General features: G+C 69.4%; 32 protein-coding genes. 17 read left to right on the top strand and 15 right to left on the bottom strand.

Going from position 1 to position 53,386, the window contains the following annotated elements:
• The first annotated feature begins 372 nt into the window (after positions 1-372).
• The 5 genes from QZ588_RS09135 (at position 373) to QZ588_RS09115 (ending at position 6,621) form a co-directional block, all read left to right on the top strand.
• Complete coding sequence (locus QZ588_RS09135) at positions 373-930, top strand: hypothetical protein (protein WP_295541967.1); 558 nt, start codon at positions 373-375, stop codon at positions 928-930.
• Between the two features lie 162 nt (positions 931-1,092).
• Entirely contained in the window at positions 1,093-2,358 is a 1,266-nt protein-coding gene (locus QZ588_RS09130) for a hypothetical protein (RefSeq protein WP_295541965.1), read from the top strand.
• Positions 2,358-3,839 (top strand): hypothetical protein, encoded by a 1,482-nt coding sequence (locus QZ588_RS09125; RefSeq protein ID WP_295541963.1) that lies wholly within the window; start codon positions 2,358-2,360, stop codon positions 3,837-3,839. Before QZ588_RS09130 ends, QZ588_RS09125 begins: the two co-directional genes overlap by 1 nt.
• Positions 3,840-3,935: 96 nt before the next feature.
• Positions 3,936-5,171 carry a trypsin-like serine protease gene (locus tag QZ588_RS09120; RefSeq protein ID WP_295541969.1) on the top strand — a complete coding sequence of 412 codons (1,236 nt, stop codon included), beginning with the start codon at positions 3,936-3,938 and terminating at the stop codon, positions 5,169-5,171.
• Positions 5,172-5,502: 331 nt separating this feature from the next.
• The gene (locus tag QZ588_RS09115) at positions 5,503-6,621 is read left to right on the top strand and encodes a tetratricopeptide repeat protein (protein WP_295541961.1); all 1,119 of its coding nucleotides are present in this window, start codon (positions 5,503-5,505) and stop codon (positions 6,619-6,621) included.
• A gap of 111 nt (positions 6,622-6,732) precedes the next feature.
• Here the strand turns inward: QZ588_RS09115 and QZ588_RS09110 are convergent, their stop codons facing one another.
• The 7 genes from QZ588_RS09110 to QZ588_RS09080 form a co-directional block, all read right to left on the bottom strand.
• The gene (locus QZ588_RS09110) at positions 6,733-8,409 is read right to left on the bottom strand and encodes an HlyD family efflux transporter periplasmic adaptor subunit (protein ID WP_295541959.1); all 1,677 of its coding nucleotides are present in this window, start codon (positions 8,407-8,409) and stop codon (positions 6,733-6,735) included.
• A gap of 124 nt (positions 8,410-8,533) precedes the next feature.
• Positions 8,534-9,127, bottom strand: a complete 594-nt coding sequence (locus QZ588_RS09105; protein ID WP_295541958.1) for a hypothetical protein — start codon at positions 9,125-9,127, stop codon at positions 8,534-8,536.
• A 70-nt stretch (positions 9,128-9,197) separates the two neighbouring features.
• Positions 9,198-10,160, bottom strand: coding sequence for an alpha/beta hydrolase (locus QZ588_RS09100; RefSeq protein ID WP_295541956.1), 963 nt, complete (start codon positions 10,158-10,160; stop codon positions 9,198-9,200).
• Entirely contained in the window at positions 10,161-11,771 is a 1,611-nt protein-coding gene (locus tag QZ588_RS09095) for an alkaline phosphatase family protein (protein ID WP_295541954.1), read from the bottom strand.
• Positions 11,772-11,825: 54 nt separating this feature from the next.
• A complete protein-coding gene (locus QZ588_RS09090) occupies positions 11,826-12,650 on the bottom strand; it encodes a sulfatase-like hydrolase/transferase (protein WP_295541952.1) in 825 nt (274 codons plus the stop codon).
• Between the two features lie 139 nt (positions 12,651-12,789).
• The gene (locus QZ588_RS09085; protein ID WP_295541951.1) at positions 12,790-13,089 is read right to left on the bottom strand and encodes an acyl carrier protein; all 300 of its coding nucleotides are present in this window, start codon (positions 13,087-13,089) and stop codon (positions 12,790-12,792) included.
• A 495-nt stretch (positions 13,090-13,584) separates the two neighbouring features.
• Entirely contained in the window at positions 13,585-15,576 is a 1,992-nt protein-coding gene (locus tag QZ588_RS09080) for an efflux RND transporter periplasmic adaptor subunit (RefSeq protein WP_295541949.1), read from the bottom strand.
• A 152-nt stretch (positions 15,577-15,728) separates the two neighbouring features.
• Between QZ588_RS09080 and QZ588_RS09075 the strand changes: the two genes are divergently transcribed.
• The 7 genes from QZ588_RS09075 to QZ588_RS09045 all read left to right on the top strand — a co-directional run bounded on the left by QZ588_RS09075 (position 15,729) and on the right by QZ588_RS09045 (position 23,367).
• The gene (locus QZ588_RS09075) at positions 15,729-17,213 is read left to right on the top strand and encodes a hypothetical protein (protein WP_295541947.1); all 1,485 of its coding nucleotides are present in this window, start codon (positions 15,729-15,731) and stop codon (positions 17,211-17,213) included.
• Entirely contained in the window at positions 17,192-18,640 is a 1,449-nt protein-coding gene (locus QZ588_RS09070) for an SBBP repeat-containing protein (protein ID WP_295541945.1), read from the top strand. The genes QZ588_RS09075 and QZ588_RS09070 overlap by 22 nt, the downstream gene beginning before the upstream one ends.
• Positions 18,640-19,662, top strand: a complete 1,023-nt coding sequence (locus tag QZ588_RS09065) for a sulfotransferase (protein ID WP_295541943.1) — start codon at positions 18,640-18,642, stop codon at positions 19,660-19,662. The genes QZ588_RS09070 and QZ588_RS09065 overlap by 1 nt, the downstream gene beginning before the upstream one ends.
• A gap of 152 nt (positions 19,663-19,814) precedes the next feature.
• Positions 19,815-20,750: a TauD/TfdA family dioxygenase gene (locus tag QZ588_RS09060; RefSeq protein ID WP_295541941.1), complete on the top strand. Its 936-nt coding sequence runs from the start codon at positions 19,815-19,817 to the stop codon at positions 20,748-20,750.
• Positions 20,751-20,866: 116 nt separating this feature from the next.
• Positions 20,867-21,430: a hypothetical protein gene (locus QZ588_RS09055; protein WP_295541939.1), complete on the top strand. Its 564-nt coding sequence runs from the start codon at positions 20,867-20,869 to the stop codon at positions 21,428-21,430.
• A gap of 3 nt (positions 21,431-21,433) precedes the next feature.
• A complete protein-coding gene (locus tag QZ588_RS09050; RefSeq protein WP_295541937.1) occupies positions 21,434-22,345 on the top strand; it encodes a sulfotransferase in 912 nt (303 codons plus the stop codon).
• Positions 22,346-22,359: 14 nt separating this feature from the next.
• Positions 22,360-23,367, top strand: coding sequence for a hypothetical protein (locus QZ588_RS09045; RefSeq protein ID WP_295541935.1), 1,008 nt, complete (start codon positions 22,360-22,362; stop codon positions 23,365-23,367).
• A gap of 30 nt (positions 23,368-23,397) precedes the next feature.
• On the opposite strand, the gene QZ588_RS09040 is transcribed toward QZ588_RS09045, so the two are convergent.
• The 5 genes from QZ588_RS09040 to QZ588_RS09020 all read right to left on the bottom strand — a co-directional run bounded on the left by QZ588_RS09040 (position 23,398) and on the right by QZ588_RS09020 (position 39,917).
• Complete coding sequence (locus QZ588_RS09040) at positions 23,398-26,571, bottom strand: beta-ketoacyl synthase N-terminal-like domain-containing protein (protein ID WP_295541933.1); 3,174 nt, start codon at positions 26,569-26,571, stop codon at positions 23,398-23,400.
• 17 nt (positions 26,572-26,588) lie between these two features.
• The gene (locus QZ588_RS09035; protein ID WP_295541931.1) at positions 26,589-35,054 is read right to left on the bottom strand and encodes a type I polyketide synthase; all 8,466 of its coding nucleotides are present in this window, start codon (positions 35,052-35,054) and stop codon (positions 26,589-26,591) included.
• A gap of 338 nt (positions 35,055-35,392) precedes the next feature.
• Positions 35,393-38,782 carry a hypothetical protein gene (locus QZ588_RS09030; RefSeq protein ID WP_295541929.1) on the bottom strand — a complete coding sequence of 1,130 codons (3,390 nt, stop codon included), beginning with the start codon at positions 38,780-38,782 and terminating at the stop codon, positions 35,393-35,395.
• Positions 38,783-39,232: 450 nt separating this feature from the next.
• Positions 39,233-39,562: a transposase gene (locus QZ588_RS09025; RefSeq protein ID WP_295541927.1), complete on the bottom strand. Its 330-nt coding sequence runs from the start codon at positions 39,560-39,562 to the stop codon at positions 39,233-39,235.
• Between the two features lie 142 nt (positions 39,563-39,704).
• Positions 39,705-39,917, bottom strand: a complete 213-nt coding sequence (locus QZ588_RS09020; RefSeq protein WP_295541925.1) for a hypothetical protein — start codon at positions 39,915-39,917, stop codon at positions 39,705-39,707.
• Positions 39,918-40,724: 807 nt separating this feature from the next.
• Here QZ588_RS09020 and xrtH point away from each other — a divergent pair.
• From xrtH to QZ588_RS09000, 4 genes are all read left to right on the top strand, one after another.
• On the top strand, positions 40,725-41,225 hold the full coding sequence (gene xrtH, locus QZ588_RS09015; protein WP_295541923.1) for an exosortase H: 501 nt from the start codon (positions 40,725-40,727) through the stop codon (positions 41,223-41,225).
• Positions 41,206-41,886, top strand: a complete 681-nt coding sequence (locus tag QZ588_RS09010; RefSeq protein ID WP_295541921.1) for an exosortase H-associated membrane protein — start codon at positions 41,206-41,208, stop codon at positions 41,884-41,886. The genes xrtH and QZ588_RS09010 overlap by 20 nt, the downstream gene beginning before the upstream one ends.
• A complete protein-coding gene (locus tag QZ588_RS09005; protein WP_295541920.1) occupies positions 41,883-42,485 on the top strand; it encodes a tetratricopeptide repeat protein in 603 nt (200 codons plus the stop codon). The genes QZ588_RS09010 and QZ588_RS09005 overlap by 4 nt, the downstream gene beginning before the upstream one ends.
• A gap of 88 nt (positions 42,486-42,573) precedes the next feature.
• The gene (locus QZ588_RS09000; protein WP_295541918.1) at positions 42,574-44,544 is read left to right on the top strand and encodes a hypothetical protein; all 1,971 of its coding nucleotides are present in this window, start codon (positions 42,574-42,576) and stop codon (positions 44,542-44,544) included.
• A 45-nt stretch (positions 44,545-44,589) separates the two neighbouring features.
• Here QZ588_RS09000 and QZ588_RS08995 read toward each other — a convergent pair whose 3' ends face one another.
• Positions 44,590-47,004, bottom strand: coding sequence for an esterase-like activity of phytase family protein (locus QZ588_RS08995; RefSeq protein ID WP_295541916.1), 2,415 nt, complete (start codon positions 47,002-47,004; stop codon positions 44,590-44,592).
• Positions 47,005-47,348: 344 nt separating this feature from the next.
• Here QZ588_RS08995 and QZ588_RS08990 point away from each other — a divergent pair, with 344 nt between their 5' ends.
• A complete protein-coding gene (locus QZ588_RS08990; protein WP_295541915.1) occupies positions 47,349-48,185 on the top strand; it encodes a DUF3782 domain-containing protein in 837 nt (278 codons plus the stop codon).
• Between the two features lie 353 nt (positions 48,186-48,538).
• Here QZ588_RS08990 and ppdK read toward each other — a convergent pair whose 3' ends face one another.
• Positions 48,539-51,313: a pyruvate, phosphate dikinase gene (ppdK, locus tag QZ588_RS08985; RefSeq protein ID WP_295541913.1), complete on the bottom strand. Its 2,775-nt coding sequence runs from the start codon at positions 51,311-51,313 to the stop codon at positions 48,539-48,541.
• A gap of 204 nt (positions 51,314-51,517) precedes the next feature.
• Positions 51,518-53,269, bottom strand: a complete 1,752-nt coding sequence (gene recJ, locus QZ588_RS08980; protein ID WP_295541912.1) for a single-stranded-DNA-specific exonuclease RecJ — start codon at positions 53,267-53,269, stop codon at positions 51,518-51,520.
• Positions 53,270-53,386 lie beyond the last annotated feature (117 nt).

Below are 53,386 nucleotides of genomic sequence, written 5' to 3'. Positions count from 1 at the left end.
CGTGCGCTGCGACACCGCTGTGCATGCATGGCCCGGATTCCGCAGCCTCAAGGGCCGTTGGTCTGCAACCCGTGTCGTGCATCGCCAGACGGTGTGGATCATCGGCGCCATCGGTGCCGTCACCGGCCTGATCCGCCTGCTCGACTGGTTGCTGGCTTAGCGGCGCACGCCGCGGCCGTGCGCTGCGACACCGCTGTGCATGCATGGCCCGGATTCCGCAGCCTCAAGGGCCGTTGGTCTGCAACCCGTGTCGACGACAGCGTGGATTGATCTGGACAGAAAACGTGGTGCGTCCCTATTTTCTTTGCCGCGGTTAGTGGCAGACTGTCGGTGAACAGGTCCATCGCTGGACCGCCACACGCGTGCAGCGCCATGAGCACCGCCTTCGACCTTTCGAGTCAAATCGACGCCGCCCCCGACGATCACGCGCGCTTTCAGCTCCTGGCGGAGGCGATCCGCGCGCTGGCGGAACAGGCACCGCGGCCCGAAGACATCGCCCGCGGCGCAGATGTGCGCGAGAGCGAGCTGCGGCTGCAAAAGGAGATCGAAATCGTCCGCAAGGAGATGCGCGAGAGTGAGCTGCGCCTGCAAGGCCAGATCAGGGAGGTGGAGCTGCGCCTGCAGGGGCAGATCGAGGAGATGCGCAAGGAGATACGGGAGGTGGAGCTGCGCCTGCAGGGGCAGATCGAGGAGGTGCGCAAGGAGATCGAAGTCGTTCGCAAGGAGATGCGGGAGGTGGAACTGCGCCTGCAGGGGCAGATCAAGGAGGTGGAGCTGCGCCTGCAGCAGGAAATCGACCAGGTGCGCGTGGACCTGAAGACCACCGAGGTGAATCTGCGTACCGCCATGCATCGCCAGACGGTGTGGATTATCGGCGCCATCGGTGCCGTCACCGGTCTGATCCGCCTGCTCGACTGGCTGCTGGCTTAGCGGCGCGCGCGGCGATACCCCACCTCACTGGGACCAGCACCCGGGCCAGCGTCGGGATCAGCACCGGGGCGGCGGCCCGCGGCGCATCCGCACGTGCTGCCCGGGACACCTGACTGGACCCGAATCGCCCGGCCACAGATGCGCACATCATCAGACGAGCACATGATCGACTTGAAGCCACGACTGCACAATTGGATGCCGCCGCTGCTCCGGGCGTGGTGGCTGTGGTGGGCCTTGGCGCTGGGCGTGGGGCTGTGGGCGGTGTGGCTGGTGGAACTGCGCCCGCGGGTGGACGCAGCCGCCCTACCACCGGCGGCGCTGACCTGGGACGGCGCCGAGATGAGGGTGCTGCAGGGTACGGGCAGCCGCGACGGCCCGGCGCTGGCGCTGCGGCTGAATGCTAAGGGGCGGGCCACGGTGCGCATGCCCACGGCGGGCTTCGCCGCCGGGCAGCACCGGCTGCTGCGGCTGCGCGGCTCGCGGCTCGATGCACTACGGGGCATGCGTCTGATCTGGCAGACAGAGACACCGCCGAGCCCGGTGTTCCGGTCGCGCGCGCCCGAGCAGAGCCCGCTGCTGCGGCACGAACTGGCACCGCCGGGCTGGCTGGCACCCACGTGGGATCTGGGCACCGTCACCGGCTGGCGGGATACGGTCACCGTGCTGGCGCTGGCGCTGCGGGGGCCGCCGGGGCAGACGGTGGTGATCCGCGCGCTGAGCCTGGCGCCGGCAACCACCGCGGGCGCGGCGCAGGCGCTGGTTGCGCAATGGGGGTACTGGCTGCCCTGGTCGCAGTCGTCCATCAATTTCTACCGGGCCGATCTGCCCGGGCGGGTGCTGGGCTTTCGGGTACCCGTGGCGGTGCTGTTCGTGGCCGCGGCGCTCGCCGCTTACGGGCTGCTGTGGCTGGCGCTGCGCCGGCGGCTGCCCTTCGACTGGCGCGTCGCCGGCGGCATTTTTCTGCTCGGCTGGGTGGCCCTGGATGCGCCCTGGCAGTGGTCGCTGTGGCAACAGCTGGCGGCGACCCGGGCGGATTACGCCGGCAAGAGCGACCGGCAGAAGGCGTTGGCGGGCCTGGACGCCGGGGTGTATCGGCTCATCACAGACGTGCGCCCGGCGCTGGGCCCGGCGCCGGCGCGGGTGTTCATCGCCACGGGCTCTGAGTACCTGGGGCTGCGCGCGGCGTATCACCTGTATCCGCACAATCCCTATTGGCCGCGCGGGCGCCCGCAGCTGCCGCCGGCGCACCGGCTGCGCAGCGGCGACTTTGTGCTGGTGCTGCGCCCGACGCGGGTGCGCTTCGATGCACAGGCCGGCGAATTGGTCTGGAGACGCGGTCAGCGCGTGGCGGCCGAGCCGGTGGCGGCCGAGCCAGGCTCTGAACCGACGGCCGGGGATGGCCTCGGCAGGCTTTATCGGGTGTTGTGATGACTACTGCGATGGATACGTTGCGGGTGCTGGCGGCGTTGGGCCTGCCGTGGCTGCTGGGGGCGCTGGCCGTGCATCGGCTGGTGGCGCCGGCGCTGCCGGGGCGGCGGGCGCTGGTGCTGGGCTATGGGTTTTTGTTAGGCGTGCTGGCGCTGACGCTGTGCATGCGGGCGCTGGATCACCTGGGCCTGCCGCTGCGCGTGCCCGTGGTGCTGGCGCCGCTGCTGTTGCTGACCCTGGCCCTGGGCGTGCTGCAATGGTGGCGTCCGCGTGCCTTCGGTGCCGCCTTGGGGGGCGTCGGCCCTGGCACCCTGCCGCGCTGGCAGCGGCTGCTGATGGCGCTGCTGGTGGCGGCGGTGGCGCTGCGGCTCGCGGGATTTTGGCTCGAGGTGTCGTGGCGGCCGCTGTTCCCCTGGGACGCCTACATGCATTGGGCCACCAAGGCCAAGGTGTGGGCCGAGGCGCAGGCCTTGCTGCCGTTCGTGAGCTACGACGACTGGCTGGCGGCGGACGGGGCCGGCGTCTACACCGACAATCACCCGGACTACCCCATCACCACGCCATTGCTGCAGACCTGGATGGCGTTGCTGCTGGGGCGCTTTGATGATGCCCTGGTGAATCTGCCCTGGGTGGCGCTGCTGGGGGCCGCGGTGCTGCTGCTGTTTGCCCAGGCGCGCCGCGCCGGGGCGGGGCCGCTGGCGGCGGTGGTGTTTTGTTATCTCCTGGCGAGCATGCCCATGGTGAATCTGCAAACGGCCCTGGCCGGGTATGCGGATGTGTTTTTGGGTGTGTTCTATCTGGCGGCGGTGGCGGCCTTTTATCATTGGAGCCAGACCCGCGACTGGCGCGACGGGCTCTTGGCCCTGGCATGCGCGGCCGCCTGCCCGCTGATCAAGAACGAGGGGCTGTTCTGGCTGCTCAGCTTTGGGCCGGCGCTGGCGGTGCGCTCGCTGCCCTGGCGCTGGAGCCTGGCGCTGCTGGCGAGCGCCGTCGCCCTGGGTGTGGCGGCGCTGCTGCTGGCCCCCGCCGACACCTCACTGGCGGGCCACACGCTGGCGCGGCTGGATGTGCACTTGCGCGCCGAGGCGCTGCAACCGCTGTTGGAGAGCTGGTTCGTGCACGCCAACTGGCATTTGCTGTTTTGGCTGTTGGCGGCCCTGCTGGCGGCGAGCCTGGGCCTGGCTGGTGTCATGCGCCGGGCCTGGCCGCCGTCGCTGGCGGCGGTGGGCGCCGCCCTGGGCACGGCGGTGGCGCTGTTTTTGGTGTTGTTTTTGTTCACCGGCTATGCGGGCGGCGCCATGCGCCACACCGCCGACAACCGCATCATGCTGCAGCTGGCGCCGGCGCTGTTGTTCTTTTGTCTGTTGCTGTGGCTATGGGTGTATCAATTGTCAGCCAAAACCGTTGCCGGCGAGACGCCGGCGCCCGACGGCGGCATCGGGGCGCGCGCCCTGCTTGACCCCAGTCAATCCCCTGGATAATCTCAGCAACCGCGACCATGGTCGGGGGCCCTGTTGTTCACTAATGAACCTGGTCACGGCGCGCCAAACGTCTCATTCAGTCGAGAGGACACAGTGATGATCAGTGATTCATGGATTAAGCCGACGCAGTCCCGCGCCGGCGTGCGAACAGCGGCGCTGACAGCGCTCGCAACGGTGCTGTGGGTGTCGTCGCAGGCCGTGGCGCTCGCCGAGCCACGGGTGGTCAGCGCCAATGGCAACACGGTGGCCCGCTTCCCGGTCACGGCGCCGCAGGTGTCTACGATGACGGCGGCGGAGCCCATGCCGCTGCCCACCACCGATATACCGCCAAACTCCCTGGTGGAGCACCTGCTGTCGCCTATGTCGGCGGGCATGGGTGCGCCCGGGTTCGAGCCCGGTGGGGCACCGACGCGTAGCATCAGTCTGTCCCCGCCCGACGTCGACTCCGATACGCTGGAACTGCCGTCGGAGGCGTCAGCCGACGCGGTGGCGCCGGCCGAATACGGCACATCCAACCATCCCTTCACCACGGCGCGGGTGGATACCGGCTACGGCTCCGTCAAGAACAATGTCTCTCGCACTTACCCCTACTCCGCCGCCGGCAAGCTGTTTTTCGTCGACAACGGCAGGAATTTCGTTTGCTCGGGCGCGCTGATCAAGCCTGGCATCGTGGCCACCGCGGCCCACTGTGTGGCCGAGTTCGGCGATAAGCGTTTCTTTACCCAGGTCCAATTTGCACCGGCGCAGTATGCCAATGCGCAACCCTTTACGGTCTGGACCGCTCGGCGTATTTTGATCAAGACATCGTACTTCGATGGCACTGACGCATGCTCGGCCCCTGGTGTCGTCTGCGAGAACGACGTCGCCGTCATCGAGCTCAATCCCAAGCGCTACAAGGGTGAGTTGGTTTTTCCCGGCCAATTCACCGGCTGGCTCGGCTACGGCTGGGGCGGCTACGGCTTCACGAAGGAGGACATGACCCAGATCAGCCAGCTGGGCTATCCGGTTTCGCACGATGGCGGCCGGATCATGCAGCGCACCGACTCCTACGGTTTTGTTGACAACAGTTCGGCGGACAATACCATTTGGGGCTCTCGGCAGACCGGCGGCTCCAGCGGCGGACCCGAGGTGGTCAACCTGGGTATCCGCGGTAGCTTCAACGTCAGCGAAGGTCAGGAAGCACTGCCGAATGCGGTCATCGGAGTCACGAGCTGGGGCTACATCAGCGACGCGGTCAAACAACAGGGCGCAAGCCCCTTTACCGAGAACAATATCGTGTCTCTGGTCGACAGCGCCTGCAACAACGCCCGTCCCGGCGCCTGCGGCGAGTGATGCAGATCCCGGTCGATGCCTGGCCCGTGGGGCTGGCGTCGGCGCGGGATGCGAACACAGGCATTCGGCGACCCACGGCGTAGCCGTAAACGCTCCGCCACAGCCTTGAGGCCGCCGTCGCCTTACCCCAGGCCACTGCACGCGCCGGCGCTGAATCGGGCCGGGACGTGCTAAGATTACAACGCGTCGGCGTCGCCCAAGAGTCGGCGTCGGCGTTTTTGTTTTTCTGGTTGCTCACTGTTTGTGTGGGCGCCAACACGAACGACGTCAACCACCCGCAGGCGACGGGCCATATCCCAAAGCCCGCGGGCCCTGCCCTCCGGAGTGCACCATGAGCGACTGGAAGCCGAGCGTGCGCCGCGTCACGCAAGGCGATCAAGCGGAGCTGAAGGCCGTGCGTGCCTTGGTCCGCGCGGACAAATACGATGAGGCGCTCGCCAAGCTGCGGGTGCTGTTGGAGCACAATGCGCAGAACGTCAATGCGCTGCTCTTCGTGGGCTACATCCACTACCGCAAGGGCGCGTTCGCCGACGCCGCCAAGTGGCTGGAAAAGGGGCGCGAGCTCGACCCCATCAGCCCGCGGGCCAATCTGTTATTGGGCACCGCGTATCTGCGCGCAGGCGAGCACGACAAGGCGCTCACCGCCTTCGACAGCGCGCTGCACGCCGACCCCAACGCCGACCGCGCCTTTCTGGGCAAGGCGTTGGTGCTGCTCAACACCGGGCGACAGCAGGCGGCGGCGGCGGTACTGCACGATGCGCTGCGCCGCAACCCGCAGTGGGCGCAGGCGCGCCTGTTGCGGGCGCGCGCACTCATGGCGCTGGACGACCGCACGGGCGCCGAGGCGGAGCTGCGGCAGGCGCTGCGCGACACCAACCAGCCCGGTCGGGTGTATTTGCGCCTGGCGCGCCTGCACCTGCAGGCGGAGTCCTACGACGAGGCCCGCGCGGACCTGGCCCATGCCATCGAGGCCAACCCCAACAGCGAGGCCGCCCGCGTGCTGCTGGGGCGCATCGCCCAGCGCCAGGAGGCCTGGGCCGAGGCGCGGGATGCCTACACCGAGGCACTGCGCCTGAAGCCCAACCTGGTGGGGGCGCGGGTGCAACTGGTGGATGTGCTGCTGAAGTTGGGCGAGGTGGAAGCGGCCGACCAGCATGTGCGCAGCTTCCCCAAGCTGAAGCGTTTCCAGAGCCTGCTGCTGAAGCTGCAAGGAGACGTGCATTACCATGCCGGGCGGGCGAAAGAGGCCATGGAGGCCTATCGGGCAGCGTTGCTGCGCGTGCCAGAGACCGAGGCGCTGGTTGCACAGATGGATGCGGAGGCCGACGGTGAAGGCGAGGCGCAGCTCGCCGACTTGCTGGACGAGCTGCAGTCGTCCGTCTCGGAGCTGGTGCTGGGCGAGGTGGAACGGCTGCGCGCCGAGCGCCGCCAACAGCAGGCGCCGGCCTGAGGTCGGCACGGCCGCCCTCCCCTGCCCGGCCTCCCCCCACCCGGTTTCCCTCACCAGGCTTGGCCCAGCACCCCGCACGGCGCCCCGCACCGGCGGGGCGCCGCTGCCCGCTCACGGAATCCAGGACCAGACCTCGATGCTGAAAAAGCGCAGCAACGAGCGACCAAAGGCGTAGCCTACCCGGGTCTGGCCGCAGCGGATCTTGGCAAAGCCCGTCATATCGGTTTTGAGCAGCCCCCGGGTGTTGTCGATGTCGCTGCTGACCCGCACGATCTGACGTAAGGCATCGTCGGCGCTCTGCTCCACCACCGGCGCCACCGTTGCCACCACACCGTCGAAGCGCCGCTCCGGCAGGCTCCACACCCGCAGCTCGAGCGGGGCCCCGGGCACGACGCACTGAATGTCTGCCTCGGGCACCTGCACTTCGACGCGCGCGGTGCGATTGTCCTGAATAGTGGCGAACAGATCGCCTTCGGCGAGGAACTGCCCGAGCGTCTGCGCCAGGTTGGCGGTGGCGATCTGGCCGTCGACGGGGGCGACGATGCGCGTGCGCGCGAGCTGGGTGCGCTGCTGGGCCAGGCGTTCTTCGATGGCACGCACCTCCGCCCGCAGGGCGGCGATTTCGATGTCCTGCGGCTGGCGGGCCACGACGGCCAGGTTGGCGTCGGCCACCGCCACGGCGGCACGGTCCACCGCCGCCTGCTCCTGCGCCTGTGCATACTTGAGCGCCGATACACTGCCGTCGGCCAGGCCGTCTTTGAGCATAGCCGCCTGTTCTTCGCTGTGCTGCGCTTGCACGCGAGCCATGGCCAGTTGCTCGCGGGCATGGGCGATGGCCTCAGGGGTGGGCCCCTGCCTGAGCAGCGCCAGCTCGGCCTGCTTGCGCTCCAGGTCGGCCTCGCTGATGCGGATGGCGTGGCGCTGCGCCCAGCCGTCGATCTGGGCCAGCAGCTCGCCCGCCGTCACGCGCTGGCCTTCGGCGACGTGCACCGCCACCACCTCGCCGCTGAAGCGCGCCCGCACACCGATGCTGCTCTGCGGTAGCACCACCGCCGTGCCACCCACTTCCAGCGGATAGGGCAACAGCAGCACAATGATCAGCGCGACGGCGAACAGGCCCCAGCCCAGTGCAGGCCGCCAGGCACCCCGGCGTGGCGGCCTGGCGCCGGCGGTCTCGCCGAGGGATTCGGGGGTCAGGCTGAAGGGCGCGTCGGTGTCGGCATCACCCGGCGGCTGCGGCCAGGTGTGCTGCAGTGCGGACAGATCCCATGCCGACGCCGGCGCCTGCCGGGGCGGTGCCGGCGGGGCGGGGATCTCCGGGGGCTGGGGCTGAGCACGAGATTGGGGCTGCTCGGGCGGCGCCTGCGGTGCGGCTCCGGCATCCGCCGGTTGTGACGCCCGTGGCAGCGATGCGGGCCAGTGGCGGTGAAAGGCCTCGGCCCAGTCGTCGGTCGGTGCAGCGCCGGTCTGGGCATCGCGATGCACAATGAGCCCGTTCGCGAGCACCTCCGCGTAGAAGGCCTCCAGGTCAGCGGGCGCCGGCGGCTGGTGATGCGGGAAGCGCCGGCGAAACAGGTCACAGACGCCCTCGAGGGACCGGCACTCGGCCAGCGCATGGAGCAGGCACAGCTCTTCGGCCCCGAAATCGAAGCGCTCGTCCGCGGCGGGGGCGGTGATGCGGTAGCGCTCCTCGCCGGCGGACTGACCGGAGAGCGCCTCGACGTGCAGATCGGCCCGCAGGCGATAGTCGAGCCATCGATCACCGCGCTCGGTAAAGACGTCTGTCATGGACGCAACACAACGAACCGACCACGAGTGGGCCAACACCAACGGTAGGCGCGGCCGGCGTCGCCCCCGGGGCCGCCGGCGGGCCGGATGCTGCGCCGGCTGCGCGTGCTGCGCGACCCCGGCCTCAGCCGTCGATGAATCGCTTCAGCCAGGCTTCGTTCTCCTCGCGCGCCTCGGCGCTCAACGGCACGGGCTCACCCGCGTCTGTCTTCCTGCCCTGCTTGCGGACTGCTGCGGCGCGACCGCCACCGGGCGCCCGGCCCGGGCGCCGGCCTGGAGCGCGCGATTGTGGCTGTCGCCGCGCCGGGTCGATGCGCCGCAGGAATGTACGCAGCCGCTCGACATTCACGCCGTCCACGTCGCCGGCGCTTTGGTCGTCGCCAAGGTAATCCAAGATGCGCTGCGCCAGTCGGCTGGCGCGACCGCGCTCTTCGGCGGCCAGCGCCTGCAGGAAGCGCAGAAAACGCTGCAGCCGCTGCCGGGCCACACCCAGATCCTGGATTTTTGCGCCGGGCGCCGGTGCGGTGAGGTAGGCATGGATTTTCGCGAGCCCGCCCGGGCGGGCCACGGCCCGGCGCCAGGCCGGCGGCACCGCGTCGGGCGCATCGGACACCGCGGCGGCGCCTGCGGCGGGCGCTTCCGCTGCTTTGGTGGCGTTGGTGCTCGCGTGCCCCTGCGACGGCAGAGATCGCGGTGTGTGGTCGGTTGTATCGTTCATCGGTCAAGACCCGCCGTTGGCCATGGAAAATCGAGCCGGCTGGGGCGTGAGTGTAGGCGAGTTGGCGTTCTCATGCAGGTGATGGACCCTCGCTGGCTTGGTCGGCATCGCCGTCGGGCTGTCCGGCATCGGCGCCGCCCAGGCCCAGCCGGCGGCGCAAGAACCCCGAGACCGCCCGCAGCAGCAGCTTCGGATGCGACATGGGAAAGAAATGCCCCACCTCCGGCAGCACCTGCAGCTCGCAGTCGGCGCACAGGCGCGCCAGGGCCTGCGCGGTGGGCAGGGTATTGGAATGCGCACCATAGAGGGCGAGCACGGGCACCCGCAGCGCCCGCAATCGCTCTTCGGTGATGCTGTCGGGATAGCAGAACTCCCGGAACAGGCTGGTGCGGCTGACCAGATCCAGCCAATGCTGCGCCGTGTTGCCGGCCTTGGTCCGCGCCCGCGGCGGCGCCGCGAACAGGGCGGGCAGCAGGCGCCCGCCCTGCGGATGCAGCAGGTGCAGGCGCGCCAGCTCGCAGAGCAGGTTGAACCCGCCTTCGGGCAGCTGCGGGTCCAACCTGGCCCCCAGGCGCTCGAGGCGCCCCCGCCACTGGGGCCAATACGCCCAGTCGCAGAGTCGCTGGGTTGGCTGCAGCGCACGCAGGCGGACATCGGCCAGCATCAGGCTGGCCACCCGCTCGGGCTGACGCAGCGCAAACAGGGTGGCCACAGCGCCGCCGTAGCTGTGCGACAAAACGTGGACGCGGTCCAACCGCAGATGATCGAGCAGGGCCTCGAGGTCGCTCGCCTGGTGCTCCAGGCTGTAGCCGCATGGGGTGACGGTGCTGCGGCCATGACCACGCAGGTCGTAGGCGAGCACATGGAAGTGGAAGCGCCGGCTCAGCGGCAGGGCGATGCCGGCATTCCAGAAGGCGAGGTTGGCGGCGAGGCCGTGCACCAGCAGCAGGTGCTCGTGTGCTGCCTCGCCGCTGCGCTGACCCGGTAGCTGCAAGTAGTGCAGGGCATGACCGGGAAAGAGCGCGCTCCCCATTTATTCTTCCAGGTAGCCGAGCATCGCCAGCTGATCGAGGATTTTCTGCTTTTCCGCGTCCGATGCCGGCGCCTCGGCCCGGGTCTGCGGCGCCGTTTCCACCGGGCCCGACGGCGGGCCCATCAGCGGCGGCCGCACGCTCAGGTGGGCGTCGGTGAAGGCGGCCCGGGCGACCTGGCCGTCGTAGTCGACCGGAATGGGCTCATCCAGGCTGTAGAGCAGGCTGGCGGCGACGTCGGCGATTTGCTGCTCGTCACCGGCCACACCCTGGCGGATGTCGGGGCCGGCGGCGAGGAAGATACCCAGGGGGTGATGGGTGCCCGCCGGTACTGCCCGCCGCTCCACCACCGGGCTGAGGTTACGGATGGAGACGAAGCCGTAGTCGGCCAGCTCCAGCGTCAGGTCCGGGGCCTCGGCCATGGCCGGCCCCGGGAAGATCTCTTCGCGGGTGCGCACGCGGCGGATCATGGGGCTGCCCGTCTCGGGGTCGACGCATTGCAGCAGCTCGGCGATGAGCTGCTCGCGGAAGGCGTGGTAGTCGGCGGGCGGCACACCGGGGTCGCCGGGCTGCTGCGCCACACGGATGCGGATGGCATTGGACGACGGCGTGGGGCAGTAGGCCTTGGTGCGCTGCCAGTCCAGGTACGCGAAGGGGCTGGCGGCGCGCCGCTTGGCGGCGTCGTCGTCACCCACGGCGTGGTAGGTGAGGTGTCCCAGCTCGCTCAGCAGGCGGTTGATGCGCACCACGTGGGTAGTGGCGGTGAAGCCGTGGTCGGAGGCCATGAAGATCCGGGTATCGGGCCCGGCGGCTTCCACCAGCCCGGCGATGTAGCCGTCCAGACGCCGGTAGTAGTCTTCGCACAGCTGGCGCATGCGGTTGAAGTGTGCATCGGGCACCTGTGGGCGCAGGGCCGGATCGATGAACTGCCAGGCCTGGTGCTGGATTTTGTCGGCGCCGTCGAACATGACGCACATGAGGTCCGGGCGGTCGGTGGTGAGCAGATGATCGGCGACGCGGTACCAGAGCGCCTCGCGCGGCAGGTGGTAGCGGATCCACTTCTCGAGGTAGTCGTCGTCCATTTCCGAGCCGATCTCGTTTTCGCGCTCGAAGTCCCAGGCCAATTCCCGGGGCTCGAAGCCCGGCAGCTGGCTGAGGCGGTCGAAGAGATCGGGCGGCGTGGAGTTGCGCCGCAGATGACGCGCGGAGGTGAAGCCGGGAATGAGGCTGCCGTTGATCTGCGGCGGCGGCGCGGTCATGGGAAAGTTGAGGGCCGCCACCGAATAGCCGCGGCGGCTGACGGCGCTCCAGACGGTCTCGGCGCGGACGTCGCGGGCGTCGTAGAGGGTGAAGAACACCTCGCGCCCGTTGTCGCTCGAGCGCATGAAATCGTAGACGCCGTGGTGGCCCGGATTCTTGCCGGTGAACATGGTGGTCCAGGCCGGCGGCGTGAGCGGATGCGGGGTGGAGCGCAGCGGCGCGCGAAAGCCGCGCTGCAGCAGCGAGCGCATGAACGGCATGACGACGCCGCGCCCCGGCTGGTCGGCGATGAGGTCATCGAGGATAGGAAAGGCAAAGCCATCCAGGCCGATGAACAGGGTGCGCGTCATCATGAAATCTCCGTGCGTTGAGTGACCGTGGATACTGGGAATGAGATGTGCGCGTCGCTAGGGGCGCATCCCCTCGACCAGGGGCACCTCGAAGACCTTCTGGTGCATGATGGGCCCGTGGCCGAAGTAGTCATCCTCACCGAACAGCTCGCCATGGTCTGCTGTCACCACAAAGTAGGTGTTCGCCGGACATTTATCGAACAGCTCCCCCATCAGTGCATCGACGTATTCCACGCAGCGGCTCTGTTGATGGTGCAGCCGCTGCATTTCGGCCGCGGGAAAGACGTCGGCAACGGCCTGTGTCTGCGCCGCGCCCTCGGGGTCGCGCAGACTCTTGACGGTACCGTGCACGCCGGAGACGCGGGGCATGCTGTTGGGATCGAGCATGTAGGGATAGTGCGTCTCGCCGAGGTTGAAGAAATAGAACCGCGGTTGGGCGTCGGGGAAGGTCACCTCGTCGACCATGCCGCGGAAGTCGTTGTGGTTGTCCATCAGGCGATAGTCGTCGAAGTGCTGGCTGATGGCGGTGTAGGGATTGAGCACCGGCATGGAGACGCGGCCAATGGTCTTGTAGCCGTGGTCCTTGAGCACCTTGGGCAGTGACAATTGGGGCACGAAGGTTTTGAAAGACAGCTCAGCGATGCCCAGGCGCTGGACCCAGGCGCGGTATTCCTGTTTGTAGACTTCCGACGCAAAGACATGCTGCGGGCTCGTATGCGGCAACAGGCCCATCATGAGCACGTAATGGGAGGGCGACGTCCAGGAGGCATAGCTGTAGCGGCGCTGCAGGCTGCCCAGCGCACCGAGATGGCGGATGTTGGCGCGCTCGAAGCTGTCGAAGCGACAGCTGTCGAGCACGATCAGAAAGAGGTTGTTGACCATGGGAGACGTTGACTCGCCGTGCTTGGCCGTTGGGCATGACCGCCGTTGCGGTGGGCCGGTGGCTGGTTGCGGGGCTGGCGTCGGCGCCCGCCACAATGAGGCGGTGCGCGGCTGGTGGAGACGTGGTGAAGAGGCGCGGTCAGGCGGCCTGCAGCTTGGGCAACTGCTGCACCAGGAAGCGGTCGAGCTCACCCACGGTGAGCTCCTGCACATAGCCGCCGTCGCGCATGAGCAGCTCGTCGAAGGGCAGACCGCGCACGTCGAACTGTTTTTCCACTGCCACGATGAGCTGCATCAGGTCGACGGACTCGAAACCAAGATCGCCGACGATGCCGGTGTCGGGCCCGACGGGGTCGGTGAGGTCCAGATCCCAGTCGCGCACGATGTCGTGCAGCAGGGCGATGAGCGTTTCCAGATAGGTGGTGTTCCTGACAGCCATCGGTTTTTCTGTCGCGTTGACGATGAATGGGGCCTGTAATTATTGGGTTGGCGACCCTGGGCTGATGGTCCGTGGAGGCAACGCTGGATTGGCGACGATGGGTCGGCGCCGCCCCGGCAGGGGGGTACCACGACGAGGACTGGTGCCGCGCAGTTGGCATCCACGGACGTCGGTCTACGCACAGCCATTGTCTGCTGGTGTTCACGACCAGGGGAGCATGAGGTGGTGTGCATTGGCTGCGGCTGCCGCCGATTGTGATGCGCGATGCGTCGCCGCACCGGGCGGCCGCAGCGAGGCGTTTGCCCGGATCAGGGTTAGCCGCATACTTGTCTACAGGCTAAACACCATAGTCTAGCACGTCAAATCAGCCGGCAAGCGCCCGCGGTCGGAACAAAGCGGCCACCCATCCCACCCCGGCCCGGGTGCGTGGGGCGTGGATTCGGGGGAGTCCCGGCCGGGGGCCGCCATGCCGAGGACGGTGATCGTCGCGTCGGCTCAGGGGATCCATGACCAGACCGCGACCTGCAACATGCGGGCGACGAATTGACCAAAGACGAACAACACCGGTTGCCGGCCGGCGCTGATCTTGGCGTAGCCGCCCATGCCCGGGCGCAGTCGGGGGGGTGCGGCGTCGATGCCGGCGGTGACGCGCACGATGCGCACGAACGGGCTTTCCGGCGCCGTTTCGGCGCTGGGCGCGATGGTCTCGACCCGCCCGGCAAACACTTGCCCGGGCAGCGGCCAGAGCTTGACGGCCACCGCCGCGTCGGGTGCCACCGCGTTGACCTGGGTTTCCGGCACCAGAATGCGGATGCGCAGATCGCCGGTGTCCACCACCTGCGCCAACGGCGCGCCGGCTTGCAGCCGGTCGCCGCGGCGGGCATACAGATCGGGGGCGATCAGCCGGCCTGCGATGGGGGCCAGCAGACGGTGCTCGGCCAGTTCGGCGCGCAGCGCCGCCACCCGCTCCTCGAGCGCCCGCACCCGGGCCGCTTGCATCTGCACGGCCTCTGGGGTGGGGGGCGCACCCACCGCCCCCAGGGCCGCCCCAGCTACGGCGACGGCGGCCGTATCCAGCGCCGCCGCTTCCGCCAGCTCCGCCCGCTGCAGGGGCGAAATCAACCCCGCCGACGTGGTAGCGGCGAGCATGTGCCAGCGCTCGGTGGTGAAGCCGGCCTTCAGGGCCGCCTGCGCCAGCGCCAGGCGGGCACGCTCCACCCGCTCGGGCAGGGGGCCGCGCCGCAGCACGGCCAGCTCGGCCCGCCCCGCATCCAGCTCGGCCTCGGCGATGGCCAGGGCATGCGCCGCGTCTTCGGTGTCGAGCATCGCGATCAGCTGGCCCTTGTGCACCTGCTGGGCATCGGCGACGGCGATGTGCGCGATGTCGCCGCTCACCTGGGCGTAGACGCCCGCCGTGTGGCGTGACTCGACGCTGGCGATACCGCTGACGTGGTAGGGATAGGGCAGCGGCGCCACCACCATCGCCACCAGCGCGGCGGCGACCCACAGGCGCCGTTTGTTGCGACGGGACCACGGGCCGGCTGCGACGGGCCCCGCCGCGCCCGGGGGCGCGGGCCCGTCGCGCCGCCGGCCGAGCCGCTGCTGACGTTTCGCGGCCTGGCGCTCGCGCCGCCGGCGGGCGGTGACCACGAAGTAGCGCACGAACAGAGATAGCAAGACCAGGAAGATCACCACGCCGGCGCCGTTGAAGCGCTCCTCCAGCGCCGTGGCCGCCAACAGCAGGACGCTCGCGAGCACGTAAACCACGTAGAGGGTGCTCGCCACGGCATAGGCGACGAGACCAGAGGCACGCGCGGGCGAGAGCGGCACCGGCGCCCGGTGTCCACTGAGACGCAGCCTGACGTACTGGAAGGCGCGCGGGCGCAGCAGGGGTCGGTCCAGATAGCTGGCCAGGAACCGATAACCGTCGGCGGGCCACAGGGGATTGGCGATGAAGAAGAACGAGCCCAGGGCGATGTGCGCCACACTGAAGGCGATGGCGCTCAGGGCGGTGCCCGCGTGGTCGGTCCAGATCCAGAGCATGATGCCGAGCACGAACAGGCCCAGACGTACCGCCAGGTTGCTGCCATAGACCCAGAGCCGACTGCCGCGCGGGAGTTTCCAGGTTGCGCGCTTGTCGATGAAGAAATGGGGCCGCAGCCCGAATGCGATGCTGAAGCCGAACTGCCCGATGGGCGCGCCGCAATGGATGGCGACCATGCCCTGGACGACCTTGGTGAGCACATTCACGACGCCCAGAATCAACACGAAGCCGAGCAGCAAGGTCAGCGCGGTGTTGCCCTGGAAGATCGCCGCAAGCTCGCCGGCATAGGCGCGTTGATGATGGGCCACCGTCAGCAGGGCGACGGGAACGCCCGGGATCAGCAGAAAGACCGTCCACCACAGGGGCCGCAGCGCGCGCGCCAGCACCCCGAACAGCGCATCGGGGTTGAACAGGGAATAACGATAGGGTGTGTGCTGGGCCATGGGAACCGGCTCGGTGGGCGAATCTGCAATTGTCGGATGGGCCGCGACGAAGCTCGACGTGTGCCGGGGCGGTGTCTAAGCTAAAGGGCTTTGCGCCGCGATGGCGGGCGTCGACGGAACATTGCGACCTGCCAGAGAGGAATCCACAAAGCGTGCAATCTGACCCCCCCAATGCCCGCTCGTCCCGTGGACTGTCGCGGGATGACTTTTCTAAGGTTTCGGCCAACGGCTTCGGCGATGGCGACAATGCCTACGCCCACTCCATGGCCTATTTCAAGGACCATGTGCTGGTGGGCACCTCGCGCGCGACCATGGCGCTGCTGGGCGCCGGCGATCAGGGCGGCATGAAGGATGTGAGCCTGGACGCCTGGCCGGTGGAGTTGGCGGATCACGTCTACACGCCGGCATTCGAAAACCATCGGGCACGGGCCGAAATCTGGCGCCTGAGCCCACTGACCGGGGTCTGGACCCGGGTCTATCAGGCGCCGATGGTCTATGGTACCGACGGTACGCACATGAGCCGCGATCTGGGCTACCGTGCCATGGCCGTCTTCCAGGGCGAGCGCGATCCGGAGCCCGCGCTCTACGTCTCCACCTGGTCGCGCTCCCGCGGCCGGGGTATGCAGCTGTTGCGCTCCTACGATGGCGAGCACTTTGCGCCCGTGGGGCCGCCGGGGCTGGCCGGGCTCGATGCCACCTCCACCCGGTCGCTGGTGCCGTTCAAGGGGCGGCTGTTCACCACCCCCACCGGCGCCACCGCCGGGCGTCAGAACGTCTCGGGCATCGCGACGGTGTTCGCCAGCCGCGATCCGGCGGGGGGTGACTGGACCCCGTGCAACGACGAGGGCTTCGGCGACCGCAACAATCTCGGCGTCTTCGAGATGCTGGCGACGCAGACGCATCTCTACGCGGGTACCGTGAACTTCGCCAAGGGGTATCAGCTCTGGCGCACCGATGCCGAGGGTGAGCCGCCCTACCGATGGGAGCGCCTGCTGGTGGACGGCGCCGGTCGCGGGCAGCTGAACCAGGGGGTGGTGAGCCTGGCCGCCTTCCGCGATGCGGTGTTCGTGGGCTCCGGCATCCAAAAGGGCGGCATCGACAAGCAGAATCGAATCGGCCCCGCCGGCCCGGAGCTGATCCGTGTGAACGCGGACGCCAGCTTCGACATCATCATGGGCGAGCGGCGCACCCAGGCCGGGCCGCTCAGCGGACTGATGCCGGGCTGGAACAACATCTTCTGTGGCAGTATCTGGAAGATGAATGTGCACGATGGCTGGCTCTACGCCGGCACCCAAGACTGGCTCGTGTTCCTGCTGTATCGCGACTTCGACAAGCTCGACAGCCACGCGGGCCGCTTGCTGCGCGGCGTCGACATCGAGCACTTCGTGGAAACCGCCGGCGGCTACGACCTCTGGCGCAGTCGGGATGGTGAGAACTGGCTGCCGGTGACCCGCTGCGGCTTCGAGAACCCGTACAATCATGGCGTTCGCAATATTCTGTCGACCCCGCACGGCATGTTCGTGGGCTCGTCGAATCAGTTCGGCCCACGCTCCGCCTTCCGCATCGGCCCCGGGGCATGGGAGTACCGCAACAACCCCAGGGGAGGCACCGAGATATGGCAGGGCGTCAGGCGCTGATCGCGGCGGCCATCGGCGTGCTCGCCGGCCTCGGGCCGAGCGTGCCGGCCGCCGACGCGCCGCAAATCCGCAGCTTTGCCGGGGCGGAGGCGGCACCCAGCGTGCGCTGGGTGTTGCCCGTGGGCACCGTGGACAGCGAAGAGGATGAGGTGGACGGCATTTCCGTCGACCCCGAGGGCAATACCATCATCAGCGGCGTCTTCCGCAACGCCATCACCTGGGGTGAGGAGCGGCGACAGCAGAGCGCGGGTGCCGGCGACATCTTCATCGCCAGTCTCTCGCCGACGGGGTCGGTGCGCTGGGTGCAGCGGGTGGGCGCCGGTGGCGACGACAACAGCTACGATCTCACCACCGACGGCGCCGGCAATATCTACATCAGCGGCTGGTTCAGTGAGACGGTGCGCTTCGGCGATGTGACACTGCGCAGCCGCGGCGACACCGATATGTTCGTGGTCAAGCTCGCACCCGACGGCAGCACGCGCTGGGCACGGGCCTTCGGCGGACCGATGCGCGACGGCGGCAACGAAATTGCGGTGCTGGACAACGGCGAGGTGGCCGTGGCCGCACTCACCGCGGGCGACTTCACCATAGACGGCAAGACCTATGCCCACGGCGGCGGTCAGCGCGACTCCCTGCTGCTGCGCCTGGCGCCGGACGGTACCCTGCGCTGGGTCGCACGGTTCAACGGCCCCGGCAACGAGCGTTTGCGCGCCGTGGCCATGAATCCCGCGGGGGAGGTGTTCCTGGGCTTCCAGTTCCGGGGCGTCATGCGCTTTGGTGCGCTCAGCTTCACCAGCAGGGGCGACTGGGACGGCGCCTTGCTGAAGCTCGATGCGGCGGGCAAGCTGCTCTGGGGCCGACAAGTGGGCGGCGCGGGCACCGACAATGTGCGTGGTGTGGGCGCCGGCCCGGATGGCTCGGTCTACGCCGCGGGCGTGTTGACCGGGGCCGCCGCCGTCATCGACCGCAGCGTGCCGGCCCGCGGGCGCCGCGGCAACGACTATGTGGCGCGGGTGTCGCCGTCGGGCAGCGTCGAATGGCTGGTGACCATCGACGGCGACGGGCGCGGCGTGGGAACAGAATTGCAGGCGGATGCGCGCGGGGTCATCGTCTCCGGCATTCTGCGGGGGCGGGCGAGCGTGCGCCGCGACGGCGAGACGCTGCTCACCCTCGGGCCGCCCGCGGGCCGGGCCACCAGCCTGCTGACGGCGCTCAGCGCCGATGGGCGCCTGCGCTTCGTGTTTACGCCGCACCCGGGCGGCGGGGGCGCCGGTGCCCTGGGCGATGTGCTGTCGGTGTCGCGCGACGGGCGCTTCCTGGCACAGTCGCTGCTGTTCAGGGGGCGGCTGCGGGTGGCGGAGCAGGAGGTGCGCACCCCGTCCCGTATGGATTCGGTGGTCGTTTTCCTGACGCTGAATGGTGCTTGATGACGGCCAACGCCAAGCCACCGCTGCCGCCGCCGGTGATCGTGCTCGCCTCGCCGGAATCCGGCGGCAGCCTGCTATCGGCGCTCCTGGGGCGGCATCCGGCGTTCTGCGCCGCCCCCTACCTGAATGCGCTGGCCTTCGAGGCGCCCTGGCAACTGCTGGAGTATGCGCGGGTGCCGCGCGATCCTCACCTGCATGGCCTGCTGCGCTTCGTGGCCCAAGGCGTGACCGGCGAGCAGAGCATCCAGTCGGTACAAACCGCCATGCGCTGGCTGAAACGCCGCGGCGACCTGCCCGCGGCGGACCTGTACCGGGCGCTCCAGGCCCTGGTGGCGCCGCGGCGACTGGTGGATTTCAGTCCCCTGCACGCCCGCAGCGCCACGGTGGTGGCGCGGGTGATGGCGGCGGCGCCGGAGGCGGTGTTCATTCACTTGGTGCGCGATCCGCTGAGCCAGGGACAGGCGCTGTCGTACCCGGTGTGGCAGACCATCACCACCAGCCTGGAGGAGTGGTCGAAACGCGGCCGCTATCAACCCTGTCTGGATATCTTCGAGGTGGGCGAGCACTACATCGACTGGTCCGTGACGCCGGCGGTGTTCGACCCACAATTCGCCTGGTACCGCACCCAGACGGCCATTCTGCGGGCTACCGGGGCGCTGCCGCAGGCGCGCTGCCTGCGGCTGCGGCTGGATGAGCTGCTGGTGAGCCCGCAGGACGTGCTGGCTACGCTGCTGGACTGGCTGGGCGTGGCGGCTGCCCCGGGGCAGATCGAGCACATGTGCGCGGGCGGCATGCCGCGGTATGCCCACCCCGGCCCCTATACCGCCCCCTTCGGCACGGACTTCGAGCTCATGGGCCGCAGCCTCGGTTCTGTGCTCGCCGGCGGCGCGCCCACCAGCCCCTGGCTGGATCGCCACAGGCCGCTGCCATGGCGCGGCGACGGCGAGCCGCTGCTGGCGGATGTGGTGGAGCTGGCCCGGGCGCTGGGATTTCCGCTCTGGCCCGGTAATGTCATTGCATAGATCAGGGTTTTAGTGTTTAACCACGGCTGGCGGGGCCAAGGCGCCGGGCTGCGGCGCCCGGCATCCCGCGGCGGCAGCCGCGCTGGTGCGGACGCGATGCGGCCCCGCCCAACCCATGCGACACGGCAGCTTAGGAGGTTATGATGACGAGCATGTCAGACACGGCCAGCGCATCACCCATGGCGGTGACGCCGTTGCGGGCCGGTGCACTGTTGGATGCACGCGCGGCGGACACGCCGGCGCGGCTCGATCTGGGCCCGGTGCTGCGCGCCTACCAGGCGTATGGCGCCGTGCTGTTGCGCGGCCTGGATCTGGATCGCCGCGGCTTCAAGGACTTCACCGAGCGGTTTCTGGACCGCTTCATGGACTATGTGGGGGGCGCCGACAACGACCGCAGCTCGGCCTACGGCGACGACAACACCGTGCTCACCGTCACCGGCGGCGCCGTCGCCAAGCTCGCCGTGCCCCTGCACGGCGAGATGTTCTACACCCAGCCGCGGCCGGCGGCCCTGTTTTTCTGCTGCATCACGCCGGCGGCCGAGCGCGGCGAGACCACGCTGTGCGATGGCGTGGCGCTGTGGAATGCCCTGCCCGCCGCGATCCAAAACCGATTCGATGCGCAGAAAATCCAATACCGCCGCATCTACGATCGAGACACCTGGCACAAGGTCTATCGCAGCGACGATCTGGCCCAGGTCGAGCAGCGCTGCGCCGACGCCGGGCTGGGGCTGCGCGCACGCGATGACGGCGGCATCGAGGTCACCCACGTCTGCCACGCCTGGCTGCCCACCACCGCCGGCAAGGCATTCGTCAATTCCATCCTGCCCTGGGCGGCACGCGAATACGTCGCGGGCATGGCCGACAGTGAGGTCCGGTTCGAGGACGGCTCGGAACTGCCGGTGGACATGCTCTACGAGATCCATGGCATCGCCGACGAGCTGACCCAAAATGTCGACTGGCAGCCGGGGGATGTGGCCCTGGTGGACAACCGTCGATTCATGCACGGCCGACGCGCCTATGACGATCTACGGCGCGATATCATCATGCGCTTGGGCGCAGCGCCCCTCGAGGGCGCGGCCGGGGGCTAGGCCACAGGGGCTGCGGGGGCGACTGGCGTCACCCTTGCAGCCCCACCCGTCCCCAGGCGGCCGAAGCCGGAACAACGCCACGATCGTCTCCCAGAGCCGAAGACCAAACGCTTACGATGCCAGTGAAACCTCCTGATCAAGCCGAATCCTCGCCCGAGCACGAGGGCGCCGCGCAGTCGGCCGGCCCCGCGGCGGTGGTGGATCTGACGCTGGATTCGGTGAATACCTTTGCAGATGGGCATGGCGCCTTGGCGGACCTGCCGGATTCGGTGCTGGCGGAAGACGAACACGCCTTCGCCGGCCGCGATCCATTTTCGGCGGACTACGCCGATTTGATTGGTGAAACCGCCGACTATCGCCAGGCGGCGCGGCTGGACGAGCAGCTGCGCGCCGACCTGCTGGAGCGCCCGCACCTGTTCACCAAGCCCGAAGAGAACGCCCACCGCGGGGCGGCGGCGGTGTGGCGCTCCCTGCGGGACCAGCTGCATGGCGAGACCCTGGCGCGCCTCGACGGCAGCGGGCGCTCGGAGCTCTTGGCACTGAAGCGCGAGCTCGAGACCCGGCGGATCATCGTGGAGGCGGTGGCCACGGGCATCGGCAAGCTCATTGGACGGCTGGAGCAACGGCTCGAGGGCATGGACCCTCCGCCCCCCGCCGCAGACCCGCACGACGAGCGCTGAGCCATGGCCAAGCTGCTGGTGATGCTCTCACCGCCGCGGTCGTTCTCGTCGCTCATCTCGACGATGATCGGCCAGCACCCGGAGATCTACGGCTTTCCGGAGCTGCACCTGATGATGCGCGAGCGCGTTGCGGGCACCATGCGCCGGGAGCAGCAGGCGGATAAATTCCTTGGCCCACGGGGGCTGCTGCGGGCCCTGGCCCTGCTGCAGTTCGGCGCCGACAGCGCCGAGAACGTGCTCGAGGCCAACAACTGGCTGCAGGAGCATATGGCCTGGCACGGCAAAGACGTGCTCGCGCACCTGATGGATCTCGCCGAGGCCAAGACCGGTGCCACCTACTGCCTGGAGAAATCCCCCGCGACCGCCACTTCCCCGCAGGCCCTGCACCGGTTGCGGCGGGACTGGCCGGATGCGCGCTACCTCCATGTGACGCGACATCCGGTGAATCTGCACAAGTCGCTTGTGGAGTTCATCTCGCACCTGCCACGGCTGACGGCAGCAGAGAAGACACTCTGGTTGAAAAAATCCGTGACGCTGTGGCCGATGGTGCAACGCAATATCCTGGATTTTTGCGCCACCCTGAACCCCGGCCAGTACCTGCGTATCCGCGGCGAAGATGTGCTGGCGGACGCCGTGCCCATGATGCGGATGGTGGCGGAGTGGCTCGGGCTGCGCACGGATGATGCGGCCATCGACGCCATGCTGCACCCGGAAGACTCGCCCTATGCCCGGCGCGGGCCCTTCAACGCGCCGGACGGTAACGACCCGAAATTCATCGCCAGCCCGCATTTCCGCCCCGGCCTGCCGCGCATGGGCAACCTCGATGACTTCTTCCGGGGCGAGCATGGCCGGTCGATGGACGCGGCGCGCCGGGCCTATCTGCGGCAAATCGCCAACTGTCTGGGCTATCAGTGAGCGCAGACCCGAGCTTGTCTGTGATCCACGGCGGTCCGGACCCGGTCAGCGGGCGCCGCATCGTGACAGCGCTGCGGCTGCGCCGGCGCCGGGGCACCGGCCTGCTCACGCTGGAGCAGACACCCGACGCCGGTGCGGCGGTGCTGGTGTGGTACGCGGACGGCCGCACCAGCCTGTTACTGCACTGCGATCAACCGGCGGCGGCCATTGGCCTGGCGGCGCTGGACGCCGCGCGGGCGCTGGTGCTGCTGCCCGATGCCGGCCTGCGGCTGCTGGATGCGGCGGCCGCTGGCCCGCCCGCGTTGCAGCCGTTGCCGCTCGACTGCGCGGGCGGCGTGAGCGCTGTCTTTGCGGCGGCCGATGCGCCGGCGGTGCTGTTGCGCCGCGACGACGGCGGGCTCGATATCGCCGCGCTGGGCGGGGCCGCCGGCGCGGTTGCGGTGACCAGCCGTTTGCCCGCGCCTGAGCTGGCGACGGGGCAGCGCATCAGTGCGGTGCTGAGAGACGCGGACGGGCGCTGGGTGGTCACCGCCGACGACGAGCGACGCGGTTTTCAGCTCTGGCGTCTGGACCCGGCACCGGATTCGGCACAGGAGGTCTGGCGGGCGCTGGTGCAAGACGGTCTGCGGCGCTACGCGTGGAACGCCGTGGTCCACGACGCCGTGGTCTGGGGTAGCGACGTGGTGCTGGCCGTGGGCACTTCGGCGGCGATGCGCGGCCGGCTGTTCGGGCTGCGCATGGGCGGCGAGCTGCTGCTGCTGCGCCGCGACGGCACCCTGGCCCTGTTGTGCGGCGAGCTGCGGACCACGCCGACGGGCAACCTCTATCCGCTGGCCGACGGCGAGGCCTGCCGCCTGCGCAGCCTCGACGACTACACCTGTCTCGCCGTCGTGGACGGGCGCCTGGTGGCGGCGCTGGTGCACGACAACGGGGCGACCACCCTGCGCAGCTTCGGCGACGACTGGCAGTCGGTGCCCGCGGGGGCGCTGTCGCAGCCGGTGGTGGCGATCGTTGGGGGGTGATTGGTTGTTGGTTGTTGGGGTGGTTGTCCCTTAGCGTTGTTTGCGGCGGGATAGCCAGTGGGCCATGAGGCGTTCCTGCTGGCTGAGGAAGGCGTCCATGGTGGCGAAGTGTTGGGCGATGGCGGAGCGGGGGTCAGCGCCGCCGACGGCTGGCGTGCTGGCGGGTGCCGGCCCGGGGCCGGCCGGCTCGGGAGCGGCCGGCGGCTGCGGCGTGCCTGGGGGTGCGACCGGCTGCGGAGCGGTCGCCTGTGCCGGGGCCGCCTGCGTTGGGATCGCCTGCGTCGGGGGCTGGGCCTGCGCTGGGGCGGCTGGGGGCTGGTGCAGCCCCATGTGCGCCCGCAGCGCCTGCGCCTGCGCCGGCGCCAGCGTCAGACAGGGCAAATCGGTGGGCAGATAGGCGCCGGCGGGCGTCGATGGCGCCGGGTCCGCCGCCAGCAGCGGCCCCGGGTCGAGGGCGACGCCGGCCACCCAGAGCCGCCCGATCAGGTGCATGAGCTGCGCTTGCGCCGGGCGTGCCTGCTCGTTGCTGGCCACCACCAGGTGCTCCCGGGCGCTGAGGATGTCGCGCACGAAGGCGGACAGGGTGCTGCTCGGTCCCACCTCGATGAAAATACGCGCGCCATCGGCGTAGAGACGCTCGATGCTCTGGCGGAACAGCACCGGCTTGACGTACTGCGCCCGCAGGGTGTCCAAAAACGCCTGGCGCTCGGCGGCGGGGGGAAAGGGTGCCGCCTCCACACAGGAGTACAGCGCGATACCCGTGTCCCGCAGCGGCAGGTCGGCGAAGAGCTGGTGGAAGGCGTCGGCCATCGGCGCCATTTGCGGCGTGTGATAGCCCCGCGACAACGGCAGGCGCGCGCAGATGGCGCCCTGGGCACGCAGGGCCGCATCGGCGCGTTCGATGGCCGCCTCGGTGCCGAACACCACCATTTGGTTGCGGCAGTTGTCCATGGTCAGGAACAGCTCGTCGTCCGCATCCACCAACGCCTGGACACGCTCGCGCTCCACCGGCCCCGCCGACAGCAGCACCCCCGGCGGAATGGCGCCGGCGTCCTCGAGCCGCTGGTAGATGTGATTCATGCGCTGGATGTAACGGCCGATCTCGGCGTCGTCCAGGCGCGGCACGCCGCTGGCTGCGAGCGCCGAGATCTCGCCGGTGCTGTGACCGAGCATCATGTCCGGGCGCAGGCCCAGGGCGGCGAGCAGCCGATACAGGCCCTGATTGGCGCTGAACACCGACTCCGAGCCCAGGTCCATGGCCATCAGCTGTGCCTGCAGCCATGCGCGCGCCTGCGGGTCGAGGCCGGTGGGCGCGGGGAAGATGGCCTCGGACGGCGCAACCGCCCGGGTCTGCGAGAAGAGCCCGTCGAGGCGGTCGAGCCAGGCGCGCAGCACCGGGTGCTGCACCGCCAGATCGCGCAGCATGTTGGTGTATTGCGAGTTCTCGCCGGGAAACAGACAGGCCACCTTGCCCGGCATGGGGGCGGCACGAAAATAAATGCCATTGCGGGTCTGCAGCTTGCTGCGCCCGGCATCGGCGAGCTTCTCGCGGGCGGTGGCGAGACGGCTGGCGAGCTGGTCCGGATGGGTGAGGACGACGGCGAGCCGGTGCCCGCAGGCCGGGTCGTGCGCGCGCCACAGCTGCGCCGCCCGCTGCGCCAGCGCCTGCCGGTCGGCGGGCGGGTCGGCCAGACAGGCATCGATACGCCGCAGCAAGTCGGCGCGATCGGGGGCGGAGAACAGCAGCAGTTGCGCGCCGTCGCGCCGGCGGGCGGGCTGGAAGGTGCACAGCGGCTCGGCGTCGGTGGGCGCCTCCTCGAGGATCGCATGGCTGTTGACGCCGCCGAAGCCGAACGCGCTCACCCCCGCCCGGCGCAGCCCGCCGCTGGGGTGCACCCAGGGGCGTGTCTCGGTGTTGACGTAGAAGGGGGTGTCGTCGAGCCCGAGCCCGGGGTTGACCTCGGCGCAGAGGGTGGGCGGCAGCACCCGATGGTGCAACGCCAGGCACACCTTGATGAGCGAGGCGATGCCGGCGGCGGGAATGCAATGGCCGATCATGGACTTGACCGAGCCGATGCCGATGCGTGGGAAGCGCCCGGGGCGCGTGCCCCAAATGCGTCGCATGGCGCCGATCTCGGTGCGGTCGCCGAGGGGGATACCGGTGCCGTGACATTCCAGCAGGCCCAGGGTCTGCGGGTGGATGTCGCATTGCGCGTAGGCGCGCCGCATGGCCAGCGCTTCGCCATCTTCGGACGGCGCCATGACGCCCTTGCCGCGGCCGTCGGAGGACTGGCCCACGGCCTTGAGCACGGCGTAGATGCGATGACCCGCCGCGCGGGCGTCGGCGAGCCGCATGAGCGCGAGCACGCCGCCGCCCTCGCCGAGCAGCGTGCCGTCGGCGCTGGCATCGAAGGGACGGATACGCGAGCTGCGCGACAGGGCGGCGAGCTGGCAGAACACCATGTACACCAGCGGCGAGGTGGAGGTATTGATGCCGCCGGCCAACATCAGATCGGCGCGTCCGCGCTGCAGCTCGAGCATGGCGGATTCCACCGCGATGAGCGAGGACGCGCAGGCGGCATCGAGAATGTAGTTGGGCCCCATGAGGCCGAGCCGGTTGGCGATGCGCCCGGTCATGACATTGGGGACCAGGCCGGGGATGGAATCGGCATGGATGGGCGGCAGCGCCTGCTTGAGCAGCTGCTTGACCTCGGCGGCGGCGGCGGCATCGAGTGCCGGTGTGAGCGCCGCGATCAGATCCACAGTCTGGTCCACCACCACGCAATGCTGGATGCCGTTGGTATTGGCGCGATGGATGTGAATGCCGTGGCCGAGGATGATGCCGGTGCGCTCGCCGTCGTAGGCACCGGGGCCGAGGCCGGCGTCTTGCAGGGCATCGCGGGCGAGGGTCAGGGCGTGGTACTGATCCGGCTCACTCCCCTGCAGGGAGTTGGGCATGATGCCGAAGGCGGCCGGGTCGAAGCGCGAGAGCTCGCGCAGGAAGCCGCCTTTCTGGGTGTAGAGCCGGTCGAGGGCGGTGCTGTGCGGATCCAGATAGCGTGCGCCGCCCCATTGCGGCAGCGGATCGCCGATGGCGTCGACGCCGTCGAGGATGTTGGCCCAGAAGCGGCTGGCATTCGCCGCCGCAGGAAACAAGCCGGACAAGCCGACTACGGCGATATCGCAGGCGTCGAACTGTTGCATGGCATGTGCGCGGGCGCTCAGGCGGCGCTGCGGGATTCGGCGGGTCCGGGCAGCGGTGCGCCGCCGGCCCAGCCGCCGCCGACCCGGTTGAGTGCGGCCTTGGCGGTGGCCTCGCAATCGCGCAGCAGCAGCCGCAGGCGGCCCTGGGTGTCGCAAAAGGCGATATCGTAGCGGATCACCGCGGCGTTGGGGGCGGAGCGGATCTGCAGGTGGCAGATCAACTCGCCGGGCAGCGGCTCGGTGCCGAAGCACTGGGTGGCGCCGATGCGGTTGGGCAGCGGGGTGGTGTCGCGCATGGCGCGCGACCAAATCAGCACCAGCTGCTCGGCACCGTCCATGAGGGCCGGGTCCAGTACCCAGTGTGCCGCGGTCGCCGCCGGATTGAGCCGTGCCGGCGGCGTGGTGGCGAGCCGGGCGAGGACGCCGCGCGCATCGATGGCCAGCAGTGCACGAATGCTTTGCAGCGACGGGCCATGGAACAGCCAGTGGCGGTAGGCGTAGGCCACGTCCACCGGCGGCGGGGCCCAATCCGTGGGCAGCGCATGGGGCGCCGGCGGCGCCGGCGCCTCGAGCAGCGTCGCCGTGGCGCGGTAGCACAGCCGGGGATGCGCCGCCTGCTGGAACAACCGCAACGTGAAGCCCCGCGCGCCGTCGCGCTCCACTTCGATGCGCAGGCCAACGGCGGCGTCCGCCAGCCGGATCCCCTGCAGCAGCTGGGTGGAGAGCACCAGGCGCTGGCGGGCGTGGGGGGCGCACAGCGCCACCGCCTCGGCCAGGTAGGCATGCGCCGCCGCCGCCGGCATCACCGGGATGCCGTCGAGGCGGTGGTGATCCAGATAGGGATCGGTGATGAGGTCGAGGGTCTTGTCGATGACCCAGCCCGTGGGCGTTGACGACAGCACCACATCGCCGAGCAGGGCGAGGTCAGGGGTCTGGTGGCGCTGCGCCCCGGCCGGCGCCGGCAGCGCGCCCAGGGCGGCCTCGGTCCACTCCCAGGGGTAGTCGCCGGCGACGATTTCCACCGCATCCCCGGCGCCGAAGAGCAGTTCGTCGTGGAACAGCTGGCGGCCGGCGGCGGCATCCACCAGGTGAATGCCGCGGGCTTCGAACTGCCGCTGCACCGCCGGGGTGACCATACCGGCGCCGTGGGTGGTGGGGCCCCAGGGGCTCCAGTTGAAGGCCGCCACCTTCACGCCCGGGCCCAGGCGATGATGCAGCAGATGGGCGAGACGATTGATGACCTCGTTGGCGATGGCGTAGTCGCTCTGCCCGGGATTGCCGAAGCGCCCGGCCACCGAGGTAAACAGGGCCACGGCGCGCAGCCCCTCGGGACGCAGGCCGCGCAGCAGATGGAACAGGCCGTGGACCTTGGTGGCGAAGACGCGGCGCACGCTCGCCATGGTCTTGTCGACGAAGCGCTTGTCTTCGATCACACCGGCGCCGTGCAGCAGCATGTCGATGCGCCCGTAGGTGGCATACAGATCGGCGAGCAGCGCTGCCACCGCGTCCGCGTCGGTGAGATCCAGCGCGCGGTAGTCCACGCGCATGCCGGCGGCGGCGAAGTCGTGCAGATTGGCGCGCAGCTCGCGCTGCTGGAAGATGCGGTCGATGGCGCGCTCCAGCGCCGCGGGCTTCGGGTGCTCGCCGCGCTCGCCGGCCGTCTGCAGCAGCCAGCGGCGCAGGTCATCGCGGCTGCGGTGCCGGGCCTGCTCCGCCGGCTCGGCGGGTGGCAACGGCGAGCGCCCCACCAGCACCACCGTGGGCGCCGTGGGCATGAGGGTGCGCAGACACTCGGCGGTGATGCCGCGGGCGCCACCGGTGGCGAGCACCACCCAGTCGGACTGCGGCTGCGCCAGGCCATTGTCGGCGGGCACCAGCGAGGCCGGCACGGTTCTGAACACCGTGCGCTCGCCGCGCGGATAGCCCACCTCGCGGCGCCCCTGCCACAGCGCCAGCTCCTGCAGCAGCACCGTCGCCAGCTCGGCGGCGGGCCGCGCCGGATCGAGATCCACCGCCTTGGCGCTGAAGCGCGGCTGCGCCAGGTCCGCATTCCATTCCATGCTGAGGCTTTTCACCAGGCCGCACAGGCCCGCGCCCGCGGGAAAGGCCGGTGGCGCGTCGGCGTCGGCATCGGTGTCGACGGACGGCGCACGCCCGAAGGCGCCGCCCATGGCGCTGGCGCAGAGCAGACGGCCGCCGTCGTGCAGGTCGGGCGCCAGCGGCTGCAGCAGGGGGTAGATGGACAAGGCCTCGCGCTCCATGCGCCGCTGCCAGGTGTCGAACGACATGGTCCAGTCCAGCGGCGGCTGGCCGAGGGGCAGCAGGTGCAGCAGCGCACGGATGGGGCCGCGTGCGCGTTGCTGGTCGAGCCAGGCGCGGTAGGCGGCCTGGTCGGCGAGGAGGTGCTCGGGGATGGGCACGAGCACGCCATCGGCGGCGGCCAGTCGCTGGCCCAGCGCATCGGCCACACCCAGTTGGTCGCCGGTGGCCAGATACAGGCCCGCCGGTAATGCCGGCAGCGTGAGGCCCTGCAGGGGCTCGGGGTGCGCCCGTGGGATGAACCGGGGCAGGGGGGCGCACAGGGTGCCCGCCCCGGTATGCTCAAAAGGGCCGGCGGCCTCCTCAGTCTGCGCTGGGGCGGGCACTTGGCTGTTCGCTTGGCTGTTCGCTTGGTTGGGGGTCGCCGCGGCGTCATCGCCGGCGCTGACCTGCTCCGCCTGGGCGATGATCTGGCCCAGGGTCGGCAGCGCCGAGATGCTATCCATGTGCGCCATCACCGCCGCGCCGGCGGCGCTCGGCAGCGCCGCCTGGAAGGCGCTCAGAATCTCCACGCGCTTGATGGAGTCGATGCCCAGATCGGCCTCCAGGTCTTGCTCGAGATCCAGCATGTCCACGGGATAGCCCGTGCGCTCGCTGGCGATGCCGAGCAGCAGCGTTTTGATATCCGCGGGCTGCCCGGGTGCCCGGGCCTCGGCTTGGCCCGGGGCCTGAGCCGGGGCCTGAGCCGGACTCTGGGCTGGGACCTGAGCCTGATCCAGGGCCTGCGCCTGAGCCGAGACCGGCGGTTGGGGCGGGGCCGGCTGCGGCGGCTGCGGCGCAGCGGCGGCCGGCGCGGCGGGCGGCGGCGCGGCGGCCTGCGCCGCGCCCGGCACCGCGGCGGACGCCTGTGCGACTGCTGGCGTGGATGCTGGGGCGGACGCCGGTGTCGCCGCCGGGATGGGCGCCGGCGCGGGAGGCGCCGCCGGCGCGGAGACCGGGCCGACGGCTGACGCCGGCGCCGCCGGCGATGGCGCCGCCGGCACACCGGCGGGCATCGCCGCCGTCGCCTGCACGGGGGCAGCCGCCGGATGGGGGCTGCCCGAAAGATAGGCGGTCATGACTTGCTCCTGCACCGCCAGGAACCGGCGCATGGTCTCCTGATAGGCAGCCATGACCTCATCGCCCGCCGCCGGCGGCGGTTGACGCGTCGGGTCGTGGTGTTGGGGGTCATTCACTTGCGCAATCTCCTGCGGTGGATGCGGGCTGTGCGCGGCGGGCCCCGGTGCCGCCGGCGCTTGCAGCCGTTGGGCCTGCTCCAGGGTGAGGGTGGGGGCGGCGCCGATGGCGCCCGGCGCCCCCGGTTGATGGGCATGGGTGCCGTTCACCAGCCAGACACCGGGCCGCGGACGCTCGTCGCCGTCCGCCGCCGGCGCGGCGAGGGCGTGACCGCTGAGCCCGCGACGCTGGAACAGGCGCGGCAGGTCGCAGGCGTAGCCGGCGACGACGATGGCGGCCAGGGCCTGCAGCGGGCCCCGCAGGGCGCCATCGCCGGTATCGGTGGCCACCGCCGTGACGGCCGCCTGCGGCAGGATGCGTCGCACCAGCCCGGTCTGCACGGCCTTGGGCCCGATCTCGACGAACAGCCGGGCCCCCGCCTGGTACATGGCCTGGATTTGCTCGGTATAGCGCACCGGTTGCAGCAGGTGCTGGGTCATGGCCATGCGGATATCGGCGCCGGCATCGGCATGGGGTGCCGCCCGGGTGTTGCCGTAGACCGGTATGCCGGGCGGCGCAAAGTCGACGCCCGCCAGCACGTCGGCCAGGCGCTCCGCGGCCGGCTGCATGAGGGGCGAATGGAAGGCGGCGGACACCGCCAGGGGCGTGGTCTTGAGACCCTGCGCGCCGAGCTCGGCGGCCGCCTGGCGCAGCGCCGCCTGCGTGCCGGCGAGCACCACCTGGCTGGGCGCGTTGTGGTTGGCCAGGGTGACGCCGGGCACCGCCGCGGCGACGGCGGCGGCGGCTTCCGCCGGCCCCTGCACCGCCAACATGCCGCCGAGGTCGGCGTCGGCGCCCGCCGCGGCGACGGCGTGGCCGCGGGCATGGGAGACGCGCAGCAGCGCATCGGCGGTGAGCACGCCGGCGGCGTGCAGGGCCGGATATTCGCCGTAGCTGTGGCCAGCCACCATGTCGGGGCGCACGCCGAGGTCGCAGAGCCACTGCCACAGGCCCAGGCTGACGGCGCCGATGGCGGGCTGGGCATGCTCGGTGCGCGTCAGCGCCTGGCGTTGTTGCTGCGAGACGTCCGGATCGAACCGCGGCGGCGGGTCGATGAGGGCACTCAGACGCCTGGGGCCGCCGTCGGGGCCGGTCAGCACATCGGCGAGGACGACGTCGGCGCGCTCCAGGGCCTCGCGCAGGCCGGGCAGATAGAGCGCCGCCTCGGCGAGCATGCCGGGATATTGCGTGCCCTGCCCGGCGAAGAGCAGTGCCAGCCGGGCATCATCGGCGCGGGGCCGATCCTGCAGCAGGACGCCGTCGGGCAGCGCCTGGGCCGGGTCGGCGAGGTGGGCGGCGAGCCCGCGCAGTCGGCCGCTGAGGGCGGCGGCGGCGTTGACCACCAATGCCGCACGCCAGGGCTGCGCGGCGTCGAAGCGTCGGGCGGCGGCGTAGGCCAGCTCCGCCAGGGGTGGCGCGGCGGGCGCCTCGGCGCGGGTGGCGATGTCGGTGGCCTGGGCGGCCAGCGCGGCGGCGGTGTCTGCAGACAAGGCCACCAGCTCGGCGGGCCAGTCGCGCGCGCTCGCCGGGCGTCGGGCGGGCGCCGTGGCGGTGTGCTCTTCGAGGGCGATGTGGAAATTGGTGCCGCCGAAGCCGAAGGCGCTGACGCCGGCGCGGCGCGGATGCCGCGGGCTGCGCACCCAGGCGCGCGGGCGCGGGCGCAGGCAAATGGGGCTGTCGGCGGTGCGCAGCACGGCCTGCGGGCGCTCGCTGCCGATGTGCGCCGGCAGCACCCGGTGGTAGAGCGCCAGGCTGGCCTTGATGAGCCCGGCGACGCCGGCGGTGGACTTGGTATGACCGATGAGGGTCTTCACCGAGCCGACGGCACAATTGCCGGGGGCGGTGTGGGCGCTGCGCAGCACCCGCTCGATGGTGGTGAGCTCGGCGCGGTCGCCGGCGACGGTGCCGGTGCCGTGGGCCTCGATGAGCTCGACGCTGGCCGGCGAGAAGCCGGCCTGGGCGTAGGCCCGGTGCAGCGCCCGCACCTGGCCTTCGGGGTGCGGCGCCGTGAGCCCCTTGGCGCGGCCGTCGCTGGAGCCGGCGGCGCCCTTGATGACGGCATAGATGCGATCGCCGTCGCGCTCGGCGTCGGCGAGGCGTTTCAGCGCCACCGCCGCCAGGCCCTCGGAGATGACGATGCCATCGGCCTGCTCGTCGAAGGTCTGGCAGCGCCCGCGCGGCGACAGGGCGCCGGTCTTGGAGAAGCAGAGATAGGCGAAGGGGGAGTTGATGGTGTCGACGCCGCCGGCGAGGGCGACGTCGCAATGCCCCAGGGTGAGCTCGTTGACCGCCTGATAGACCGCGGCGAGCGAGGACGCGCAGGCGGCGTCGACGGTGTGGTTGACGCCGCCGAAATCGAAGCGGTTGGCGCAGCGCCCCGCCGCCACGTTGAGCAGCAGACCGGCGAAGGAGTCTTCGGTCCATTCCGGCAGCCGCGCCAGCACGGCGTCGTCCACCGGGCCCAGCACCCGGGCGAGGTCGGCGCGGGTGCCGTAGCCCAGGCCCACCTCGCCCATGCCGCCGCTGGCGCCGAACATCACGGCGACGCGCTCGCGGCCGCCGCGCTCCAGCCCCAGGTCGGCGTCGTCCAGGGTCTGGCGCACCAGCTCCAGCGCCAGCAGCTGGATGGGGTCCACCGAGCGGATGGAGCGCGGCGGCATGCCGTAGCGGGTGGGATCGAAGGGCACATCGTCGATGAAGCCGCCCCACTTGGAGTAGATCTTGTCGCGCGCCTTGGGATCGGGATCGTAGTACAGGCGCCAGTCCCAGCGTGCCGCGGGCACCTCGGTGATGGCGGCGACGCCGCCGAGGATGTTGGCCCAGAAGGTGGCCGCATCCTGCGCCCCGGGCAGGATGGTGCCGATGCCCACCACGGCGATCTCCGCGGGGCCGGGCACCGGCGCCGGCGCCGGCAGCGCCGCCCGCAGGCGCGCCACCGCCTGGGTGGTCACGGCCTGGTGCAGGGTGCGGCAGTCGGTCACCGCCGCATGCAGGGCGGCCACCTGGCCCAGCATGTACATGCCGTCCTGCAGCTGCTGCTGCTCGGGCACGGAGACCAGGCGCTCGCCGTCGCGGGCCTGGCCCTTGGTGGCGATGCGCAGACGGCCCAGGGTGAGGGCGTCGAGCTCGCGGCTGGCCGCCGCCGGCGCCGACGCCAGCAGGGCCTGTTTGCGCGCGTGAAAGGTGGTCACGAAGGGGCTCAGTGCGCAGCGGCTGGCGTGGCCGGGGCCGGTGGTGAGGGTGGCGGTGCGCTGGCAGTCGAGGGCGGCGCGCTGGAACGCGGGCAGAATGGCGCCCTGCTCCACGGCCTCGCGGGTGAAAAGGTAGGCCGTGCCCATGAGCACGCCGATGCGCACGCCGGCCTGGGTGAGCGGGGCTGCCATGGCCGCCACCATGGCGGCGGAGTCGGCGTCGTGGATGCCACCGGCGAACAGCACCGAGACCGCGCGCAGGTCGCCGCCGGCGCGGCCGAAGTCGAGCAGCGCGTCGATGGCCGTCTCCCACAGCACGAAGCTGCTGAGCGGCCCGATGTGGCCGCCGCATTCGCGGCCCTCGAGAATGAAGCGGCGCACGCCCTGTTGCAGGAAACCACTGAGCAGGCCCGGCGTGGGAGTGTGCAGGAAGGTCTGGATGCCCGCCTGCTCCAGCCGGGCGGCCTGGTCGGGCCGGCCGCCGGCGATGTAGGCCACCGGCGGGCGCACCGCGAGGATGGCGGCCAGCTGCTGCTCGCGCAGCTCGCGGTCGACGAAGCCCAGGATGCCAACGCCCCAGGGCCGCTCGCCGAGTCGCTCGGCGGTGTCCTGTAGCAGCGGGCGGGCACGCTCGGTGCCGAGCATGGCCAGGGCGACCATGGGCAGGGCGCCCGCCGCCGCCACCGCCGCGGCGAAGCCGGCGACGTCGCTGACGCGGGTCATGGCGCCCTGCACCACCGGGTACTCGCAGCCGAGCTGGCGCGCCAACGGCGCCGCGGGGGCCAGGGCGGCGTGCGCGGCGGCCTGGCGCAGCGCCCGCGGCACGGCGCGCTCCATGGCCCGCAGCAGGGCCCCGAGCCCGCCGAAGCGCGCGCGATAGGGTGCGGCGAGGGCGGCGGCCTGGCCCAGGGCGATGAGCTGGCGCTTGGGATCGTGCCAGCCGCCCTGCGCTTGTAGCCGCCGGCGCAGATCAGCCGTCGACGGTTGCCCTGCGGCCAAATCGGCGCGCAGCGCGTCCAGCGCCGCAAAGCCCGGGCGCGCCAGCAGGCGCAGGTAGCGCCCCTGGGCCTCGTCGCCCACAGGCACGCATTCGGTGCCGCCGAGGCGCTCGAGCCAGGGGGCAAGATCGGCGGCGAGTCCGCACTCGGGCAGCAGCAGCAGCTGGTCGTCGAGGACACCGCCGGCGGCGCCGCCGAGGGCACAAGCGGCGGCGGCGTGGACGCCAAGACCACCACGCACCATCAGCGGCCGGCGGGCCTGGCGCACGGCCCGCTGCAGCAGCACGAAGCTGGTTTCTTCGCCCACCCAGCCGCCGGCCTCGTGGCCCTTGAGCCACCAACCGTCGATGTTGGCCTCCAGCGCCGGGCAGTCGGCATCCCAGGTGGTGGTTTCCAGATACAGCTGCCCGCCGCCCGCGCGGAAGGCCGCCAGGGCCTCGGCGTCGGCCCACTGGTACAGGTCTTCGCGGGCGAGGATCAGCCAGCGCAGCCCCGCCTGCCGCCAGGCGGGCAGGCGCGCCTGCCAGGCCGCACCGCGCATGCCGAGCTTGAGGCCGAAGCCCGCCGCGACGGGGTCCAGGCCCGGGGCGGGGGCGCGGCCGAGGCCGGCGATGCACCGCTCGACGGCGTCGCAATCGGACGCGGTCTCGGCGTCGATGACGCCGGCGTGGCCCTGCGCCTGGGCGCACCGCACCAGGCCGACGCCGACATCGGCGGACGGGGAGAGGACGAAAAGGCGAAAGGGCGCTGATGTGCTCACCTAACGGGTGCTCCGTCAGCGTTGGTTGACTGATATGGGGCGGGGGCCACGAGCGCTTGACGCTGTCAGCTTGTGGCGGTGTCGGCCTGCCAACAGACCCGCGCGCCGAAAGTCTACACCGACTTCTAGCGCGCAAGCGGATAACGAGGCGACCGACGGTGCCCCGTGTCGCGGCGCAATACGGTGCAGACAAATAAAAAGCCCGGGCACGCTGACCGGCCCGGGCACAAAACAAGCTCGCGTCCCTGCGTCTACACCGGAGGCGGGGGCAACAGCACCCCTAGCCGATGCGCCCCGTCCTGAGGCCGATGTGACAGCAGGTCACTGGCTTTGATGCATCAGTTGACAGACCAGCTGCCCAGACCAACCGCGCAACCGCCGGCTTCTGGCAGCTGGATTGCCACGCCCCAGATGGAGCTGCCCGAGAAGCGACTCGGGATGACCCGCTGGGTAATGGCTCTGCCGTCATTTCCGCTGCTGACCACGCCGCCGTTCGGTGTACGGCGATCGACGAAGGCTTGCGCCTGTTCGCAGGAGCGAATACCGGGCGCGGCATCGCCAACGCCGAGGAAGAACGCCGTGCGCTCGTTGGCATAGCCGCTGGTGGCAGTGATGGTGTTCGACTCACCAGTACGCAGCGGACTCATGCTCATGCCCATTCGCACAAGGGTACCCGGATCCGGTGGATTGACGTCTACCACGCGCGTCTCTACGGCTGCGGCGCGCGTTTGTTCATTACAGCGCAGATCGATGTTGTTGATGCGGGTCGACCCAGGCTCGGCGTCTTCAGGAACCTGCACGGTGATGGTCGCAGACCCCGTGGTGTTCGGAGCGATGTCGCCGAGTGTCCATGTGTCGTCGGTACCTTCATCAGGTGCCGGATCCGCGCTTACGAGTGTCCAGCCCTCGGGGTAGGTCTCGGTGAGCGTGCATTCCGTGACATCGACGCTTGCCCGCGGGCCGTTACGCCAGCGTACATTGTAGGTGATCTCATCGCCTGGCTTCACGGTGTTTTCGCTGGCGGTCATGCGCAGTGCGAGATCGACCGTCGGCAGACCATCAACACGCGTGGATTGCTCTGCAGTCACACCACCTTCGGCACAGCTCAGGTTGACGAAGTTGGTGCCCACCGAACCGTCCGCTGCGTCCGCCGGAACCCGCACGGCGATGGTGGCGGAACCGCCGGTGCCGCGCGGGATGTTGCCGAGAGTCCACCGGTTGGTGGTGCCGAAATCCGGCCGGGGCTGCGAGGCCACGAACGACCATCCCTCGGGATAGGAATCCGTCAGAACACATTCCGTGGCGTTGGCCGTCGACGAACTGGCACCGTTGAACCATCGGACATCGTAGATGGCGCGGGAGCCCGCCTCAACGGGATCAGCGCGATCCGTCATCTCAAGACGGAGATCGAGCGTCGATGCGACGATAGTGACCGAATCTTCGGCGCTGGCGTTGCAGGCCGGGTCTTCAGGGCACTGGTCGATGGATGCAGAGACCTCGTTGGTCACCAGATCACCGCCATCCAGATCGCGGTCGACTTTGAGTGTGACCAGGATCGTCGGTGCTGTTTCACCCTCTGCGATCTCGAGGTTCCAAACATTATTGCCTTCGTCCGGGGCCGGTCTGGCGGCGACGAAACTGGCGTTCCGCGGATAGGTCTCGGTGACCGTCACCTGCGAGAGCGGGACGGTGGATGCCGAGGCGGGTGCAGGCGAATTCACGGTGATCTCGCATGTGACGACACCGCCCGGATCGACGAAGCCGCCCTGGGGCTGCACCGCGCTGCTCTTGAGCGCCTCCCACTGCGTTGCGTCGGTGGCCATGCCGGGCACACAGTTTTTGCTGATCTCCACCAAGGGCTGTGACACGACGACGTCTGTGGTCTCCGAAACGTCGAAGGAGACGTCAGGCCCGATGGCGGTAACGGTGGCCGTGTTGGTAACGGTATCGCCGTCGTAGAACTGGAAGTCCGGGTTCGCCTTGGCTTCGAATTCACCGAAGATGGTGTCAGTCGACTCAAGCGTTTCGAAGAAGGTGCAGTTCACCTCGGCGCTTTCTTCCGTACCGGTGCAGGACATGCTGTCGCCGACCGGACCAACCCATTGCAGTTCCACGGGCAGGGTATCGGTGACGGTGATGCCGCCACCGATCGGGTAGTTGCCGACATTCGTAATCTCCACACTGTAGTCCAGCGTGTTTTCGCCCTCCTGATAAGGGGCAAAGTCATCGCTGGTTGGGAATGCGAATTTTGCAGCACAGATCCGGTCGTAGTCGCTCTGCACCACGGTGCCGGCTTGGATCGAGTCTGGGCCGTCGACGTTACTGGCGGCGTCACCCACGGCGACGGCGCGCAAGCTCGGCGTCAGCGGGATGGCGTAGTGCACGGGCATTATGTCATCCGAAATGTCCAGCATGGACAGGTCGAGCGCCACATCCACGTCGTAGAGGTCAGCGGGCACGGGCGACTGGCCGAATACGGGCGGTGCCTGTTGCGCCCATGTCTGGCCGTCGGTGCTGACGATGACCGTTGTCTTATCGCCGACGGCGATGAATTCGCCGGTGAGGCTGGTTGCGTCACTCCAGTGAACACCGCGCAGGTCTTCTTCCACCCCACTGTCTTGCGCCGTCCAGCTCTCGCCGTCGCTGCTGGTGTAAACGGCGCCACCGTCACCGACCGCTACCCACACCGGCTCCGGCGGAGTTTCCGCGGTGACGATGTCAGTTGATTTGAGCACATAACCCACGGTGATGGCGTTGAATGCCGGCAGGCTGGTGTCGGTGTCTCCGGTGCCCGCCTGCAAGGCCCAGTTCTCTCCGTTGGGGCTGGTGGCCACCCAGCCGATGGTGCGGCTGCGATACTGCGCCCGACCCACGGCGACCCAGGTACCCCCTTCCTCTTCGAAGTTGGGCGCATAGGCAATACCCTCGACCCGGCCGTTATCCAACGCGTCGAGTCCCATCACCTGCTTTAGAGCATCAGCACTGGTCCCAGACCACCACAGTGACGGCTCGCCGCCATTGGCTTCGCCACCGAGAACTACGGTGCCGGCGTCATCTGTTTCCACTGCCATCAGCCGGGGGGCGCCGGGCAGCTGGTAGATCTCACAAAGACCGTCGAATGGGATATCGAGTCCGGGTGCGAGTGCCGCCACGACGACATAGCCGTCGTCGCCTACCGCAACGCCCGATACCAATGGTAGACCGTCGAGTGTCGACACACGGTCGGCGGAGAACAGGTCAACGAGCTTGACATCTCGCAGCACGGGCGGTATGGCGTCAGAGTCGAGCCCGCACTGCGTCCACGAAAAGGTGTCCAGCGACCAGTTGGCGCCGCCGTCCACGCTGTAGATGGCGACGGCATCGCTGGTAGTGGGCTCTGCAAACCCGCCCACGCCCATCAGGACGTCGGAAATGACGGGGATGAAGGAAAAGTCGGATGGGCTAGCCGTGGAGTTGATTGGGTCCGATAGGCCCGTGCCCAGGCTCGGACTGGCGGAGTCGAGGCCGCGGAAGCTGAACTCCTGCAGGGCATCGGAGGCATCGGGGTTGGTGGCCACCACATAAGGGCGACCCCAGGCCGGTTCTGTCAGGTCTTCACAAACGACGTCGCCGGCGAAGATGTTGGTGCTGAGGGTAGCGCCGGTGCCCAGCGCGGCCGATATGGCGGCCGCCAACCGTACACGCGGCCAAGGGCTGGCACCGTTGGAGGTGCGATGAGGTCTGGTCATGGTCGAATGCTCCGGGTCTGCTCTCTCTAGGGTTGCATGTCAAGGGTGAAGCGCAGGGTGTCGCTTCGCTGCTGGGTGGTGCCGGCTTCTACCAGCTGCACAAGCTGCGTGTCGGTGGGCTGCACGTTGCTCGTTGGGATTTCACCGGCTGTGGCTGTCGAGGCTTTGTCACCGGACCGTTGTAGCAATGATACGAACCGGCCCCTCAGGGTGCAAGGATATCAAACTCAGCGATCGCCTGACTACGACAATGGGCGCCTCGTCGGCGTCTCGCCTGGCAATCCGCACATGCGGCTATGATGCCACGGGACAGCGGCTCTCCAGGCTTTCCCATGGAAGGAAAATCCTTGTATTTCAATGGGGTAACGTCCATACCGGGCTCTCTGGGATTCCCCGTGACAAAATAATCTTTTCACTTCAACCGGTTAACGTCCATACCATGACAGTTCATCACGCCATCGACCCGAGGGGTGTCAGCGCTAACCCGTTGTTTCGTCGTCCGCAGAGTGCGTAGCCGAAGAGGTCCAAATAGCGCCGTTGAAAGAGATGGTCGCGGTTGAGCAGGCCATAGCAGCGACACTTGATGACCTTGATCCTGTTGTTCAGGCCCTCGACAAAGCCGCTGTTGTACCGCTCCGGGACATAGTTGCTGATCTCCTCCTGATGGAGATTCAAGGTCTTGAGAAAGCCATCGACGCAACGCACCGAACGGCGCTTCACGCGCGCCGCCCACCCGCTGAGCCGCAATTTCGCTTGCTTGCGGGTGGTCTCATGCTGCATGCCGTGCGGTTATCGGATGACTGGCGCGAACCTCAGCGCTTCTCATGACGCTCAGTGCCGCGAAGCAGGCGCCATTATCCGGACGATACGCAGGCTGCGGTACCACACGAATATGGGTAGTCACCACGCCCTGTCCGCCAAGTCAGCAGTAGGCGGCGGTGAAGCCGCCGGTGAGCATGAAACGTGCGCGCGGCTCGTAGGTGGAGGCGACGCCGTCGGCGAGCAGTCCCAGGGAGAGCTTGGCGTCCTCGGCGAAGGTATCAGACTCCCACGGGCCCTGATCGGCGCCGTGGGCCGCCGGGGCGGCGTCGCCCGCCAACGCCGCCGAGCAAGGAGGCCAGCTGCCAGCCGCCATCGGCCACGGCGGCCTCCGACGGCCGCGGTCGGCGTGCGCGCATCGGTTGCGAGCGCGCGCCCGGGCGCCATGGGGCCGCCGGTGCCGGTATCCGCCGAATATATGGCTTCACGAGCGCCGGGCGCTCTGGGGTGCGCGCACCGGCGACCTGCCCGGCTATGGCAGCGCCTGCGACGCCCCGCCCCGGGGTGCGGGCGCGTGCGCGGCGCCCGGTCGGGCCCGCGGCGGTGGCGATGTGCTCGCCGAGCGTGTCGGCCTGCCAGCTCGTTTGATAGGGCGCAACGGCGTCTTCGCCAAGTTGGAGCCTAAATTTTGATGGATGTTATGTCGGTGGCCGTGCGCGTGACGCACCGAACATCACGCCTGCAGGGCTAGGACGGTCGCGGCATCAACAGCCAACACAGCGTCGGCGGGCGGCCTTGATGCAGCCCCGCCTCAGATACGTTTCGTGCTCTAACGGCCGGCATCACACTTGAAGACCGTAACGACGTCAGCTAAACCCTGACGTTATTACCGCGGAGATTACCACACTGATATGACTGCAACCGTGCACAAATTCGGCGCAGAGCAGGTCCGCCCGACGCGCGGACTGGCGGGGGCATTGCGGCTTCGGCCACAGTTGGGAAAAGCACTCGGATCTTCGGGTGTCAGCAGATGTACCGGGGATTTCTCTTTCCGCGACGCTTTGGGTATCCTAGCGGACGTATCGGCGCGGCCACGGGCGACACACTCCTTGACCCTGCTGATCTTACGCTTGATTTCCCTTAAGGTTCGGACTCGCCCAGCGCATGTTGGAGGGCTACAGCGGTGAAGCGCTTCGCCATTTTGTTTCCTGTCATCCTCGGCGTGATGTTCGCCGTCGCCTACCTGCCGGCGGTACGCGAGTACCTGGTGGGGCCCTTCACCATCGGCATCACCCACCTCTCGGGCTGGCTGATCCAGGCCTGGGGCGGTAACGCGGTGGTGACCAACAACGTGCTGGCGCTGCCCGACTTTGCGGTGCAGGTGCTGGACATGTGCAACGGCGTGGAGGCAACGCTGCTGATGTGGGCGGCCATCCTGGCGTTCCCGGCACCCCTGCGTTACCGGCTGATTGGCATGGGCGTTGGATTCCTGGCGGTGCACTCGGTGAACATCCTGCGCATCGTCAGCCTGCTCTACCTGGGCGCCTGGAAGCCGGAGTGGTTCGATTGGGTGCACTGGTACCTGTGGGATGCGCTGATCATGCTGGACATTCTGCTCATCTTCCTAGCGTGGCTGCACTGGATGCCCCTGGCCGACGACCGGCGTGATCCGGCGCCCCGCTAATCTCCGCCGCTTCGGGCTCGGGCTGCTGGTCGCCATGCCGGCGGCCCTGGTGGTGTGGTGGTTTCTCGCTGCACCGCTGCTGGTCCCGGGGATGGCGCCCGCCTTCGCATGGCTGCTGCAACTGATCTGGCCCCAGTGGGGGCCGGCGGTGGAGGTGAACGGCAACGCCTGGCTGGTGGTCACCACCCTGCCGCTGCTGGAGCAGCCGCTGCAGAGCGCGGCCATCCCACTGGGCCCGCGACGCTTCACGGCGGCATTCGCACTCTTTTGGGGCCTGGTGCTGGCGACCCCCGGCGACTTACCCCTGCGCCGGCGCCTGCGCCAGTTGCTCGCCGGCTCCGTGCTCGGCATCCTGCCGTTGGTGTTGCTGATGGCGCTGCTCGCCTTCCACTTCCAGTTGGCGGTGGTCATCAATCACCAGCCGGCGCTCACCGTGACGCCCCCATCGGTGCATGTGCTCGCCCTGCCCTACCCAGGCTGGCAGTTCCATCTCATCGGCGTCGGCCGGCAGCTGGGGGTGCTGGTGTTGCCAACCCTTGGCCCGGTGCTGATGTGGGCGGTGCTGAATCGTCGGTTCATCCGGGCGATGATCTTCACCGGGCTGCTCTCGCGCCTGCCGGCCGCCGCCGGCGAGCTGGACCATCGAGACGGGCGGGCATGAGTCGCGGCCTCCTGATCGGGCTCACGGTCGTTGTGCTGGCCGGCTGCGACGCCGCCCCCCAGGACTTGCGCCGGGCGCTGGCCATGCTCCACAACGATCAAGGCGCCGCCGCCTTCACCCAGCTACAGGATCTGGCCGCCACCGGGTATGCGCCGGCGCAGTTCCGGCTGGGGATGCTGTATCTGCAGGGCGAGGTAAACGCCGAGCGCCGGACGCTCGCCGAGCGCTGGCTCATGCGGGCCGCGGCGCAGGGCGACGTTGGGGCCCGGTACTACCGCGCCCTGCTCTGGTTGTCGCGACGGCGTGACGCCGATGCCGTCGATGCCGGTGCGCAGGCGCTGGAGCGACTGGCCGCGGATGGATTCAGGCCGGCCACCCTGCGCCTGGCGCAGGCGTACGAGGCCGGCGACGGCGTGCAGCCGGACGTCGCTCAGGCGCTGTCGTGGTACGAGCAGGCCGCGGCGCAGGGAGAGCGGCGCGCCATCGAGCGGCTGGCGACGGCCTATCAGAACGGCGAGCTGGGCCTGGAGCGGGATGCGGCGCTGGCCCAGCGCTGGCGCCGGCAGCTGGCGCGCGAGCCCTTCAGCCTGTCCGATTAGCATGCCACGACGGGGCGACGTGCGACCTTTTCTGTGCCTTGTTGCCGTCGAGCGGTGACACCATGATGCGATTTGCCAAAGCCGGACCATGAGCGCCCACAAGACGCGCAAACAGACCCGGGCGGCGGCGCCCGAACCGCGCCCGGCGCCGCCCGCAGCCGCAGCGCCGGCGACGAGCGCGCCGCCGCAGCGGCCCGTGGATGCCGCCGTGAAGGCGGGCCTCGACCGGGCGCTGGCCCGGGCCCAGACCGAGGGTGCCGAGGCGGCCATCGCCGCGCTGCGTGAGGCCATGGCCGCCGACGGCCGCGACGACCTCTCGCTCGCCTGGCGCGTCATGGCCCTGGCCAATGCCCTGCAACAGAGCACACCGAAGCTGGCGCTGGAGTTGGCCGAGGGCGCGCTGGCGCTGGATGCAAACACCATCGACGCGCTGGTGCTGGTGGGTCTGCTGCAGGATCGGCTGGGCGAGCGTCAGGCGTCGGCGCGCTCGATGCAGCAGGTGGTGCGGGCGACGACGGCGACGCCGGAGCAGCGGCTCATGGCGGCCAACATGCTGGTGCGCTTCGGTCAGCATCGGCTGGCGCATGACACCGCCAAGGCCGCCTACGCGGCGCTGTCACAACCCCTCGCCTGGACCTCGACGGCGCTGTACATCGCCCAGCAGGTGGCCGATTGGCGCTGGGTGCGGGCGCTGACCCAGGAGCTGCGCGCGGCCTACGCCGATGGGCGGGATGAGGCGGTGGATGAGTCACCCCGGACCCATCTGCTGTGGTGCGCGGACGAGGCGCTCAACCTCAAGGTGACGGCCACCTGGTCGCAGCGCCATATCCGCGCCCCGGCGCAAGCCAGGGCGCCGGCGCCGGAGTTGCTGTTGGGACGGCGCCTGCGGGTGGGCTACCTGTCGAGCGACTTCCGCGATCATCCCACCGCGGTGTTGATCAACGGCATCCTGCGCCATCACGACCGCACGAAGTTCGAGGTGCATCTGCTGTGCAGCGGCTGGGACGACGGCTCGGCGATCCGCCGCGAGCTGGAATCCCATTGTGATCATGTCCATGCCCTGGCGACGCTGAGCGACCGCGATGCGGCGGCCTTGATCCGCGCGCACAAGATCGATGTGCTGGTGGAGCTGAACGGGCCGACGCGCGCCACCCGCTTGGGCATCCTCGGCCATCGGCCGGCGCCGGTACAAATCGCTTACCTGGGCTGGCCCGGCAGTGTCGGCGGCCGGGTGGTGGATTATTTGGTGGCGGACCGTTATTGCGTGCCGGCGCCGGCGGCGGCGCAGTATCCAGAGCGCCTGATCTACCTGACGCCCACCTATCAGCCCAACGACCATGCGGCCCTCACCAAGCCCGCCAGGCCCAGCCGCGAGGCGGTGGGGCTGCCCGGCGGCGATGATTGGCGGGTGCTGGGCATGTTCAATGCCATCAACAAGGTGCACGGAGAGGTGTGGCACGCCTGGATGCAGATCCTCATCGCCGTGCCCAACACCCTGTTGTGGCTGTTGGACCCGGGGCCGGTGGCGCGGGCACATCTGGGGGCGCTGGCACACCGCTACGGCGTCGACATCGCCCGGGTACGCGCCGCCCCGCGCTTGCCCTATGCGCAACATCTGGCGCGGCTGCAGGTGTGTGATCTGATGCTGGACCCATGGCCCTACGGCGGCCACACCTCCACCACCGATGCGCTGTATGCCGGCGTGCCGGTGGTGTCGCTGGAGGGCTCGAATTTCGCCGGTCGCGTCAGCGGCAGCCTGCTGCATGCCGCCGGGCTGGGCGTGCTGGTGCAGCCGACGGTGCAGGCTTATGTGAATTTCACCATTGGGCTGCTGCGCAAGCCAAGCGAGCTGGAGAAGCTGCGGACGTTTCTCGCCGAGCAGGTGCCGTCATCGCCGCTGTTCGACAGCGCAACACGCACCCGGCAGCTGGAGCTGGCGTTTCATGACGCACTGCTGGCGGTGCTCGCCCGCCAGCGCCTGGGCTCTGGCCCGGGCGATGGCCCCTCGAGCGCGATGGGGAAAGCGGCGGGCCCAGCCGGGTCCACCGCCACGACCTGACACGGGCTGCGGCGGCCGTCCCTGGCCGCACGCCGGTGCTCTGGCCTATCGCCGTGCGCCGCGCAGCTGCAGGAACCAGGTCTCGCCGGACCAGTCATCGACGCCGTCGTTGTCGGTGGAGAGATAGATCGCACCGTTGCCGAGGACCGCAAGCCCTTCGGGCTTGTCGGAGATCCAGCCGTTGTTGGCCTCGAGCTGCGGGATCACATCGAAGATGCGCTTGTCCCTGGCACTGACCCCATCGGCGGCGTCCGCCACAGAGAACTTCACGAGGGTCTTGCGCGTTGCGAAATCACCCGTGCGGTTGTCGCGCTCGATGACCACGAAGTCGCGGCCGGAAGGCAGCGCCGTGATCTCCGACAGGCCCACCCAGCTGGCCGCCTCCGGCGTCGGTGCCAACTCGTAGGGTACCGAGCTCCAGGCATCGGCCTGCGGGTCGTAGATCCACAGCCGGGTGAACCCGGGCGCGTCGTCCAGGGAGCGGCAGTTGATGCCGCCGACGTTGTTGGTGTAGGTCCAGGGCAGCTGTTGTGCCACCAACAGACGGTAGCGATCGCCACGACCGGGCAGGACCGCAACGCCTTCGAAGCCGTTGTCCAGGTTACCGGTGTCGGTGGAGGCGGCGCGGCAGGCCTCGATGTCGGCGGGGAGGCCGACCTCGGCGAGGACCTCGCCATCGTCGTTGACTTTCAGCAGGCGGTTGCTGCGACGGCCCGGGTCGTCGCCTTCACTGGCCACCCAGATGGCGCCGTCGGGCGCCACGGCGATGCCCTCCAGGTCGAAATCGCCGCTGCCACCCGTGATGGTGGTGGCTTCACGGACGATGGCGGGCTCGGCGCTGACGTCGATGCGAAAGATCGACGCATCGGCGTAGTAGGAGTCGGAGACGGCCAGGATGGTATTCGGCTGGCCCGGCACGGCGGTCATGCCGGAGATCGCCGAGAAGGGGATGGGCGTGCCGTTCGGGCCGTCCGCCGAGACCAGCTGAGGATAGTTCGCGGGGGCGTCCTGCAGCTGGTAGAACATGATGGTGGAGCGCACGCCGTAGGTGGGGTCGTCCACCTCACCGGAGACGATGAGCAGGTTGCGCTGGGGCACCGCGAGCACCCCTTCCGGCCCGAGGGGTGCGGGCAGGAGCTGTTTGAATTGGGGCCAGCCGTCGTCGCTGAGCTGGTAGACGGCGATGAAGCTGCCGCGCTCGGAGCCGACGAACAGGTAGTCGTCGTCGCCGTAGCGGCCGTATTCGATGGCCTCGGGCTCGGAGCCCTTGTTTTCGGAGCGGTTCTCCGGGTAGTGACCATGCTGCACCGCCAGATGCTCGAAGCTGTTGCCGCTGTCGAGCGACAAGCCATTGGGGTAGAAGATGGAAAAGCCGCGACTGCCGCCGAACATGTCGCCCTCGTTGGCGGTTGCGATGGCGTAGTCGTCACCGGCGGGAACCCAAGCCACGGCGTCGGGCTCGCGCACCAGGTTCAGCAGGCTTTCTGACAAGTCGATGCGGTCGTCTTCGGTGGCGTCGATGTTGGCGAGGCTGACGGCGCCGAGGGGGAAATGCTGAATCACCGTCGCACTCGGCAGGTCGACGATCACCATGTGATTGTTTTCCTGCAGCGACACGGCGGCCTGGTTGCGTGGATTGATATCGACGAACTCGGGCTCTGGATCGGTTGGTGCAAAATCGGCGAGTCCGGTCAGCTCGACCACGCGCCGGGTCCAGCGCGTGGGATCTGCGCCCTGCACGTCGAAAACGACCAGGAACCCCGGCGGGTTGCCGATGGCGGTGTCGGGGCCGTTTTGGGGAATAACGCCCACCTGGCCACCGCCCTGCTCGCAGGCTTCGATGGCGACATCGTCGTCTTCGGGCACCGGCTGCGCGTCTTCGCTGCCGCCGACGCAGATTTCCTCATCACGCTCGTTTTCGATGACCACGGCGACATAGCGCTGGTCGGGGCTCACGGCGATGGCATCCGGCTGCCCGCCCAGGTCGACACCCGTGCCGACCAGGCGGCCGGTTGGGATATCGACCACCCGCAGCTCGCCCTGCGGCGCCGTGAAGGTATCGTCTGTGACCACGGCCACCAGGGCGTAGCGGTTGCCCAGGGTGGCCACGGAGGTGGGGTCGCCGCCCAGGGGCGTCGTGCCCAGCGGCTGCGGGTTGCTCGGATCGGTCATGTCGACGGCGCCGAGGCTGGCGGTCTCGGCATCGGTGTAGACCAGGGTTTGTCCATCGCCGGTGACGGCGACGATTTCCGACACGGTCTCATCACCGATGTCGCTGTTGTTGCGGTAGTTTGCGAAGGTGGCGATGCGATTGAACGACGGCTGCGCCGACAGCTGTCGCAGATCGTCCGCCGGCACGCGCATCTGGGCGGCGGTGTCGGTGTCGGTGTCGGCGCCGGCGACGCCGGCGGCGGTGACGAGCGCCACCGCGGTGGCGATCATGGTTCGACGGGGAAACATTGGCAGCGACCTCTCTGCGGGCTCTGGCAAGGGATGCGCAGCACGGTCGCGCCGGGGCGCTCAACCGCCTGCAAAGAGCCGAACAGCGTAAGGGCAGCCGGTGACCATGCGGTTACGGCTTTGTTGGCGTTTCGTGAAGGCTGCCGAAGTCGGCCACTGGCTCGCGGAGCGACGCCCGGGCAACCCACTGACGCCGCCGGGGCCGATGAGCGCCCGCCAGGCCAGGTTGGAGAGTACCGCGCCGGCGCAGCGGCATCCCCGGCGTGTGCGGGCTCAGCGTCTGCGCGATCGCGCCCTCTGCTAGACTCGCGTCAGCGATGATGAGCGCCCGCGGGAGATAAGCGATGACCACCGAATCCCTGAAAGAAACCGTCAAGCGTGAGCTGCCGAACTGGTTGCGGGATGATCCGTCGTTTCGGGCTTTCATTTTGGATCTGACGCGGGACGCCTATGCCGACCGCCGCGAGACCGGCGATCGGTTCTACGAGCTGTTGGGTGAGCTGCGGCGCGATCGGGAGCGGCAGGACAGAGCCTGGGCAGACAACCAGGCCGAGCTCAAGCGCATGCGCGAGGCGCAGGCCAAAAAGTGGGACGACAACCAGGCCGAGCTCAAGCGCATGCGCGAGGCGCAGGCGCAGAAATGGGATGAACAGAACCGCAAGTGGGACGCAAACCAGGCCGAGCTCAGGCGCATGCGCGAGGAGCACACCAAGAAGTGGGACGACAATCAGGCCGAGCTCAGGCGCATCCACGAAGAGTTCATGGCACAGTCACAGCGCTACGATCGAGGCATCGGGGCGCTGGGCTCACGGTGGGGTCTGCAGTCCGAGAAGGCCTTTCGCGATGCCCTGGCCGCCATCCTGGAGAAGAGCTTCGGCGTGGAGGTGATCAATGTCACCGACTATGATGACGAAGGCGAGGTGTTCGGACGTCCGGACCAGGTGGAGTTGGACGTCATCATCATGAACGGCCATCTGCTCATCTGCGAGCTCAAGTCTTCCATCGATAAGGCGGGCATGTACAGCTTCGAGCGCAAGGCGCGCTTCTATGAGCGCCGTCACGAGCGCCAGGCCGATCGGCTACTCGTGATCTCGCCGATGATCGATGCCCGCGCACAGAAGGTCGCTGACAGCCTGGGCATCGAAACCTACGGTGACTCCACCGAGGTGGAGGCCATTTGAGCCGTCGCGCAGCAACGCATCAGGAAGCAGACGCATGATCGCTGACACACCACCCTAGCCCACCACTCCGCCAAGCTCCAATTCCACCCCTTCGAGCCGGCCTCGCCCATGCGGGAGCATTCCACCACGGTGACGCGATGCGGTTGCGGGGTCGCAGAGACGGTGGCTGGCATGGCGGCCCGGGTCTCGGCGGCGTTGGCCGGCGTCGTGCTGGCGGGCCCGCCGGAGTGGGAACGTAACTCGGCGCAGCAAGGTATAGCGCGGTGCCGGTTGCCCGACACCGCACCGTGCCCTGGTGCCCTGTGTTGATGAGATGCCGGGCCGGCCGGATGCCGGCACCGAGCGCGCCGGTGCTATTGCGCCCGATGCGCCAGGGCCGCATGCGCCGCGGCGAGGCGCGCCACCGGTACCCGCGGACCCGAGCAGCTGACGTAGTCGAGCCCGGCCTCGTCGCAGAACTTGATGGAGGCGGGGTGGCCGCCGTGCTCGCCGCAGATGCCCACGTGGATATCCGGGCGGGTGGCGCGGCCCCAGTCCACCGCCAGCTTCATGAGCTTGCCGGCGCCCTTCACGTCCAGCACCTCGAAGGGGTTGTCCTGCAGAATGTGGCTGCGGTTGTACAGCGGCAGGAATTTGTTCTCGGCGTCTTCGCGGGAGAAGGAGAATACGGCCTGGGTGAGGTCGTTGGTGCCGAAGGAGAAGAACTCCGCTTCTTCCGCCAGCGATTCGGCGCGCATGCAGGCGCGCACCACCTCGATCATGGTGCCGAACTTGAACGGCACCTTGCGGCCGTAGGCGGCCTCCACCTCGGCGTGGATCTCGTCCACGTAGGACTTCACCCGCAGCAGCTCCTGCTTGGTGCACACCTGCGGCACCTTGATCTGCGGCTGCACGTCCATGCCGGCGGCGACGCATTCGGCGCCGGCCTCGAGGATGGCGCGGATCTGCATCTTGTAGATCTCGGGGAAGCTGATGCCGAGCCGCACGCCGCGGTGGCCGAGCATGGGGTTGGTCTCATGCAGGGCGCGCACCTTGCGCAGCATGGTCTCCTTCTTGGCGATGGCCTCTTCCACCATCATGGGGTCCATGACGTGGCGCAGGTCGTCGAAGGCGATGCGCTCGTTCTCAGGCGTGTGCAGCAGCCCCATGGTGCCGGCGAGCGCGGTCATGCCGCGGGTGGTCTGGGCCAGCACGCGCAGGTCGGCGAGGTCGCGCTCCAGTTGATGCTCGTCGGGCAGGAACTCGTGGATGGGCGGGTCCAGCAGCCGGATGGTGACCGGATGCGGGGCCATCACCTCGAACAGCTCGCGGAAGTCCTTGCGCTGCAGCGGCAGCAGCTCATCGAGCGCCTCCTGGCGCTGCTCCGGGGTCTCGGCGACGATCATCTCGATGACCACGGGCAGGCGCTCGACGGCGTTGAACATGCGCTCGGTGCGCGCCAGGCCGATGCCGTTGGCGCCGTACTTGCGCGCCAGCCGGGCGTCGTCCGGGGTGTCGGCGTTGGCCAGCACCTTGAGGCGCGCCGCCTCGTCAGCCCACTCCAGCAGCGTGGACAGCTCGGTGGTGAACTCCGGGTCTACGGTAGGAATGGCGCCGATGTAGACGTAGCCGTTGGAGCCGTCGATGGTGATGAGGTCGCCTTCTTTGAAAGTGGTGCCACCCACCATGGCCTCGCGCCGGGTGACGTCGACGCTGATGCCCTCGGCGCCGGCGACACAGGGCTTGCCCATGCCGCGGGCGACCACGGCGGCGTGGGAGGTCTTGCCGCCGCGGGAGGTGAGGATGCCCTTGGCGGCGAAGAAGCCGTGGATGTCCTCGGGCTTGGTCTCCTCGCGCACCAGGATCACGTCCTGGCCCAGGTCCTTGCCCAGCTGCTCGGCGCGGTCGGCGTCGAACACGGCAATGCCGGCGGCGGCACCCGGCGAGGCCGGCAGGCCCTCGGCGACGGGCGCGGTCTTGGTGTTGGGATCCAGCCTGGGGAACAGCATCTGCTCCAGGCTGATGGGCTCCACCCGCTGCAGCGCCTGCTCCTTGCTGATGTAGCCTTCCTTTTCCATCTCCACGGAGGTGCGCACCATGGCGGCGGCGTTCATTTTGCCGTTGCGGGTCTGCAGACAGTAGAGCACGCCGCGCTCGATGGTGAACTCGAAGTCCTGCACCTCGCGGTAGTGGCTCTCGAGCCGGTCGCGCAGCTCGCCGAGCTGGCGGGCCATTTCGGGCATTTCCACGCTGAGGCGCGCCAGCGGCTTGGGTGTGCGGATGCCGGCGACCACGTCCTCGCCCTGGGCGTTGATCAGGTATTCGCCGTAGAGCTCGTTCTCGCCGGTGCCCGGATTGCGGGTGAAGCCCACGCCGGTGGCGGAGTCGTCGCCGCGGTTGCCGAACACCATGGTACAGACGTTCACCGCGGTGCCATTGGCCATCTCGGGCGTGATCTGGAACTGGTTGCGGTAGTCCACCGCGCGTTTGCCCATCCAGGAGTTGAATACCGCCTTGATGGCGATCTCCAGCTGTTGCATGGGCTCCGCCGGGAACGGCTTGCCGGTGTGCTCTTCGACCACCTTCAGGAAGCGCTCGGAGATTTCCTTCAGGTCATGCGCCGACAGGTCCACGTCCTGCTTGGCGTGGGCGTGCTCCTTGACGATGTCGAACTCGCGGTCGAAGAGCTCGTCCGGCACGCCCAGGGCGACTTTGCCGAAGAGCTGGATGAAGCGGCGGTAGGCGTCGTAGCCGAAGCGCGGATCGCCGGTGGCCTTGATCTCGCCCTGCAGGGTGTCGGCATTGAGACCCAGGTTGAGGATGGTGTCCATCATGCCGGGCATGGACATGGCGGAGCCCGAGCGCACGGACACCAGCAGCGGATTGTCCGGGTCGCCGAAGCCCTTGCCGGTCTTGCGCTCCAGCGCCGCCATCTGCGCGTGCACCTGATCCATGACGCCGGCGGGCAGCGCGCGCTCGGGCATGTCCAGATAGGCCAGGCAGGCGGCGGTGGAGATGACGAACCCCGGCGGCACGTTGAGGCCGATCTGGGTCATCTCGCACAGGTTGGCACCCTTGCCACCCAACAACTTCTTGTCTTTCCCGTCACCTTCCTCGAAAGCAAACACCCACTTCGTCGGTTCGGTCATGATTGCGGACCCCCAGGTCGATTACGCGGCACTACAGTGAAGGTTCTGCTCCAGTGAGCTTAGGGCATATTGGAACGCCTTTGCGGGTAGTAGCCAAGCGGTGTCTCCCCGTCGCTTGCCTTGCATCAGCATCGCCGTCGGCGTGCACCATGCAGGTGGCCCGCGCCGCCGGCATCATCCCGGTGCGGGGCGGCTGTGAGGCGCTCACGCAGGGACAGGCTCCAGATGCTCGAAGACCAGCTGCGGCGCTTGCAGGCCGCGGTAGTCGTTGATGTCGAGGCGGTAGGCGAGGCGCACCCGCTCGCCCACGGCGCCGCGGTGCTCGGCGAGATGAAAGCCGATGGCCTCGAGGGTTGGCAGGCCTTCGAGGCGCACGCGCAGCTTGAGATGGCGCTCGGCGGCGACGCACTTGTGGCCGACGGCGAAGACGCCGTCGAACAGGGGCTCGGCGAAGCCCTTGCCCCAGGGGCCGGCCCGGCGCAGGGCGGCGGCGGTGTCGAGGGTGAGCAGGGGTGGCGGCAGCTCGCCGTCGGAGAGGATCTCGCGCACGGCGGGGGCGCCGCCGAGCTGGCGCTCGATCTCCGCCGCCAGGGCCGTGCGGAAATCATCCAGCAGCGCCGGCGCCAGGCTCAGGCCCGCCGCCATGGCGTGGCCGCCGAAGCGCGCGATGAGCCCCGGCTGGCGCTTGTCCACGGCATCGATGGCATCGCGGATGTGCAGGCCGTCGATGGAGCGTGCGGAGCCCCGCAGCAGGCCGTCGCCGGCGTCGGCAAAGACGACGGTGGGGCGGTGCCAGCGCTCGCGGATGCGGGCGGCGACGATGCCGATGACGCCCTCGTGCCAGCCTGGGCCGTGCACGCAGAGCACCGGCGGCAGCCCGCCGTGCTCGGCGGCCATGCGCTCCACCAGCGCCGTGGCCTGGTCCAGGATGCCGTGCTCCAGCTCCCGGCGCTCGGCGTTCAGGCCGTGCAGCTGCTGCGCCAGACGCATGGCGCGCACCGGGTCGTCGGCGGTGAGGCACTCCACGCCGATACCCATGTCATCCAGCCGCCCGGCGGCGTTGAGCCGGGGGCCGGCGGCGAAGCCCAGATCGCGGGCGGTGACGTCCTGCACCCGGCAGCCGGCCACCTCCAGCAGGGCCCTCAGCCCCGGCCGGCAGGCGCCGGCGCGGATGCGCCGCAGCCCCTGCTCCACCAGGATGCGATTGTTACGGTCGAGCTGCACCACGTCGGCGACGGTGCCCAGGGCCACCAGATCCAGCAGACTCGCCAGGTTTGGCGCCGGCCGCGCTGCGGGCGCACCGGCGGCGGCGAACCAGCCGCGGCGGGCGAGCTCGGCGCGGGTGGCCGCCAGCAGATAGAACATGACGCCGCAGCCGGCGACATGCTTGCTGGCGAAGGCGCAGCCCGGCTGGTTGGGATTCACCACCGCGGCGGCGGCGGGGAGCTCGGCGCCGGGCAGGTGGTGATCGGTGATGAGGACTGGTATACCGTGGGCCGCCGCCCGTTCGACGCCGGCGTGGCTGGCGATGCCGTTGTCCACGGTGACGATGAGGTCGGGGCGGCGCGCCACGGCGGCGTCCACCACCGCGGGGCTCAGGCCATAGCCATGGTGGAAGCGGCTCGGCGTCAGGTGGTCCACCTCCGCGGCACCCAGGGCGCGCAAGCCCAGCAGCGCCACGGCGCTGCCGGTGGCGCCGTCGGCGTCGTAGTCGCCGACGATGAGCATCCGCCCGCCGCGCTGCACCTGGTCCGCCAACAGCGCCGCCGCGGCGTCGATGCCATGCAGGCCGGACGCCGGCAGCAGCGCCTCCAGGCTCACCGCCGGCGCCGCATCGCCGCGGTGGGCATAGAGCCGGCTCAGCAGCGCCGGTACATTGGCGGGGGCCGTGGGATACTCGCTCCGGCGGCGGATGCGCACGGGCGGGGCGTCGGCGGATTGGGGAGTTCCTCGCATGCCGCAGAGCTTATACCCATCGCCCCTCGGTTTGTGGTGGCGGCGGGCTGGGTGGCGGCGGGCGGGGGACGCCGTGAATACATCCCTGTAGGCTTCACGACCGCATCCCTGCGGTCG

This window comes from uncultured Thiohalocapsa sp. (assembly GCF_913062725.1).
GTDB lineage: Bacteria > Pseudomonadota > Gammaproteobacteria > Chromatiales > Chromatiaceae > Thiohalocapsa.
This window is presented reverse-complemented; position numbering and strand designations above follow the sequence as displayed.

Excerpts from the sequence above, each read along its gene's own strand:
- QZ588_RS09135 (WP_295541967.1), top strand. The coding sequence starts at position 373 with ATGAGCACCGCCTTCGACCTTTCGAGTCAAATCGACGCCGCCCCCGAC.
- QZ588_RS09130 (WP_295541965.1), top strand. The coding sequence starts at position 1,093 with ATGATCGACTTGAAGCCACGACTGCACAATTGGATGCCGCCGCTGCTC.
- QZ588_RS09125 (WP_295541963.1), top strand. The coding sequence starts at position 2,358 with ATGACTACTGCGATGGATACGTTGCGGGTGCTGGCGGCGTTGGGCCTG.
- QZ588_RS09120 (WP_295541969.1), top strand. The coding sequence starts at position 3,936 with ATGATCAGTGATTCATGGATTAAGCCGACGCAGTCCCGCGCCGGCGTG.
- QZ588_RS09115 (WP_295541961.1), top strand. The coding sequence starts at position 5,503 with ATGAGCGACTGGAAGCCGAGCGTGCGCCGCGTCACGCAAGGCGATCAA.
- QZ588_RS09110 (WP_295541959.1), bottom strand. The coding sequence starts at position 8,409 with ATGACAGACGTCTTTACCGAGCGCGGTGATCGATGGCTCGACTATCGC.
- QZ588_RS09105 (WP_295541958.1), bottom strand. The coding sequence starts at position 9,127 with ATGAACGATACAACCGACCACACACCGCGATCTCTGCCGTCGCAGGGG.
- QZ588_RS09100 (WP_295541956.1), bottom strand. The coding sequence starts at position 10,160 with ATGGGGAGCGCGCTCTTTCCCGGTCATGCCCTGCACTACTTGCAGCTA.
- QZ588_RS09095 (WP_295541954.1), bottom strand. The coding sequence starts at position 11,771 with ATGATGACGCGCACCCTGTTCATCGGCCTGGATGGCTTTGCCTTTCCT.
- QZ588_RS09090 (WP_295541952.1), bottom strand. The coding sequence starts at position 12,650 with ATGGTCAACAACCTCTTTCTGATCGTGCTCGACAGCTGTCGCTTCGAC.
- QZ588_RS09085 (WP_295541951.1), bottom strand. The coding sequence starts at position 13,089 with ATGGCTGTCAGGAACACCACCTATCTGGAAACGCTCATCGCCCTGCTG.
- QZ588_RS09080 (WP_295541949.1), bottom strand. The coding sequence starts at position 15,576 with ATGGCCCAGCACACACCCTATCGTTATTCCCTGTTCAACCCCGATGCG.
- QZ588_RS09070 (WP_295541945.1), top strand. The coding sequence starts at position 17,192 with ATGGCAGGGCGTCAGGCGCTGATCGCGGCGGCCATCGGCGTGCTCGCC.
- QZ588_RS09065 (WP_295541943.1), top strand. The coding sequence starts at position 18,640 with ATGACGGCCAACGCCAAGCCACCGCTGCCGCCGCCGGTGATCGTGCTC.
- QZ588_RS09060 (WP_295541941.1), top strand. The coding sequence starts at position 19,815 with ATGTCAGACACGGCCAGCGCATCACCCATGGCGGTGACGCCGTTGCGG.
- QZ588_RS09055 (WP_295541939.1), top strand. The coding sequence starts at position 20,867 with ATGCCAGTGAAACCTCCTGATCAAGCCGAATCCTCGCCCGAGCACGAG.
- QZ588_RS09050 (WP_295541937.1), top strand. The coding sequence starts at position 21,434 with ATGGCCAAGCTGCTGGTGATGCTCTCACCGCCGCGGTCGTTCTCGTCG.
- QZ588_RS09040 (WP_295541933.1), bottom strand. The coding sequence starts at position 26,571 with ATGCAACAGTTCGACGCCTGCGATATCGCCGTAGTCGGCTTGTCCGGC.
- QZ588_RS09030 (WP_295541929.1), bottom strand. The coding sequence starts at position 38,782 with ATGACCAGACCTCATCGCACCTCCAACGGTGCCAGCCCTTGGCCGCGT.
- QZ588_RS09025 (WP_295541927.1), bottom strand. The coding sequence starts at position 39,562 with ATGCAGCATGAGACCACCCGCAAGCAAGCGAAATTGCGGCTCAGCGGG.
- QZ588_RS09020 (WP_295541925.1), bottom strand. The coding sequence starts at position 39,917 with ATGGCGGCTGGCAGCTGGCCTCCTTGCTCGGCGGCGTTGGCGGGCGAC.
- QZ588_RS09005 (WP_295541920.1), top strand. The coding sequence starts at position 41,883 with ATGAGTCGCGGCCTCCTGATCGGGCTCACGGTCGTTGTGCTGGCCGGC.
- QZ588_RS09000 (WP_295541918.1), top strand. The coding sequence starts at position 42,574 with ATGAGCGCCCACAAGACGCGCAAACAGACCCGGGCGGCGGCGCCCGAA.
- QZ588_RS08995 (WP_295541916.1), bottom strand. The coding sequence starts at position 47,004 with ATGTTTCCCCGTCGAACCATGATCGCCACCGCGGTGGCGCTCGTCACC.
- QZ588_RS08990 (WP_295541915.1), top strand. The coding sequence starts at position 47,349 with ATGACCACCGAATCCCTGAAAGAAACCGTCAAGCGTGAGCTGCCGAAC.
- ppdK (WP_295541913.1), bottom strand. The coding sequence starts at position 51,313 with ATGACCGAACCGACGAAGTGGGTGTTTGCTTTCGAGGAAGGTGACGGG.
- recJ (WP_295541912.1), bottom strand. The coding sequence starts at position 53,269 with ATGCGAGGAACTCCCCAATCCGCCGACGCCCCGCCCGTGCGCATCCGC.